At 32.7% G+C, this 57,671-nt stretch carries 70 protein-coding genes, 1 rRNA gene and 1 pseudogene (1 of these 72 running past the window's edge); 6 read left to right on the forward strand and 66 right to left on the reverse strand.

Going from position 1 to position 57,671, the window contains the following annotated elements; all coding sequences use genetic code 11:
* The 8 genes from BDW31_RS02880 to BDW31_RS02915 all read right to left on the reverse strand — a co-directional run.
* Positions 1-93 (reverse strand): 16S ribosomal RNA (locus BDW31_RS02880); the annotation flags it as partial.
* Between the two features lie 455 nt (positions 94-548).
* Entirely contained in the window at positions 549-1,616 is a 1,068-nt protein-coding gene (locus BDW31_RS02885) for a P-loop NTPase (protein WP_053025030.1), read from the reverse strand.
* 144 nt (positions 1,617-1,760) lie between these two features.
* Positions 1,761-3,212, reverse strand: coding sequence for an MDR family MFS transporter (locus tag BDW31_RS02890; protein WP_053025029.1), 1,452 nt, complete (start codon positions 3,210-3,212; stop codon positions 1,761-1,763).
* 75 nt (positions 3,213-3,287) lie between these two features.
* A complete protein-coding gene (locus BDW31_RS02895; RefSeq protein WP_053025028.1) occupies positions 3,288-3,755 on the reverse strand; it encodes a SepA family multidrug efflux transporter in 468 nt (155 codons plus the stop codon).
* Positions 3,756-3,879: 124 nt separating this feature from the next.
* Positions 3,880-5,208, reverse strand: coding sequence for a multidrug efflux MFS transporter SdrM (gene sdrM / locus BDW31_RS02900; protein WP_053025027.1), 1,329 nt, complete (start codon positions 5,206-5,208; stop codon positions 3,880-3,882).
* A gap of 138 nt (positions 5,209-5,346) precedes the next feature.
* Positions 5,347-6,030: a PAQR family membrane homeostasis protein TrhA gene (trhA, locus tag BDW31_RS02905; protein ID WP_037549659.1), complete on the reverse strand. Its 684-nt coding sequence runs from the start codon at positions 6,028-6,030 to the stop codon at positions 5,347-5,349.
* 16 nt (positions 6,031-6,046) lie between these two features.
* Positions 6,047-7,234 carry a UTP--glucose-1-phosphate uridylyltransferase gene (locus tag BDW31_RS02910; protein ID WP_037549662.1) on the reverse strand — a complete coding sequence of 396 codons (1,188 nt, stop codon included), beginning with the start codon at positions 7,232-7,234 and terminating at the stop codon, positions 6,047-6,049.
* A gap of 55 nt (positions 7,235-7,289) precedes the next feature.
* Positions 7,290-7,808: a metal-dependent hydrolase gene (locus tag BDW31_RS02915; protein WP_053025026.1), complete on the reverse strand. Its 519-nt coding sequence runs from the start codon at positions 7,806-7,808 to the stop codon at positions 7,290-7,292.
* A gap of 176 nt (positions 7,809-7,984) precedes the next feature.
* Between BDW31_RS02915 and BDW31_RS02920 the strand changes: the two genes are divergently transcribed.
* Complete coding sequence (locus BDW31_RS02920) at positions 7,985-8,245, forward strand: SunI/YnzG family protein (RefSeq protein WP_037549668.1); 261 nt, start codon at positions 7,985-7,987, stop codon at positions 8,243-8,245.
* 154 nt (positions 8,246-8,399) lie between these two features.
* Positions 8,400-8,714: a heme oxygenase gene (locus BDW31_RS02925; RefSeq protein ID WP_053025024.1), complete on the forward strand. Its 315-nt coding sequence runs from the start codon at positions 8,400-8,402 to the stop codon at positions 8,712-8,714.
* 75 nt (positions 8,715-8,789) lie between these two features.
* Here the strand turns inward: BDW31_RS02925 and BDW31_RS02930 are convergent, their stop codons facing one another.
* The 7 genes from BDW31_RS02930 to BDW31_RS02960 all read right to left on the reverse strand — a co-directional run bounded on the left by BDW31_RS02930 (position 8,790) and on the right by BDW31_RS02960 (position 17,619).
* Positions 8,790-10,106 carry a YjiH family protein gene (locus BDW31_RS02930; protein ID WP_276312343.1) on the reverse strand — a complete coding sequence of 439 codons (1,317 nt, stop codon included), beginning with the start codon at positions 10,104-10,106 and terminating at the stop codon, positions 8,790-8,792.
* A gap of 269 nt (positions 10,107-10,375) precedes the next feature.
* A complete protein-coding gene (locus BDW31_RS02935) occupies positions 10,376-11,341 on the reverse strand; it encodes a FecCD family ABC transporter permease (protein ID WP_037549677.1) in 966 nt (321 codons plus the stop codon).
* The gene (locus BDW31_RS02940) at positions 11,338-12,369 is read right to left on the reverse strand and encodes a FecCD family ABC transporter permease (protein ID WP_110709131.1); all 1,032 of its coding nucleotides are present in this window, start codon (positions 12,367-12,369) and stop codon (positions 11,338-11,340) included. The genes BDW31_RS02935 and BDW31_RS02940 overlap by 4 nt, the downstream gene beginning before the upstream one ends.
* Positions 12,370-12,380: 11 nt before the next feature.
* A complete protein-coding gene (locus BDW31_RS02945) occupies positions 12,381-13,379 on the reverse strand; it encodes an ABC transporter substrate-binding protein (RefSeq protein ID WP_110709133.1) in 999 nt (332 codons plus the stop codon).
* Between the two features lie 238 nt (positions 13,380-13,617).
* A complete protein-coding gene (locus BDW31_RS02950) occupies positions 13,618-14,685 on the reverse strand; it encodes an alanine/ornithine racemase family PLP-dependent enzyme (protein WP_110709135.1) in 1,068 nt (355 codons plus the stop codon).
* Entirely contained in the window at positions 14,686-16,446 is a 1,761-nt protein-coding gene (locus BDW31_RS02955; protein ID WP_053025021.1) for an IucA/IucC family protein, read from the reverse strand.
* 3 nt (positions 16,447-16,449) lie between these two features.
* A complete protein-coding gene (locus tag BDW31_RS02960) occupies positions 16,450-17,619 on the reverse strand; it encodes an MFS transporter (protein WP_053025020.1) in 1,170 nt (389 codons plus the stop codon).
* Between the two features lie 114 nt (positions 17,620-17,733).
* On the opposite strand from BDW31_RS02960, the gene BDW31_RS02965 reads away from it, so the two are divergent.
* Positions 17,734-19,683, forward strand: coding sequence for an IucA/IucC family protein (locus BDW31_RS02965; protein WP_053025019.1), 1,950 nt, complete (start codon positions 17,734-17,736; stop codon positions 19,681-19,683).
* 78 nt (positions 19,684-19,761) lie between these two features.
* Here BDW31_RS02965 and BDW31_RS02970 read toward each other — a convergent pair whose 3' ends face one another.
* The 5 genes from BDW31_RS02970 to BDW31_RS02990 form a co-directional block, all read right to left on the reverse strand.
* A complete protein-coding gene (locus BDW31_RS02970) occupies positions 19,762-20,292 on the reverse strand; it encodes an Asp23/Gls24 family envelope stress response protein (protein WP_053025018.1) in 531 nt (176 codons plus the stop codon).
* A gap of 56 nt (positions 20,293-20,348) precedes the next feature.
* Positions 20,349-20,588: a DUF2273 domain-containing protein gene (locus tag BDW31_RS02975; RefSeq protein WP_011275167.1), complete on the reverse strand. Its 240-nt coding sequence runs from the start codon at positions 20,586-20,588 to the stop codon at positions 20,349-20,351.
* Between the two features lie 12 nt (positions 20,589-20,600).
* Positions 20,601-21,137 carry an alkaline shock response membrane anchor protein AmaP gene (gene amaP / locus BDW31_RS02980; RefSeq protein WP_037536063.1) on the reverse strand — a complete coding sequence of 179 codons (537 nt, stop codon included), beginning with the start codon at positions 21,135-21,137 and terminating at the stop codon, positions 20,601-20,603.
* A gap of 176 nt (positions 21,138-21,313) precedes the next feature.
* Complete coding sequence (locus BDW31_RS02985; protein WP_053025017.1) at positions 21,314-22,864, reverse strand: BCCT family transporter; 1,551 nt, start codon at positions 22,862-22,864, stop codon at positions 21,314-21,316.
* A 120-nt stretch (positions 22,865-22,984) separates the two neighbouring features.
* The gene (locus BDW31_RS02990; RefSeq protein ID WP_110709137.1) at positions 22,985-23,995 is read right to left on the reverse strand and encodes a zinc-binding alcohol dehydrogenase family protein; all 1,011 of its coding nucleotides are present in this window, start codon (positions 23,993-23,995) and stop codon (positions 22,985-22,987) included.
* 144 nt (positions 23,996-24,139) lie between these two features.
* On the opposite strand from BDW31_RS02990, the gene BDW31_RS02995 reads away from it, so the two are divergent.
* The gene (locus BDW31_RS02995) at positions 24,140-25,141 is read left to right on the forward strand and encodes an LLM class flavin-dependent oxidoreductase (RefSeq protein WP_110709139.1); all 1,002 of its coding nucleotides are present in this window, start codon (positions 24,140-24,142) and stop codon (positions 25,139-25,141) included.
* A 42-nt stretch (positions 25,142-25,183) separates the two neighbouring features.
* Here the strand turns inward: BDW31_RS02995 and BDW31_RS03000 are convergent, their stop codons facing one another.
* The 9 genes and pseudogenes from BDW31_RS03000 to BDW31_RS03040 all read right to left on the reverse strand — a co-directional run bounded on the left by BDW31_RS03000 (position 25,184) and on the right by BDW31_RS03040 (position 33,670).
* Positions 25,184-26,032, reverse strand: coding sequence for an alpha/beta hydrolase (locus BDW31_RS03000; protein WP_053025015.1), 849 nt, complete (start codon positions 26,030-26,032; stop codon positions 25,184-25,186).
* A gap of 245 nt (positions 26,033-26,277) precedes the next feature.
* Entirely contained in the window at positions 26,278-27,690 is a 1,413-nt protein-coding gene (lacG, locus tag BDW31_RS03005; protein ID WP_110709140.1) for a 6-phospho-beta-galactosidase, read from the reverse strand.
* A 15-nt stretch (positions 27,691-27,705) separates the two neighbouring features.
* On the reverse strand, positions 27,706-29,457 hold the full coding sequence (locus BDW31_RS03010) for a lactose-specific PTS transporter subunit EIIC (RefSeq protein ID WP_110709142.1): 1,752 nt from the start codon (positions 29,455-29,457) through the stop codon (positions 27,706-27,708).
* Between the two features lie 5 nt (positions 29,458-29,462).
* Positions 29,463-29,777, reverse strand: coding sequence for a PTS lactose/cellobiose transporter subunit IIA (locus BDW31_RS03015; protein WP_110709144.1), 315 nt, complete (start codon positions 29,775-29,777; stop codon positions 29,463-29,465).
* A gap of 19 nt (positions 29,778-29,796) precedes the next feature.
* A pseudogene (lacD, locus tag BDW31_RS03020) lies at positions 29,797-30,774 on the reverse strand (tagatose-bisphosphate aldolase).
* A 3-nt stretch (positions 30,775-30,777) separates the two neighbouring features.
* Positions 30,778-31,710 carry a tagatose-6-phosphate kinase gene (locus tag BDW31_RS03025; RefSeq protein WP_110709146.1) on the reverse strand — a complete coding sequence of 311 codons (933 nt, stop codon included), beginning with the start codon at positions 31,708-31,710 and terminating at the stop codon, positions 30,778-30,780.
* A gap of 12 nt (positions 31,711-31,722) precedes the next feature.
* A complete protein-coding gene (gene lacB, locus BDW31_RS03030) occupies positions 31,723-32,238 on the reverse strand; it encodes a galactose-6-phosphate isomerase subunit LacB (protein ID WP_011275156.1) in 516 nt (171 codons plus the stop codon).
* Positions 32,239-32,253: 15 nt separating this feature from the next.
* On the reverse strand, positions 32,254-32,682 hold the full coding sequence (gene lacA, locus BDW31_RS03035; protein ID WP_002455017.1) for a galactose-6-phosphate isomerase subunit LacA: 429 nt from the start codon (positions 32,680-32,682) through the stop codon (positions 32,254-32,256).
* Between the two features lie 232 nt (positions 32,683-32,914).
* Positions 32,915-33,670, reverse strand: coding sequence for a DeoR/GlpR family DNA-binding transcription regulator (locus BDW31_RS03040; protein WP_037549717.1), 756 nt, complete (start codon positions 33,668-33,670; stop codon positions 32,915-32,917).
* A gap of 227 nt (positions 33,671-33,897) precedes the next feature.
* Between BDW31_RS03040 and BDW31_RS03045 the strand changes: the two genes are divergently transcribed.
* The gene (locus BDW31_RS03045; protein WP_046309126.1) at positions 33,898-34,650 is read left to right on the forward strand and encodes an NAD-dependent protein deacylase; all 753 of its coding nucleotides are present in this window, start codon (positions 33,898-33,900) and stop codon (positions 34,648-34,650) included.
* 167 nt (positions 34,651-34,817) lie between these two features.
* On the opposite strand, the gene rpsI is transcribed toward BDW31_RS03045, so the two are convergent.
* The 35 genes from rpsI to rpsJ all read right to left on the reverse strand — a co-directional run bounded on the left by rpsI (position 34,818) and on the right by rpsJ (position 53,597).
* Positions 34,818-35,210: a 30S ribosomal protein S9 gene (gene rpsI / locus BDW31_RS03050; RefSeq protein WP_011275150.1), complete on the reverse strand. Its 393-nt coding sequence runs from the start codon at positions 35,208-35,210 to the stop codon at positions 34,818-34,820.
* A gap of 19 nt (positions 35,211-35,229) precedes the next feature.
* The gene (gene rplM, locus BDW31_RS03055) at positions 35,230-35,667 is read right to left on the reverse strand and encodes a 50S ribosomal protein L13 (protein ID WP_011275149.1); all 438 of its coding nucleotides are present in this window, start codon (positions 35,665-35,667) and stop codon (positions 35,230-35,232) included.
* A gap of 252 nt (positions 35,668-35,919) precedes the next feature.
* Positions 35,920-36,723 (reverse strand): tRNA pseudouridine(38-40) synthase TruA, encoded by an 804-nt coding sequence (gene truA, locus BDW31_RS03060; RefSeq protein ID WP_053025012.1) that lies wholly within the window; start codon positions 36,721-36,723, stop codon positions 35,920-35,922.
* A gap of 4 nt (positions 36,724-36,727) precedes the next feature.
* Complete coding sequence (locus BDW31_RS03065) at positions 36,728-37,534, reverse strand: energy-coupling factor transporter transmembrane component T family protein (protein WP_053025011.1); 807 nt, start codon at positions 37,532-37,534, stop codon at positions 36,728-36,730.
* On the reverse strand, positions 37,524-38,387 hold the full coding sequence (locus BDW31_RS03070; RefSeq protein WP_053025010.1) for an energy-coupling factor transporter ATPase: 864 nt from the start codon (positions 38,385-38,387) through the stop codon (positions 37,524-37,526). Before BDW31_RS03070 ends, BDW31_RS03065 begins: the two co-directional genes overlap by 11 nt.
* Positions 38,384-39,196, reverse strand: coding sequence for an energy-coupling factor transporter ATPase (locus BDW31_RS03075; RefSeq protein ID WP_037549733.1), 813 nt, complete (start codon positions 39,194-39,196; stop codon positions 38,384-38,386). Before BDW31_RS03075 ends, BDW31_RS03070 begins: the two co-directional genes overlap by 4 nt.
* Positions 39,197-39,641: 445 nt before the next feature.
* Positions 39,642-40,013: a 50S ribosomal protein L17 gene (gene rplQ / locus BDW31_RS03080; protein WP_011275144.1), complete on the reverse strand. Its 372-nt coding sequence runs from the start codon at positions 40,011-40,013 to the stop codon at positions 39,642-39,644.
* A gap of 21 nt (positions 40,014-40,034) precedes the next feature.
* Entirely contained in the window at positions 40,035-40,979 is a 945-nt protein-coding gene (locus tag BDW31_RS03085; protein ID WP_053025009.1) for a DNA-directed RNA polymerase subunit alpha, read from the reverse strand.
* A gap of 83 nt (positions 40,980-41,062) precedes the next feature.
* Positions 41,063-41,452: a 30S ribosomal protein S11 gene (gene rpsK / locus BDW31_RS03090; protein WP_000101625.1), complete on the reverse strand. Its 390-nt coding sequence runs from the start codon at positions 41,450-41,452 to the stop codon at positions 41,063-41,065.
* A gap of 22 nt (positions 41,453-41,474) precedes the next feature.
* On the reverse strand, positions 41,475-41,840 hold the full coding sequence (gene rpsM / locus BDW31_RS03095; RefSeq protein WP_011275142.1) for a 30S ribosomal protein S13: 366 nt from the start codon (positions 41,838-41,840) through the stop codon (positions 41,475-41,477).
* A 22-nt stretch (positions 41,841-41,862) separates the two neighbouring features.
* On the reverse strand, positions 41,863-41,976 hold the full coding sequence (rpmJ, locus tag BDW31_RS03100) for a 50S ribosomal protein L36 (protein WP_001829709.1): 114 nt from the start codon (positions 41,974-41,976) through the stop codon (positions 41,863-41,865).
* A gap of 31 nt (positions 41,977-42,007) precedes the next feature.
* Entirely contained in the window at positions 42,008-42,226 is a 219-nt protein-coding gene (infA, locus tag BDW31_RS03105) for a translation initiation factor IF-1 (RefSeq protein WP_001829792.1), read from the reverse strand.
* 198 nt (positions 42,227-42,424) lie between these two features.
* Positions 42,425-43,075 (reverse strand): adenylate kinase, encoded by a 651-nt coding sequence (locus tag BDW31_RS03110; protein ID WP_053025008.1) that lies wholly within the window; start codon positions 43,073-43,075, stop codon positions 42,425-42,427.
* Between the two features lie 18 nt (positions 43,076-43,093).
* Positions 43,094-44,386, reverse strand: coding sequence for a preprotein translocase subunit SecY (secY, locus tag BDW31_RS03115; RefSeq protein ID WP_011275140.1), 1,293 nt, complete (start codon positions 44,384-44,386; stop codon positions 43,094-43,096).
* A complete protein-coding gene (gene rplO / locus BDW31_RS03120) occupies positions 44,386-44,826 on the reverse strand; it encodes a 50S ribosomal protein L15 (RefSeq protein ID WP_037549736.1) in 441 nt (146 codons plus the stop codon). The genes secY and rplO overlap by 1 nt, the downstream gene beginning before the upstream one ends.
* A 19-nt stretch (positions 44,827-44,845) precedes the next feature.
* Entirely contained in the window at positions 44,846-45,025 is a 180-nt protein-coding gene (rpmD, locus tag BDW31_RS03125; protein ID WP_011275138.1) for a 50S ribosomal protein L30, read from the reverse strand.
* Positions 45,026-45,041: 16 nt separating this feature from the next.
* On the reverse strand, positions 45,042-45,542 hold the full coding sequence (gene rpsE, locus BDW31_RS03130) for a 30S ribosomal protein S5 (protein WP_011275137.1): 501 nt from the start codon (positions 45,540-45,542) through the stop codon (positions 45,042-45,044).
* A 20-nt stretch (positions 45,543-45,562) separates the two neighbouring features.
* Positions 45,563-45,925, reverse strand: a complete 363-nt coding sequence (rplR, locus tag BDW31_RS03135; protein WP_011275136.1) for a 50S ribosomal protein L18 — start codon at positions 45,923-45,925, stop codon at positions 45,563-45,565.
* A 31-nt stretch (positions 45,926-45,956) separates the two neighbouring features.
* A complete protein-coding gene (gene rplF, locus BDW31_RS03140) occupies positions 45,957-46,493 on the reverse strand; it encodes a 50S ribosomal protein L6 (RefSeq protein ID WP_011275135.1) in 537 nt (178 codons plus the stop codon).
* Between the two features lie 24 nt (positions 46,494-46,517).
* The gene (gene rpsH / locus BDW31_RS03145; RefSeq protein ID WP_037549739.1) at positions 46,518-46,916 is read right to left on the reverse strand and encodes a 30S ribosomal protein S8; all 399 of its coding nucleotides are present in this window, start codon (positions 46,914-46,916) and stop codon (positions 46,518-46,520) included.
* A gap of 31 nt (positions 46,917-46,947) precedes the next feature.
* Positions 46,948-47,133 carry a type Z 30S ribosomal protein S14 gene (locus BDW31_RS03150; RefSeq protein ID WP_001140799.1) on the reverse strand — a complete coding sequence of 62 codons (186 nt, stop codon included), beginning with the start codon at positions 47,131-47,133 and terminating at the stop codon, positions 46,948-46,950.
* Positions 47,134-47,155: 22 nt separating this feature from the next.
* Complete coding sequence (gene rplE / locus BDW31_RS03155; protein WP_110709149.1) at positions 47,156-47,695, reverse strand: 50S ribosomal protein L5; 540 nt, start codon at positions 47,693-47,695, stop codon at positions 47,156-47,158.
* Positions 47,696-47,720: 25 nt separating this feature from the next.
* The gene (gene rplX, locus BDW31_RS03160) at positions 47,721-48,038 is read right to left on the reverse strand and encodes a 50S ribosomal protein L24 (RefSeq protein ID WP_053025006.1); all 318 of its coding nucleotides are present in this window, start codon (positions 48,036-48,038) and stop codon (positions 47,721-47,723) included.
* A gap of 35 nt (positions 48,039-48,073) precedes the next feature.
* Positions 48,074-48,442, reverse strand: coding sequence for a 50S ribosomal protein L14 (rplN, locus tag BDW31_RS03165; RefSeq protein ID WP_002466492.1), 369 nt, complete (start codon positions 48,440-48,442; stop codon positions 48,074-48,076).
* A gap of 31 nt (positions 48,443-48,473) precedes the next feature.
* Positions 48,474-48,737, reverse strand: coding sequence for a 30S ribosomal protein S17 (gene rpsQ, locus BDW31_RS03170; RefSeq protein ID WP_011275131.1), 264 nt, complete (start codon positions 48,735-48,737; stop codon positions 48,474-48,476).
* Between the two features lie 26 nt (positions 48,738-48,763).
* Entirely contained in the window at positions 48,764-48,973 is a 210-nt protein-coding gene (gene rpmC, locus BDW31_RS03175; RefSeq protein WP_011275130.1) for a 50S ribosomal protein L29, read from the reverse strand.
* Positions 48,963-49,397, reverse strand: coding sequence for a 50S ribosomal protein L16 (gene rplP, locus BDW31_RS03180; protein WP_002432945.1), 435 nt, complete (start codon positions 49,395-49,397; stop codon positions 48,963-48,965). Before rplP ends, rpmC begins: the two co-directional genes overlap by 11 nt.
* 2 nt (positions 49,398-49,399) lie before the next feature.
* Positions 49,400-50,053: a 30S ribosomal protein S3 gene (gene rpsC / locus BDW31_RS03185; RefSeq protein WP_011275129.1), complete on the reverse strand. Its 654-nt coding sequence runs from the start codon at positions 50,051-50,053 to the stop codon at positions 49,400-49,402.
* 23 nt (positions 50,054-50,076) lie between these two features.
* Positions 50,077-50,430 carry a 50S ribosomal protein L22 gene (gene rplV / locus BDW31_RS03190; protein WP_001829734.1) on the reverse strand — a complete coding sequence of 118 codons (354 nt, stop codon included), beginning with the start codon at positions 50,428-50,430 and terminating at the stop codon, positions 50,077-50,079.
* A gap of 27 nt (positions 50,431-50,457) precedes the next feature.
* Positions 50,458-50,736 carry a 30S ribosomal protein S19 gene (gene rpsS, locus BDW31_RS03195; protein ID WP_001829710.1) on the reverse strand — a complete coding sequence of 93 codons (279 nt, stop codon included), beginning with the start codon at positions 50,734-50,736 and terminating at the stop codon, positions 50,458-50,460.
* A 64-nt stretch (positions 50,737-50,800) separates the two neighbouring features.
* The gene (gene rplB / locus BDW31_RS03200) at positions 50,801-51,634 is read right to left on the reverse strand and encodes a 50S ribosomal protein L2 (RefSeq protein ID WP_011275128.1); all 834 of its coding nucleotides are present in this window, start codon (positions 51,632-51,634) and stop codon (positions 50,801-50,803) included.
* Between the two features lie 39 nt (positions 51,635-51,673).
* Entirely contained in the window at positions 51,674-51,949 is a 276-nt protein-coding gene (rplW, locus tag BDW31_RS03205) for a 50S ribosomal protein L23 (RefSeq protein ID WP_011275127.1), read from the reverse strand.
* Complete coding sequence (gene rplD / locus BDW31_RS03210; RefSeq protein WP_011275126.1) at positions 51,949-52,572, reverse strand: 50S ribosomal protein L4; 624 nt, start codon at positions 52,570-52,572, stop codon at positions 51,949-51,951. Before rplD ends, rplW begins: the two co-directional genes overlap by 1 nt.
* A 26-nt stretch (positions 52,573-52,598) precedes the next feature.
* Positions 52,599-53,261 carry a 50S ribosomal protein L3 gene (gene rplC / locus BDW31_RS03215; RefSeq protein ID WP_037549751.1) on the reverse strand — a complete coding sequence of 221 codons (663 nt, stop codon included), beginning with the start codon at positions 53,259-53,261 and terminating at the stop codon, positions 52,599-52,601.
* A gap of 27 nt (positions 53,262-53,288) precedes the next feature.
* Positions 53,289-53,597: a 30S ribosomal protein S10 gene (gene rpsJ, locus BDW31_RS03220; protein WP_015900978.1), complete on the reverse strand. Its 309-nt coding sequence runs from the start codon at positions 53,595-53,597 to the stop codon at positions 53,289-53,291.
* A 378-nt stretch (positions 53,598-53,975) separates the two neighbouring features.
* Between rpsJ and BDW31_RS03225 the strand changes: the two genes are divergently transcribed.
* The gene (locus BDW31_RS03225; RefSeq protein WP_037549754.1) at positions 53,976-54,371 is read left to right on the forward strand and encodes a hypothetical protein; all 396 of its coding nucleotides are present in this window, start codon (positions 53,976-53,978) and stop codon (positions 54,369-54,371) included.
* Between the two features lie 43 nt (positions 54,372-54,414).
* Here the strand turns inward: BDW31_RS03225 and BDW31_RS03230 are convergent, their stop codons facing one another.
* Together BDW31_RS03230 and BDW31_RS03235 are read right to left on the reverse strand one after the other, a co-directional pair.
* Entirely contained in the window at positions 54,415-55,749 is a 1,335-nt protein-coding gene (locus BDW31_RS03230) for an NCS2 family permease (protein ID WP_053025005.1), read from the reverse strand.
* Positions 55,750-55,862: 113 nt separating this feature from the next.
* Positions 55,863-57,671: the 3' portion of a DNA topoisomerase III gene (locus BDW31_RS03235; protein ID WP_053025004.1), read on the reverse strand. It continues 327 nt past the right edge of the window; the window shows 1,809 of its 2,136 coding nt (coding positions 328-2,136); the start codon falls outside the window, past its right edge — the gene reads right to left on this strand; it ends in the stop codon at positions 55,863-55,865.

Raw genomic sequence — 57,671 nt, forward strand, 5'->3', positions numbered from 1 at the left:
CAAAGGAGCAAGCTCCTTATCTGTTCGCTCGACTTGCATGTATTAGGCACGCCGCCAGCGTTCATCCTGAGCCAGGATCAAACTCTCCATAAAAATTTATGATGTTTGATTAGCTCATAATACTAAATAGTGTTTGTAACATTTAAGTTACTATTTTGGAATTAACGTTGACATATTGTCATTCAGTTTTCAATGTTCATTTTTTAAAAAACCAACTTCTTAATCATATAACTTTCATTTAACAAAGTCAATAACTTTTGTTGATTACTTTTAATATTTTAAGTCATCTCAATTTGTTTTGCAATGGTAACTTTTACACCATCGAAACAAACTTTATAAAGAATTAACATCCGTTTTTGACGACTTTTATATAATATCAAGATAAAAGTATTACGTCAACACTTTTTTGAACTAAATTTTAAATAAAATATGGTTCGGTTGGATGTGTTACCCATAAGAAAACATTGTATCAGATTCAAGATATTTTGCAATAGAAAAAAAGCATGGAATTTAAAATTCCATGCGTCGATTTTACACTAAATCTTTCTTTATTTTTTAATTGTAGATGCTATCACTTTTTGGGCGATAGATGTGTAGATTTTTCCTAAACGATCATCTGCTTGATAAATAGAGGGTGAGAAATCTTTAGGATTCCAAGTAGGTTGTTCTAATGGTAGTTCTCCTAATAACTGAGTATTTAATTCATCTGCTAGTTTACGTCCTCCGCCTTTACCAAAGACATATTCTTTATTACCTGTTTCTTTACTTTCAAAATAACTCATATTTTCGATAACACCGAGAATAGAGTGCTCGGTATGTTTTGCCATTGCCCCTGCTCTAGCCGCAACAAATGCTGCAGTAGGATGCGGTGTCGTTACAATTATCTCTTTACTACTTGGTAGCATTGAATGTACATCTAAAGCTACATCCCCTGTTCCTGGAGGTAAGTCTAATAGTAAGTAATCAAGTTCTCCCCATTTCACTTCTACAAAGAAATTGGTTAACATTTTCCCTAACATAGGTCCACGCCATATTACTGGTTCATTCTCTTCTACAAAAAAGGCCATTGATATAACTTTCACTCCATGACGTTCTACTGGAATAATCTCTTTTCCTTGAACTCCTGGTTTCTCATCAATACCCATCATATCTGGAACACTAAAACCATAAATATCCGCATCAACTAATCCAACACGTTTACCTTCGCGGGCTAAGGCTACTGCTAAATTTACTGCTACTGTAGATTTACCTACACCGCCTTTTCCTGAAGCGATCGCTATAAATTCTACAGGATTGTCTTTAGATAAAAGCCCTTCAATGGTCTTAGGTTGTTCTTCTTTCTTACCAGTATATTGCTCAACCGTTTCGGAAGGTAATTCTTCAAATCTTATGCCAACAGTATTAGCACCATTATCTTTAAGCGCTTTAACTATTGCCATTTGTAAATCTAATTGCGGTTGTCCGCCTAATTGTGCCATTGCCACTTTGACACTAACATGCTCTATTTCTTCTTTAATAGTTACTTCTACAATACCGTCTGTCTCTTTAAGTGGTACATCTATAATTGGATCTTTTAATGCTCCAACTATTTCTTTCACTTGATCTACCGTTAACAATGAAAATCCCCCTTATTATTCTTTATACCTCTATAATATCAAATATTAATATGTATTGACTTTCTAAATTAGTATATATTTTTTAAATGTATAAAAAAAGAAGTTAGCTCACTATTTGTTGGCTAACTTCTATCAATATGAGAATTACATATCCCGTGTATTTTTTGAATTTTTATTATAATGTCTTTCCTCTTTGATGAATAAAGAGAAAATAAAACCAATAATTACAAGACCAGTTACTATTGCAAACGATAAATCTACACCAGCTGCAACACTCTGTCTTTGTAATATTTCATGGTTCGAACTTGCTGAAGAACCAGTGATTAGTATTTTTGCACCAATACTCATGAAAGTGACCATTAAAGCTGTTCCTAGAGAGCCGGCCATAACACGACCGAAGTTCATGATGGCAGTACCATGTGATATATCTTCATTTCTAAGTGCATTGATGCCTGCAGTATTGATAGGCATCATTAATAATGAAACTGCAAACATTCTTATAGCATAAACAACAACTAACATAGTGTATGATGAATCATATTTCAAGAAACTTAAAGATGCCGTTGTTGCGATAAGAATAATGAAACCAATTAAAATTAAAAGTCTAGGCCCATACTTATCATATATTTTACCTGTATAAACAGACATTATACCGTTTAAAATTGCTCCGGGCATAATGACCAATCCAGACATAAATGCGCTCAACCCAAGTCCATTTTGAACAAATAAAGGAATTAAGAGGGCTGGACCTACCATTGACATCATTACAATCATTGAGGTTATTGTACTGAAAGTGAATATTTTACTTTTAAAAACTCTGAGGTTTAACAAAGGATTAGTGATACTTAACTGTCTTCTAATAAATGTGATAACTATTAGAATACCAATAATGGCCGAGATTATAACAATTGGATTAGTGAAGCCCAAATTACCTGCGCTACTGAACGCATAAAGCATTAATCCGAATCCTAACGTTGAATAAACAACTGATCTTTTATCTAATGCTGTCTTTTTAGTTTCGTTATAACTAGATAGCGTGATAGCACCAAATATATATCCTACGAGCGCAATGCCTACAACTATAATGAAAGGCACTCTCCAACTTGTATTATCAATAATTAACCCAGAAAACGTAGGACCTATTGCTGGAGCAAATTGTATGACCAAACCAGCCAATCCCATTGCAAATCCACGTTTCTCTTTTGAAAATAAAGTAAACAATGTGAACTGCATGAGTGGCATAATAATTCCGGCACCAATAGCTTGTATCACTCTGGCAAACATTAGGACACCAAAGCTAGGTGCAATGGCAGCTACAATTGAACCGACTAAGAAAATTCCCATTGAAACTAAATATAATGGTTTTGTTTTTATTCGATCCATCAAATAGGCAGTTAAAGGAATCATAGTCCCATTAACAAGCATAAAGCCCGTTACTAACCATTGAGCAGTATTTTCAGATGTATTTAATTCTCTCATAATGTGTGGCAAAGCCGTATTTAGTAAAGTTTGATTTAAAATAGCGATAAATGCACTTAATAGCATTACCGCTACGATGAGGTTCCGTTTTTTTGTGGATACTTCTATATTCGCCATATAAAAACTCCTTTTATTTCATACATATTTTTATATTCAACCAAACTTTAGTATGCCAAGCAAACTAAATGCTTCCTATTTCTTATTATTAAGGTTCTCACTATCTGGATAAAATATAATTTTAAATATATATAACAATCCTATGATGACTGAAATAACCCAAAAATCAATCTCGATATAAACGTAATGTATGTGAATAATAAAATAGAAGAGTATCGTAGTAACAACGTATGAAATCAAGTGGTACAAACTGCCATCAAAATATGGATTATTGGGCAATTGTTTTCTAAAATAATCCATTAAATGTTCAATGGCAAATAAAATGAAGTAACCAAAAACAATATAGCTACCATAATAAACTAAATTATCTACTAAATTTTTATTGTAGGTAAAATAACCTAGCTTAAAAAAAATTAGAATTCGACTTAATCCAAATAAACCAAATCCTAAAAACATTAAAAAAATAGCACCTGAAATGATAAAGATAGTGAGGACAAGTAAAGTTGATAAAATATTTTTATAATTGTTTTTTAAAAATTTCACCTTTCTGTCCTCCTTTTTATACACGGTCATTTTATCATTAATAAATCACGATATAAAATTTAAAGTACGTTAGTCTAAAACTTTATTATTCTTCAATTATATTTCATTTGAATGATTAAACACTCTATACATCGGATCTATTAAGCGTTGACCACATAATAATGAGAAGAATAGCGACTAATGAAACTGCAAATAATATATTGTAAAAATGCCCATCCATGATTCCAACTGACATAGCATAGAAATATCCCATTACAGTTGAACCTATTGATGAACCTAAATTTTTAGTTAAAGCATAGAAAGACATCATTTTCTTCATATGTCTAGGATCTGTTTCTTCTTGAACGATGACACTGTCCTTTGTATAAACAAATCCAAAACTTAAGCCAGCAAGAATTACTGTTGCTGCTATTAATAATGGTACTTTGAGACCAAACATGAGTATGATACTGCTAATCAATAATAATGTAAAAGCACTAATATATAATGCTTTTCGAGTTAAGTTCTCTTCTACCTTTGCTAAGTTAAAATTTAAAACTAACCAAGCTACTGACAGTGGGAATATAACCAAACCACTTTGAAGTGGTGAAAGATGTAAGTGATCTTGTAAGTAGATTGGAATGTATAAATTGTATCCCATTAAAGACATAGCTATTAATAAATCTGTTACAAACACTAGTGAAACTGAACGATTAAACTCTGAAATTGGGATAAATGGATTTTTTATTTTACTCTCAAATTTAAATAAAATAAGGATAAAAATGAAAGCTAACATCAATGAAATAATATTTAATACTACTGATGACTTATACAATAAACCAAACATAAATAATCCTATAAATATGTAAAAGAAAGAAAGTCCCTTAACATCGAAGCTTGAGGATTTAACTTCTGATTCATCTGGAAAATGAAAAGTAATAAATGCAAGTATAATTGCAATAACTGCTATTGGAATGTTTATAAAAAATAACCAATGCCATGTTGCAAACTCTAAAATTGCCCCACCTAATAACGGTCCAATAATACTTGAAATTCCCCAGACACTTCCTACTATTCCCATAATTTTGTATCTAAATGGTATTTCAAATGCTAATTTTGGAACAATTTGAGTCAGCGACATCATAACTCCTGCTCCCAATCCTTGAACGATTCTAGAGATAATAAGCATTATAAATGTGCTACTCATTCCTGACATTAAACTACCAATACCAAATAAAAACACGCCTACCATTGCAATATATAATATTTTAAATCTTGTTAATAATTCACCAACAATAGGATTCGCAACTACAAGCGCTATGAAATAAACAGTAAATACTAATGATATAGATGCACCAGCGTTTAAATCAGTTCTTATAGTGGGCATCGCTAATGAGATAATTGAGCTTTCTATTGCAGCCATAAACATAGTTAAAACTAAAGTTACGACGATACCTATTGATTTAAAGTTCATGAACATTATTCCTCCTAAATAAATTTCAGATTCTTTAATAGGATAATCAACATTTTATTTTATATGCAATAGAATGATTACTTTAAATAAAAAATAAGACTGATGACCGATAAAATCATCAACCTTATTTTGAATTCTCTATATAAAATAAAGTATTGCTATTAAATGAAACATTGAAGCGATTACGATAAAAATATGCCAAATCATATGAAAGTATGGACGGTTTTTTTGGGCATAAAACCAAGCACCAATAGTGTAAGATAAGCCTCCTAGTACAATGAATAAGATAAATAACCAAGATGTACGCATAATGATAATAGGTAGAAAAATAATACCAACCCATCCCATTACTAAATAGACAATCAAACTTAATTTAGGATTCACATTAACAGAAATGGACTTATACAAAATTCCCCAAATTGTAGTACCCCAAAGTAATATGAATACAAACCAACCAATCCATCCTCCTACTACAGTTAATAAAACTGGCGTATAAGTTCCTGAAATAGCAACATAAATCATACTATGATCAATAATTCTTAAAATATATTTGTGAGCAGTATTATTTTTCATTGCATGATAAATAGTTGAAGAGATAAACATCATAAAAATACTAATTACAAATATAGAAATACTAACTGAGCTTAACGTTCCATGTGCTATATAACTATGAACTGCGGCATATGGTAGTAAAAGAAGTGTAAGTAACGCAGCTACACCATGTGAAACTGAGTTACCAATTTCTTCACCGAAAGATAGAGGAATGATGTCTTTAAATGATTCGACAACAGTACCTTTTGCATTCTTAGTTGAGTTAGACATCTGGCCCCACCACCTTTTAAATTAAATTCAAACGTTCTAAATCTGACGTAGCAGTTTCAACACTATCTTTACCTTCTTTATTTTTAAGTGGCGAAAATTCATCTTCTCTATTAACTTGCAACGTTACAAAACTTGTTGCATATCTAAAAATATCAAAGTAAAACAATTCAAATTTTAATGTTGGTTTTTCAACAACTCCAAAATCTTCATCTAATTGCTTTAATTTTTTCACTGCTAAGTGATATGGTAAATCATTATTTACTGCTTGTTTAATAAATGCAACTTTAAAGGCATGAATTCCAATGTTTGCATTATCAAACGTATTAGCGACCGCTTCATCCAATTCAGAATACTCAAGAACCGTGTCCTTACTATTTTGGTTTACTAATCGTCCGACACTTTCACCATCTTTAGGTTGAATTGATTTAGAAGTTACATCACAATCATTTACCACTGTAAACCCAGCAAATAATGGATCTAATACTTTAACTAATACGTTATCAATGTTATTTAAGAAAATAAATTTCACACCATCAGATGCCATTTTATCTAAGTAACCATTTTTTTCTAATGATTTAAATACACCACCATTTCCGTTTGGCGTCTCCATTATATATCCCTGTTCATTAAGTACCAATTGCCCAGTTTCACTTAATGCGACCATGTTTTCTTGTTTAAAGAAATGTACATTATCAGGTTTATAACCAAAATAATCATGTTGTTCAAAGTACGATAACGTTTCTTCATGATTGATATCACTAGTCATGATATACCAATTGATTAAATGACCAGTTTCCTTTTTAAGTTTAAGTAATTGTCGTGCTTGTAATTCAAACAAACTAACTCCTTTTATTTCAAATGAACCTTTTGGCCCTTTATAACCTAAACGCGTCCCTTGACCACCAGCCATTAATAAAACTGCAAATTCACCGTTTCGTATTGCTTCTATGCCTTTTTGTTCATATTTAGCACTTTCTTGATTAGTCAATTCAGTCTTGCGTAGATATTTTACTTCTGAAACAGATGACACATCAGAAATTGATTGACGGTTAACATATAAATCTTGAAATAATTGTTGAATACTTTCTAAATTTAATTCATTCACTCTCGATTCTAATTTTTCTTTTTCATTACTGCTCATTAACTTTTCATATTCACTCAAATGTTCTTGATTATATTTCTTTAATTGATTTTGATCTAACATTTTAACTCTCCTTGTAATTAATTCAATATGTATTCATACTCTCATTATTTGATAGTTACCCTAAAATGGACTGACTTATATATTTTAATAAATGACTAATAGAGGTTTGAAATAATATGTATAATGCACCAATACTTAATGCAGTAGCCAGTGATACATCGACTAAGCCACCAGTTTTAAAGGTAAACGGGAACTTAATAGTAAGAGGAATAGGATAAAGTAACTTTACTCCCCTTGGCGTTAACATATCTAGTATAACATGAGAGGCCATACCACCGATAATAGAAACCAAATAGTAAGTAGGAGTTTGAATCAAATTAAGGAGAAATATAATGATACCTATAAATAACAAAGAGTGAGTGAATGTCCTATGACCGAATAACAGCCTAATAATTAAACTAAGCAATTTTAATTTTCTACCAATTTTACTACCAGTGTGACAAATGTCTGGTAATAAACTTGAAACTATAGATAAACATATTACTGTAACAGTTGAGAACAAATCTGTTTGAAAGTGTTCGGTTGTTAATACACCTACTAGTAACCCAGCAGATACGTGAGTTTTGCCTGTCATAAACCTTCTCCTTTATAGAGAACATTTTAACATAAATCACTCTAAAATACGAACATATTTTCGGTGTTAGCTAAATAGTGTATCACAAAATTTAAAAAGTATATCATTATTACTTGAAAACGATTACACAATGATATATGATATAGACATAAATAACATAAAGGATGTGTTCTTTAATGGCAATGACTGTTAAGAAAGATAATAATGAAGTTAGAATTCAATGGAGAGTAGCTGATATCAAAATCCCTACTAGTGAAATTAAAAATATTTCACAAGACCAAGAAATTCATGCCGTTCCAGATTTAGATTCTAAAAATATTTCACGTATCGGTTCTACCTTTGGTAAAACTAATAGAGTGCTTATTGATACAGATGATCATGAATACATTATTTATACGCACAACGACCAAAAGGTTTATAACGAATTAACTAAATAATAACAATATACATTTTTCATTCGCAAAGTTATAAAAAAACTGTCAACTTCCGCTATGTAGTTGACAGTTTTTTAATCTAAAATAATAAATACTGTATTACTTTGTATTTTTCTCAATATTAATTAAACTACACTTAGATAGGGAGGTTAAAATTATGTTTGTTGTTACAAATAGAATTACCGTAAAAAAAGGATTTGCAGAAAAAATGGCGCCAAGATTCACTAAAGGTGGAAAAATTGAAACATTGCAAGGTTTTCATAAAATTGAAGTTTGGAAAGTAGTACGAGATCATGAAAGTGAAGACATGTATGTAAATACATGGTGGGAGACTGAAAAAGACTTTGAAGCTTGGACTAAAAGCGATGCATTTAAAGAAGCACATCAAAACAGAGACAAAACATCGTCTGAATCTTCACCGGTGATTAGCAGTGAAATTGTTAAAGCTACGGTGTTATCTACATTAAATTAAAAAAAGGCAATGAAGTATAGATAGGAATTGTTTATTTCAACATTTCTAACCTCTAACTTCATTGCCTTTACTATTTTATAATAATAAATGAGCCATTAACGCTATAATTGGTAAAGTGATTGCAGTTCTAATTAGGAAAATCATAAATAATTTACCTAAACTTACTGGTATTTTAGAACCTAATATTACACCACCAACTTCTGATAAATATATTAATTGAGAAATACTTAAGGCACCAATTACAAATCTTGTAATCTCACTGTGCGCATTAGCAATTAATATAGAAGGTAAGAACATATCTGCAAAACCAATCAATAATGTTTCAGAGGCTTTAGCCGCTTCTGGTATTTGCAATAATTCAAGAATTGGAATAAAAGGTTGACCAATAATTGCAAATACTGGCGTATAATTAGCTATCATAGTCGCAAGCGTTCCGATGCTCATAACGACTGGAAGGATAACAAACCACATATCTATTACAGTTTTTAAACCGGATTTCCAAAACTCTTTAAACCCTGGTGCTTTCAATCCAACAATAGTTGCCTCTTCAAAACCATGTCCCAGTGCCGTTTTACCTTCAGGTAGTTTTTCTAATCTAGTATTCTCAGAAACTTCTTTAGTAAATTCATCAGGTATTTTGTTTAATGGCCAAATACGTGGCATGATCATTGCAGCAACAAAACATGAAATAATTACAGTTAAATAAAACGCAAAAAATTTATGTTGTAATCCCACAGTTTCTGCAATAACGATAGCAAAAGTAATTGAAACGACACTAAACGTAGTAGAAATCACTATGGATTCCCTTCTAGAGTATATGCCTCTTTCATACTGACGACTTGTTATTAGGACACCTACAGTTCCATCACCAATAAACGAAGCTAAATTATCTACTGTAGATCGCCCTGGTAATGTGAATAATGGTCTCATAATTGGTCTAAATAAGGGGCCTAAAAATTCTAATAAACCATATTCCATTAAAAAAGGTAAGAATAGTGCAGCAAATAAAAATACTGCAACCAATGTAGGTAAAAGATCATAAAACACTAAACCACCAGTATCCTCTGAATAAATAACCTTTGAACCAAGTTTAAAATAGGTCATCCATACAAAGACGACGGCTAATAATCTTAATGTCATCCAGACTGGACCAACTTTAAATGCACTATCTAATAATCCGCCTGGTTTAACTTTATTTTTAAAAATTGTCGAATATAGTACTGTTAATATTGCAGACAATGTAATAATTAAAATTATAATAATTGGCATTGCATCACCAAGTAGACCTTTTAGCCAATTTGCTAAAAAGGCTACAGGTAATGTAGTTTGTTTCTCACCATCTTGTATAACTGGTACTGGAATTAAGAAAAGTATAATTCCAATAATAGACATAGTTATGAATTTCGCTCTACCTTTGGCAATCTGTTGCTTTGAGTAACCTTCCACCACTAATAACCTCTTTCTTTCTCATTATTGATGCTTTTATATTCATTGATTATGTAAATATATTAAGTAAAACAGCGAACTTTTATATAAATATAAGAATATATGCATTTTTATAAATAGTATGTTAAATACTATATATCATTTTTAATTGATATGCAATATAAAAAGAGCTAATTTTCATCATAAATATGAGAATAATTAGCTCTTAAATTTCATTAAATTCGTCTTAATAAAAATAAGAAATATGGCACCCCAATGATAGCAATTATTACACCCACAGGTATATCTAATGGTGGATGAATTCCTCTCGCTAACCCATCACTGAACAAGATTAAAATTGAACCTATACAACCAGACATAATTACAACATGGAAGTAACGCTGACCTACAATAGATCTAGCGATATGTGGTGCAATTAGGCCTAGAAAACTTATACCGCCTACTACTGAAATTGAGGCACCAGCCAGCATAACCGACAAAATAAGTAAGATCATTTTGAGTCTTTGTACTCTTGCACCAAGCGCCGTAGCAATATTTTCTCCTAAATTTAAAATATCTAATTGATAACTTAAACATAATACGAGTGGTAAAGTTATAACAAACCAGGGTATGATTGAATAGAAATTTTCAATAGTATGACCATATAAACTCCCTGTCAACCAAACTAACGCATTATTTGCATCCATAGGGTTTCTAATAAGTAAAAATTGAACTACAGCGGTACATATAGCACCGATAGCTAACCCAATTAAAGCTAAAGTTGAGCCTTTAATATTATATTTAGCAATTAAAAATGACAAAATCAAACTAATAAATAATGCACCTATGAACGAACCAATAGGTAGTACTAATAGCGGTGCTGAAGGAAATAGCATAATTACTATAATAGCTGCCAAACTTGCGCCTTTAGTTATACCTATAACATCAGGAGATGCTAGTGGGTTTCTAACTACCCCTTGAATCACCGCTCCAGAAATGGCCAAACTACTTCCTACAACTAAACCTAGTAACGTTCTTGGAATTCGGTACTCGTTTAATATAAAATCATCAAATTTTAGAATTCCATGAATTGCTTTCAAAGGACTGTACATTGTTGAACCAACACATAAACTTACAAATATGCTTACAATTAAGCAGATGATTACAACAGTGTAACGAATAGATAATTGTCGTTTTGTCATATTCGTTTCACCCCTTTTAAAGTTATTAATAGGAAGTAAATTGCCCCAACAAATGAAGTGACAATACCAACTGGAGATTCGTAAGGAAATGTAATAAGTCTACTTAACATATCTGATAGTAATAATAAATCGGCACCTATCAAAAAAGTTAAAGGCACCATTAAGAAGTAATCTTTACTTATATAACGTTTAACTATATGAGGGACGATTAAACCAATGAATCCAATCGGTCCAGCTATTGAAACAGATACACCTGCTAATACAATTACAAGTATACCTATTACAATTCTAATCAATTGTGTCTTTTGTCCCAATCCTTTTGCTATGTCGTCCCCTAATTCCATAATGGTTAATTGACGTCCCAATAACATAGTTAAAATAAGTGATAATATTAACCAAGGCATAACCGACAATACTGCAGTCCATTTCAATCCATTAAGAGATCCTACCAACCAAAACATAACAGTAGTATTAGAATCTTCATTTAGTATTATGATACCTTGCGTTAAACTACTGAAAAATAAATGAATTGCCATTCCAGCAAGAGCTAATTTAATTGGCGTTATTTTTTTCGTTGAACCAGATAGTATATATACAGTTAGACCGCCAATAAATGCCCCTAAGAAGGCTAAATATGTTGCATGGTTACCTAGTGAAGGTATTAATATCGTCACTAATACTATTACAAATGATGCACCGGAATTAACACCAAATATTTGTGGAGACGCTAATGGATTCCTAGTAATCGCTTGCATTAAGAGGCCAGCTAAGGCTAACGCACCGCCAATTAATAACCCACCAATCATTCTTGGCATTCTTACATTATGAATTAGAAATGTTTGTTTATTATTTATAGATGTAAAAAAGTATTCAAAAATATGTTTAGCATGAATTTCAGACGAGCCAATCGCTAAATTAAAATAAGCAAAAATAAAAAGAAAGCACCCACTCACAATAAATGTGAGTGCAGTGCGTCTCTTATTTGCTTTGTCTAAAGCAGATTGACTATCAGTAGATCTAATAGTCATTTTTTGCCACCTTACTTTTCTTTATCTTTTTTTGAAATTTCTACAAGTTCTTTAGCCATTTCTTCAGAAGATACTAACCCTCGAGCTCTTGCCCAAGTATCACGACTAACGATACTTACACGATTATGTTTAACCGCATCTAATGTGTCCCAAACCGGATCTTTTTTCATTTCTTGATATGATGGTTCTTTAGGACTTGCTCCATCAGTCATTATAAACATACGTTCAGGATTAACGTCTTTTAACGTTTCTGCATTAAGTTGTAAATAAGGTCCTTGTAAATATTTGCTTAACCCTTTAGTGACGTCTTTATTTAATGCTTCTTTAAAGCCAAGTTGACTTAAGAATTGACCTACATAAGATTCACTTGGATGAGCTAATAATCCAGATTTAGACGCTACAGCTGGTAATACTTTTTCTTTTTTATCAAATTGAATTTCATCTTTATATTTTGCAAGTTTTTCTTTATGCTCTTCTAAACGTTTCTTACCTTCATCTTCTTTATTTAAAGCTTTGGCAATTGTTTTAAAAGCTTCTATATTATCATTATAATCTCCATCAAAACTTTTTAATTCAATTGTTGGAGCAATTTTACTTAATTCTTTATAAATACCTTTGTGTCTGTTACTATCTGCAATAATTAAATCTGGTTTTAATTTACTGATTTCTTCTAAGTTGGGTTGTTTACGAGCACCAACAGATTTATAATCTCCAATTTTTTCTTTTAATGGTTTAATAATACGATCTGGTTTGTTGTCATCAGCAACCCCAACAGGTTTAACATTTAGTGCCGCTAAAGCATCTACAAATGAAAATTCCAACGCTACGACACGTTTAGCATCTTTAGGAACTTTAGTTGTGCCTAATTCGTGTTTAATTTTAATAGAATCTTTCGATGACGATTTATTACCTGAATCACCTGAACCATTATTGCTAACATTACCACAAGCAGTAACTAAAACTAATGTAAATAATAATGCGACTATACCTGCAAACTTAAAGCCTTTCATGAATTCCACTCCTTAATATGTATAGGTTTACAATACATAGTTTATTGATAACGATTATCAATGTCAATACGATTTAGTGTATTTTTTAATTTTTTTATAAAAATAGATTAGAATTTTAATTATTAATGGATTTTACCTAGAAATGATAAAATAAAAAGCCATTAATCAGAATAAATTCAAAATTAAAGGCTAATATTTATTAAAGTTTATATGATTATTAATAACTACAAAGAATTGATTAACATTTTTTATTAATCAATAATGGAGAATTGACCATTTTACTATTCAAAGAGTGAATATAATTATCCTTAAAATAGTGTTTTGTCATGTGGTTATGATACATTACTTGAGAAAGCGCCTCATACTCCATAGCAAATTCTATAATATCACCAACTTTATAGTAATCTTGATTGTTTAAATTAATCATTAGATGATCACTTGATGCACCAACAATGCTAACATCATTCTTAATAGGTTTAATTTTATTTACGTCTGTGTCAACATAGCCAATATCTACAATCGCTTGTAAGTAGCATTGGTTATTATCAGATAGACGTGGTTTAACCTCTAAAATTTCCGCTTCTACTGTAATTGCATTTTGAAATAGCATTGGTATAGATTGATTTGTTGTAGTATCTATTCCTCTAAATAATGCCTCACCTATTCGTAACTCATTAATCTTACCCAAATCATTGTACATTAATTGTGGTATCATACTTGAGTTTCCACCTGATACAACATTTAATCTAAACCCTAAATTATATTCAATAGCATCAACGAATTGATTTATCTTTAATATATCTTCTTCAGTTGGAGCCGAAGACTTGAAACACATAAAGTTAAATGCAATACCTATTAGTTGAATATGAGTCATTTTGATGATTTCTTCAATATAATTTAGTACATCATAAGTTATAACCCCTTCACGTCTATCCTTCCAATCTATCATTAACATAATTTGATGTTTTTGATTTAACTGTTTAGCAATGTCATTTATCTCTCTAATTGACTCAATTTCAGTTTGCATACTCATTTTCACTGATTTAATCAGTTGAGTATAATGTTTTTTAGATGTTGGTCTTAGTAAAAGATAATCGCATTGCCCCTTGAAATCTTCATTTATATTTTCAAGTCTTGATTCTGCAAAATGGGTGAACCCTGATTGAATTAATGTTTCGATAATTCGATTATCACCAGCTACACATTTAATTACTGGGGTTAAATGTATATCATTATTTTCTAATAACGCTCTTAGTGCATCTGCATTATATTCAATTTTAGATAAGTTTATATTGATTTGAGCCAATTATCTCACCTCATCTCTAATTGGATTATCAAGTTCGATATTTAAATATTTTTTCACTCTATTGCTCATACGCATGCGTAATAATGCCTTAACAGTAATCTTTGAACCAAAGAGCACATCTTTTAAAGCTTGAGCATGTGGTTTATTATCACTTATTGCTAATTTAACTTCATTTTGAACTAGAGTGAACAATTCTTCTTCAGTTACAAATTCCGTTTTTGAAAAGTGATGAATTAATTCAGCTAACTGATTCTGAATAACAGCATGCTGAAATTTCGCAATAACTTCTTCAATTGAATCTGCCAATAAACTTTGATTGGACACGTTGATATTTTTCAGTTTATGAGTAAGTGTATTTAAATCAATTCGAGACCCACCTAAATCACGCACAATAAAATTCATTTGATAATTAGGTCCTAAATTAACTATAGTATTTTGCATATGCGCTTCTAAAGCTATGCCATACTCTTGAATTAAATTGATTAAAGGCGTAATAAGTTGTCGACTATAATTTTGAATAAAGGTTAATATACCTCTATTATTTAACTCACCATTAATCCATTCGATATAACTATCAACTGTAATATGTCGATCAATTGGATTAGGATTAACCAATGCACCAGTAACAATAGTCACCCCAATGTTTGCAATATAAGGTGTTTCTCTGACAATGCATGCTAACTGTCTAGCATCCTCGTCATTTGTTTTCGCACATAAACCATAAGGTTCTATTGCAACATTTAGTTGTGGATATTGATTTAATACATTTTGTAAAGCGCTACTTAATTTAGGTCCGTCTACCGTTGTAACACTTGAAACTGTTCTGACAGCACTCGTTGCTTGTACATTGACAGGTAATTTTATATGATATGGCTTATTGATGAGTGCCATCGTCCTAAATGATAGTGTTGCTTTCGAATCGACATCAAATGGTGTTGTTAATAAAAACTTATTAGCAATCCAATTCGCAAACTTATCGTAGATAGTATGGTTGTATTGCCATGGATGTACTAATATCACAAAATAGTCTTCTAACGAAATATGAATAAACTGTGCATATTTTCTAATTCTTATTTGATATTCAGGTATTACTTTCTTCAATATGAAATCTTCATCATTATCTATACACGTAGCTTGTGCACAGTCTTTATGGATTAACATAATTTTTAGCGGTATTACTTTTTCAAACTCAGGTGAATACATTTTAACTTCATCCATAGTTAATGGCAGTTTCGTTTTAGTAAGTGGATGTGTAGGATGACCTTCTAATACTAAGCTTTCTGAGTATAACAAATCATTGATTTCATTCGCGTCACTCAAATGTTGTAACCATGCAAAAAAATTTAAAGTTGTTGGCATACCAGAAAATTGCATACTAGATTGCACATTATGTTGACGTTGATAAAATTGTTTATAAATTTCAACAAAACTATCTCTACTATGTATTATTTCATCTATTAATTGCTGATGTATATTAATGTCAAAATGATTACTTAATATTTCTAATAAAGCTTCTACTGTTGGTACTTCCATTATATTAGCACCACATTGATATGCAATTGGTCCTACAAATTCATACCTTGACATTACACTGTTATGATTAAAGTGAGTAGAAAGTATACATCCATGATATTGTATATCTAATTGATCATCTTTAGTTGTAATAATAGTTTGTTCTTTCCAAATGCCTTCTTTTATTAAAGCATTTAAAATACGATATTGTATATTAGTATCCGCATTTTGCCATGCGTTTAGAATCATACTTTACTCCTCCAATTTAATTGGTCTTTGAATTATATATGCAATAAATGCAATTACAAAAGTAAATATTCCCATTGTGATAAATGTATTAATAGGTCCCATTATTTCTGATAATGTTGTTAATATTAAACTACCTAAAGGAATCATCCCTCTATCCATCATGACGATACTTAATATTTTTCCTCGATGCTCTGATGCTATATCCTCTTGAAAATATATACGATTTGAAGTTCTAGCTAATTGACCAAATAAACCTACAAGTGACATGCAGATAAACATAAATATAATGTTATGCATAATGACACCTACAAGCGCTAATCCAAATAGACAAGAACTTAAATAATACATTTGCACAGTGGTGAACTTTTTCAAAATTATGGGTAGTATAAGTGTTGCAATCATACCACCTACAGCACAAAAGGTCATTGACACACCAAAGATTTCCGAGCGACCAGGAAAGAGATCATGTACTAATACTGGTACTAGTGCAGTATACGAAAAACCAGTAGCCATGATAATCAATGACGTAATAAATATTTTTGAGGCCTGCATATTATTCTTAAAGTATTCCCACACAACCGTAAATGAAAACCCTTTGTTAGCTTTATTTGTCTCACCAACTGTCTTGAAAGTTAATGGTAAACACAATAGAACAGCAATGAAGTAACACATTGATTGCACTAGAAAAGTAAACGGTGCATGGTAAATTGAGAGTATCAATCCTGCGATTGCCGGACCTATTGAGCGACATATGTTTATGATAAAAGAATGATATGAAACGGCTTGGCTTGTATTTAAATGTACAGATAAATCGGGCAATACAGCTTGTCTTATTGGTGTTTCCGTCGCATTGATCATACCTCGAAGTGTGGCATAAATAAGGATGATAATAATCGGCACTTGTTCTAACAAAAAGGTACAAACACATAGTGTGCTTGTCACTAAAAATGAAGATGAAATGGTAAATTTCAATAATTTTCCTCTATCAAATTTATCAGCTATAGCGCCAGCCCAGACACTTAGTAACAAAATTGGTACGAGTCGGCAACAATTAACCAATCCCAAATAGACTGCGTTATGATAACTAGTAAGTACATACCAATTCAAGCCAATTTGTCCTATCCAATTCCCTAGAAATAATAAAAAGGAACTAGAGAAGAAAAATTTCGCCACAGTATTCCACCTACTTATTTATAATAAACTTTATAATTGATAATGAATATCATTATCGATATTATGGATTATACAAATGATTTAGATTTTTGTAAAATGAATTTGAGGTGCAATATGGATAATTTAATTTCAATAGACAATATAGATTTACATTTAACTGATGAAGAATTAGGAGCTTTATCGTTTTTAAAGCAAGAAATGCCTCATTTAGTAAACTACATTAAAAATGAATTGCTCGTTGCACGAGATAAAATTTCTCAACGCTTAATTACATCCCTTTACAGAGAAAATTTAGTCAACGCTAAATCAAATAGTACCTTTGTCTCGTCATGTGATATTAAAAACTTTCCAATAAATGGAGAACACCAAATTATGCGCGTGCATTTTCCCGAAAGCGATAAATATTTATTCGCAAAAGTTTCCGGAACTCATGCATTTGGCCGTGTAGATGTTGAAGGTCCATTTTATTATTGTGATAGTGATGGTAGACAATGTGTTCGTATACTTCATCCTAATGAAGTATTAGCTGATATCTTAAAGGAAAATCCAGAGCTTGATAATGAGGCAAGTTCTCAATTCAAAGACGATATGGAAAACAGTGTTGCAAATATGGCGTTAGCACTTGCATATCAAGCATATGAGATGCAACATTCAAATGAACCTTTATTGGAAATAATTCTTAATGAGCAAGATAGTTATTTGCGTTCAGAGCAGGCAGTTATAGAGGGACATCCGCTTCATCCTGGAGCTAAATTGCGTAAAGGCCTTAATGCTAATGAGAATATTAAATATAGTTCAGAATACAATAAAGAAATTCATTTAAAGTGTGTACTTATTCACCAAAGTGTCGCTAGAATACAATCTTTATCGTTTACTTATAATGCTGAATTAGAAGCGCAATTTCCAGAACTATATAGCCAAATTAAAACTGAGTGTGATAACTTGAGTAATTTGAGTGAATATCATTTAATGATTGTTCATCCTTGGCAGTTAGATAATGTATTATTAAGTCAATACGAAGAGGAAATAAATAATAATTTAATGATTCCACTAAAGATAGAAATACCTTATTACGCTGGTTTATCTTTTAGAACTTTAATGCCAAAATTCCCAAGCACGTTGCCACATATTAAGTTATCTACCAATGTACATATTACTGGTGAAATTAGAACTTTATCTGAACAAACAACTCACAATGGTCCTTTAGTAACTCAAATCTTAAATGACATTTTAAAGCAAGATAAAGATTTCACTCATTATAGAGTTGGTATTTTAAATGAATTTGCTGGTATTCACTTTTATAATATAAATGACGAAGAAACTATTCAAACAGATCGAAGTGAGCAATTAGGAACGCTCTTTAGGGACAATGTGTACAATCTAACTGAAAAAGATAGTATTCCTATGATTCCTTCAAGTTTAGTGGTTAATTATAAATATAATGAAGAACCACCAATTATTAGTTTAATTCAACGTTATAAACATCATTACGACAAATCAAATCTTGATATCGCAGCTCAAGAATGGTTGTCAGATTACATTTCTCAATTGTTAGGCATAGTGATTCCTTTATATGCTAAATATGGCATTGCACTTGAAGCCCATTTACAAAATTCAATTGCAACGTTTAACGCTGATGGACGATTAAATACTATTTATATTCGTGATTTTGAAGGCTTACGTATTGATGAACAATTTTTAAATGAATCTGGATATACGACAAATCATTTTCACGAAAAATCTAGAATCTTGACCGATTCTAAAACAACAGTATTTAATAAAGTCTTTTACTCGACAGTTCAAAATCACATAGGTGAACTTATATTAACTGTTTCAAAATTCATTGAGGATGAAGAATTTGAATCTAAACTGTGGGATAGCGTAAGCGAAATTATTCATAACATTTTAAATAGCTTAACGAATATTAATACAAGCCACATTTCAGAAATTAAACAAATTATATTTGATAGAGACATTGATTATAAATGCGTGACAACGATGCGTTTAGAAGATGAAGCACATCACTATACTTATATTAAAGTAAGTAATCCACTACATGGTTAAACGATATTAGAAATCAAAGCTTAATTCTAAAATAAAAAACCCTTTAGGCTATATAAACCTAAAGGGTTAAATCTATTATTATTGTAATCCTGATCTTTCAGAGTTGTTGTTATTATTATTGTTGTTTTTTTCGTTTTTTTGTTGCCATTCTTTTTTAGTCATAACATCATCAACTTGCATGTTAACTTCTACAACTTGTAAGCCAGTGATATATTTAACTTGCTCTTTTACTAATTCAGTAACTTTACGGAAGATTTTTGGTGCTGATTCACCATATTCTAAGATTACTTTTAAGTCGATTGCTGCTTGTTTTTCGCCAACTTCAACAGAAACACCAGTAGTTACATTGTTGCCACTAGAGAATGCATTAGTAAAGTTATCAGCGAAACCGCCTTTCATATCTAAGATACCTTTAACTTCACGAGCTGCGATTCCAGCAATTTTTTCTACAACTTCATCTGAGAAAGTTAATTTGTTTTCAAATTGTTGTTGTTCATTTTGTTCTCTGTATTGTTCTGCTTGTTTTTGCTGTTCTTCTCTTTCTTTTTCATTAACTCCAGTTTGATTATTGTAAGCTTGTTTAGCTTTGTTATTGTTATCTGCTGACATATTACATTCTCCTTTATAATTGAATTTTTTTATTATTTAGTTCTTAAATAAATTATTTAACTCCATCTATTTAAGAAATTCATGAAATCCTGTGTACGGTCTTTAATATACCCAACACCAATTCCGATTAAACATAAAACGATAACCAAAATTGTTTTCCAAAACCCTAAAGTTAGGAATAAGATTGCTATAATTAAAAATGCAAAGAAACCAATGATACGCCATTTATATGATTTAATGAAGTCAATGATTTGTTGACTTGCATCTTGTCCATTTTGATTATTATTATCAGCCATGTTATCCCTCCCTTACAGAACACGTTGTCCAGCAGTTTTTTGATCTCTGACATTTACTTCAAGTTTTCTCACTGGTAATTCAGTAAAATGTTCTACATTATGCTTAATGTCTGAACGAATACTTTCAGTTAGTGACTTAACTTGTACATCATTTGGTACTAAGAAGTCAGCCTTGATATCAATGTAAGATTTGCTTTTCTTATTATAAAGCTTCGCTACAACATTAGGTTGTCTTACTTGATCGTATTTAGTAAGTGTATCGTAAGCTGATTTTTCAACTGCTTTACGAGATACATAAATATGACCATCATCATAATCTTTGTATAATCCTGGTTTTCTATATGTTGGTTTAAAGATGCTGAATACTAATATTAAACCTATCAATATAAGTAGAGCAGCTAAACCAATTAATAGTGGCTGGAACCAATTGAATTGTAAGAAGAAGTCTTGATACTTAGATATACGACTATCTTTTATGTACATAAACAATAGGAATCCAACAATAGCAACTATTAATAGGCCGAGGATAAAGTTTTTTAGCCTTTTCACCTCGTATGCACCTCCTAAATTATTGTTGAATTATTATATAGAAAATAATACCCTTTAAATATTTTTCAAAACATTAATGAAAAACTATTAATTTAATTATATAAATATTTATTAAAGTTTTACTTTCTAGATAGAATATTCCCAAATTTAGCACAATAAAAACATATATTTTATTATTATTTTTTCAATTCTTTTTGCTTTGAACTTTTATACTGTAATATGTTTGGAAACTTATTAGAAGTTCTTGGATGATCGATACTTAATGATTTAAACAATGACCAAATCATTAAAATAATAACTATTGAAAATGGTAAAGCGGCAATGATTAATAAGTTTTGAATCGCTTGTGTACCACCTGTATAAATCATAATCATTGCAAATAATGCTAGAATAATACCCCAACTTACTTTCACAAATGATGCAGGATTGATGTCACCTTTAGAACTAAGCATACCCAATACGTATGTTGCTGAATCGGCTGAAGTCACGAAGAAGATCATAATAACTACGAGAGTAATTATGCTAAGAATAAATCCTAGTGGATAATGTTCCAACGTAGCAAATGTTGCAGTTTCAGTAGCTTCTTTTGCAATGTTAGCAATACCTTTATCTTGTAAATAAACAGCAGATGATCCAAATACAGCAAAGAAGAAGAAACATACAAGTGCAGGTACAAATAGAACACCAAGTATAAATTCTTTAATTGTACGACCTCTAGATACCCTAGCAATAAAGATACCCACGAATGGTGCCCATGATACCCACCAAGCCCAATAGAATATTGTCCAGTTTTGGAGCCATTGGAATTTTTCTCCTCCATTCATTGGAATACGTAAACTCATACTAAAGAAATTAAAGATATAATTACCTAAACCATTTGTAAATGTATTTAGAATATAAAGTGTTGGGCCAACAATAAATAAGCCAATTAATACAATAAAGGCTAACAGCATATTGACGTTACTAAGCGTTTTAATCCCTTTATCTATACCTGACCAAGCAGACCACGTAAACAATATAGTCGCAATAATAATTAATATTACCTGTGTACCGAAATTGTTTGGTACATTAAATAGGAAATTTAGGCCTTCATTTATTTGAAGTGCACCAAATCCGAGAGTTGCTGCGACGCCTGTAACAGTGGCGATAACAGCTAATACATCAATTGCACCACCTATAGCGCCTTTCATTGATTTTTCACCAAATATAGGAACTAAGGTTGCACTTACTAATCCAGGGTAGCCTTTATGGAAACTAAAATATGCAAAGACTAATGCTACAATTCCATATACTGCCCATGCATGTAATCCCCAATGAAAGAACGAAAATTGAAATGCATCATTGATAGCAGATGGAGTACCTGCTTTATGTATAGGGGGTAACGTAAATGCGTGACTTATTGGTTCTGCAGTAGTCCAAAATACTAGTCCAATACCCATACCAGCACTAAATAACATGGCGAACCAAGAAGGCAGTGAGAATTCAGGATCTTCACCTTCTTCACCAAGTGTTATCGATGCATATCTTGAAAACAATAAATATACACAAACAAAAAATATGAGTAAAACCAATAACAAATAATACCAAGAAAAATTCTGTGCTATAAATGAAGTAATGTTTTGGGTTCCTGTTTCTAATTGTGTCGGCATAAAAGCGCCATATAAAACAAATAGAGTACAAATAGCTAATGCTGTCCAAAACACAAAACTAATTGATTTTTTTCGCAACATAATACTCCTTTCAATAAAATGGTTAATAAAGCATTTAAGTCAAAATAAAATGACGTTTATCCTATTGCCTTTTTTTATAGGAATAAACGCCATTTATAAAGAAATATATATAGTTTGTTAATTTAAATTAATGACCAATTTGCCAATCATTGTATTGGATTCTAATATTTGGTGTGCTTGATAGATGTTTTCAGTGGTTAATCCTTCTATAACTTTAGTTGTTGTAGGTTGATAAATATTCTGTTCAACCTTATTTGTTATGTCTTCTAAATATTCATGATGTTTTATCATATCATCAGTTTGATTTAATGGTCTAGCAAACATAAATTCATGTGAGAAACTTAAACTTTTTGGTTTCAAAGCATTTAAATCTTGGTCATTTTCAAAAGTTACAATAGTAGCAATATGACCTCTAGGTTTCACTAATTGAATCATGTCGTCATAGTACATATCCGTATTAAATGTACAGAATACGTAATCAACCAGTTCAATACCTTGTGTCTTAAATTGATTTATTAAACTCTCTTTGTGATTGAGTACAATATCAGCACCCATTTTTTTAGTCCATTCAATTGTTTCATTACGCGATGCTGTTGTAATCACCCTTAAACCATAGGACTTAGCAATTTGAGTAACAATACTTCCTACGCCACCTGCGCCATTTATAATTAACAACGTTTTACCTTCATTTTCATTACGTTTGCGTGAAATACCAAACACATCAAACAATGTTTCATATGCTGTTATACCGGTTAATGGTAAGCTTACTGCCTGCTCAGCGCTAATATTTTTAGGTGCCTTAGCTACTAATTTCTCATCAATCAATTGGTATTCCGCATTTGATCCGTTTTGATCAGGTGAACCAGAGTAATATACTACGTCACCCTGATTAAACATAGTAACTTCACTTCCAACAGATTCAATCAAACCAATCGCATCAAATCCTAGTACACGAGGTATTTTTGACACGTTCATTAATCGTTGTTTTGTATCAACGGGATTGACACTAATAGACTGAATTTTAACTAATAATTCATGTCCTTTTGGTTCTGGTATATCTAAATTATACGTTTTAAATAAATTTCCATCTGATAGTTTAAACGGTTGTTCAAATCCAATTGCTTTCACTATTCATCCGCCACCTTTTTCAAATCTAATATTAAACTAAGTATAATATTTCAAACAAATATATAGCAATATAGAAGCCTTCAATTTAAAATACAACTAAATCTAATTTTTCCTATAAAAATCATTGAAAGGAGCATATAAAAATTGAAATTAAGTATTTTAGATTATGTTCCAATTTTTGAAGGTAGAAACGCCCATGATGCATTTAATCATAGCATTACGTTAGCCCGTACTGCTGAACAATTAGGTTATACAAGATATTGGGTTGCTGAACATCATAATGTATTCTCTGTTGCGTCAAGTGCACCTGAAATCGTAATGATGATGCTATTAGAACAAACACAAACGATTAAAATAGGAAGCGGAGGCGTCATGTTACCGCACTACAGTGCCTACAAAGTGGCAGAACAATTTAGAATAATGGAAGCTCGCCATCCTAATAGAGTAGATATGGGTTTAGGTCGTTCTCCGAGTTTCAAGCAAGTAAATGAAGCACTTAATGAGTATAAATCAACAAAACCAAATTTAGACAATCAAATAGAGGACTTACTACACTACTTTAGCAACAAATATGAAGCCCCACATCGATTCATGTCTATCAAAGCAACACCTGAAATTAATACTTCTCCACAAATGTTTATTCTAGGTATGAGTGAGAGAAGTGCGGAATTAGCTGCTCAAAAAGGGCTACCATTCGTCATTGCATTTATGGGACAAACTCAAACCAAGATTAATAGCCTAATAGAATATTATCGAAAACGATTCAAACAATTGAATGACATTTCAAAATCTAATGAGCCATATGTAATTATGTCGACATTTGTAATTACTGCAAACACGCTTAATAAAGTTGATGATTTATTAGATGCATTACATTTATGGCTTTTACGTATTAATTATCTCAACCAACCTAAATCATATCCTTCTATTAATACTGCTCAACAACGTAACTATAGCACTAGTGAACGTAATAAAATTGAGCAAAATAAAAGCCGTGTCATAAGTGGATTGCCTAAAGATATTCATCTAAAATTAACTTATTTATTAAATACGTATCAAGTGGATGAAATCATGATAATGCCTCATGTATATGGGGAACAAGCAAGATTGGAATTGATTCAATTAGTCGCCAATAATTCACTTTAAACTTTGATTATTTTAGTGTTCAAGCAATGTTATTACTTACTACTACCATAAAAAATTTATGATTTCATCTGACACTTCTTTATTATGATGTAGCGCACTATGTTGCGCTTTCTCCCCTCTATATTCAGATTCTTTATATGTTTTATGACTATTGCCCAACAAGTATTTTAAGGAGCGAGACGAACTATTAGATACCCTTCCATCAGAGTGTGTTCCGTCTTTCAAATCACCATAAATATTTAGTACTTCTATGTTTTTATTTTTATAGACATCTTTTAGATCTAATAATTTTTCATAATCAGCATTCATTTTACTAGGCTTACCATCTTTATCGACAGTAATTTCATTTACTTTTTCATTTAAATTTAAAACACCGTTATATGTATCAGCTATATTTACTTCTTTTTGAAGTTGAGGTAATTGTTTATCATTTCCATAATATTTCATAAAATGCGCAAAAGATAAGTTCCCCATTGAATGCGCTACAAAATTATAATTATCTATATTGTATTTTGATTTCATTTTTGTAAGTACATTTTTTATGTTTTGAGCATTTTGCATAATGTCACCATTTTTATTATCTTCAAATAATATTTTTATAATTGGATTCCTAGACTTCTTTGAAATTTTGCCACTAAACTGTACTTTTCCGTTTGATAAAACATATGCTGTAACTACATCCTTGATGACACCTTTTTTTACAGCTTGATTGACCATATATTTTTCAGAATTATTGGTTCCACCATATCCATGCATAAATAAAGTTGCAACTTTCTTTTTATCATTACTTTGATAATGAGATGAATTGTTACTCTTTGATTGACATCCTACTAATGTAAAAATCATTAGGCTAATAATCAAACTAAATATTATCTTTTTAAAAATTCTCATAATAATACTCCAATTTGTTTTCTTTAAGTATAAATGATGTAGTTACAAAAATGAAAATTAAGTTAAATTGTAGGTTTAAGCATATGTGGTAATAATTTGAATATATATTTTCGAATTATTTTTTCATGTGATCAAGCCAAGAAAAAATAAATAGGACTGAGAAAAGCTAAATTTTAGCATTTCCCAATCCTACCTTACAATTGTATTTATCATTGCTGTTTGTTACAAAGTTATATTAAATGCAATTATTTTATTTCCTTACTTTCCGCTAGTTCTTTGTACCAATATGCGCTCTTTTTAGGATAACGCTCTTGCGTTTCAAAATCGACATAAAATAGACCGTATCGTTTTTCATAACCATTTGACCAAGAAAATACATCCATGAGTGACCAAATGAAGTACCCTTTCACATTCGCACCATCACGAATAGCATCAGAAATGACTTCTAAATGTTTTTTCACATAATCTATACGTGCATCATCATCTACAGTTTTACGTTCCTCATCAAATTGGTCTTTATAACCAAGTCCGTTCTCAGTAATATAAATTTTATGGTAATTAGGATAATCTTTAACTACTCGCATGATTTGATCATATAAGCCTTTAGGATAAATCATCCAGTCCCAATCAGTACGTGGTACATCAACATCAAATTCACGTTGACCTACACCTTTAAGTTGATATTTAGAACCACCTTTATCACCAGTAGCATTATGTGTAATTTCAGATTCGCCATCGTAACCTCTCATCCAATCACTCATGTAGTAATTGATACCAAGGAAGTCATTTAAATCTTTAGCCGCTTCTAATACTTTATAATCCTCTTCTAGTATGTCTAATTTACCACCATTTACTGATAAAATGTGTTGAACGCCTTCCATAGTTTCACGAGAATATTTACCTAGATAAGTTGCATCTAAAATGAATTTGTTATGAATAATATCTTCTAATTCAGCCGCTCTAACATCTTCTGGATTAGTTGGATCATAAGGATATTTAGTTGGTAAAGCATGCACGACATCTATTTCACCACTATAGCCATTATCTTTAAACAATTTAACTGCTTTCGCATGTGCGACCATCATGTTGTGATGTGATTGAAACACTTTAGCAAAGTCGTATTTAATTCCAGGAGGGAATTTACCTACTAAATATTGGCCATCACCGATAGGGCCAATCTCATTAAATGTAGTCCAATAATTTACTTCTTCAAATTCTTCGAAACAGAATTTTGCATACTCAACAAAGTACTCAATTGTCTTACGATTTAAGAAATCACCATCACTATGTAGTGTCTCTGGTGTATCAAAGTGATGTAACGTTACAAATGGTTCTACATGTCTTCTATGACATTCTTTAAATAAATTATGATAGTATTCAACACCTTTAGGATTAACCTCACTATATCCTTTAGGGAATATTCGTGACCATGCAATCGAAATACGAATGCCATTCACACCAAATTTTTCACTTAATTCTAAATCAATAGGATATTTATTATAAAAATCACTTGCTGGTTCAGCTGTATACCAATAGTTTTCTTCAAGATAAGTGTCCCAGGCTACACGACCTTTTCCATCTGTTTGAGTCGCGCCTTCTGCTTGATAAGCTGCTGTTGCACCACCGAATATAAAATCTTCTGGTAATTTTTTCATTATACTTTCATCTCCTAATTATTTTTCAAATTGTTGTTGAACGAAGTCTAATGCTGCTTTGCCATCTCGAGTTAAATTAATGTATTCAACACCTTGTGTTTTAGCTAATTTAATACCTAGTCGATCTGTATCTTGTTTTATATCTTCATAGTTAGAAGCAACTTGAGGCGCTAAAATAATTAATTGATAGTCTTTCATAATATCCATATGTGCACCATAACCACCAGCTGCCGCTTTTACAGGTACCTGATATTCTTCTGCAGCCTTGTTTAACGCATTTGCAAGTAATCCACTTGTACCGCCACCGGCACATAAGACTAAAACGTTAGTTTGTTCGTTAATTGAATTTGATGAATTTTTAGCCGATACTTCCTCATCTGAAGGTGCTGATTCAGTTGTTGTCGTTTCATTTGCACCAGCAGTTGCTAAAATTGCATCTGCTTTTTTCGTATCAAAGTTTGCTGATACTTTTTCTTTTAATTCATTATTTACTTCTTTATTACCTCGTTCTTCTTCAAGAATTTGTTCATCATATACTTTTAAAAATGGATAATAAATCATAACATCAACTACAATTAATACAATTGCTAACACAAATGACCAAAATGCAAATCCTGTGCCCATCACAATACCAAGAGGACCTGGTGTCGTCCATGGTAAGAAGATGCTAAAACTGTTCATTTTAAGTACATCAACAAAGAATTTAAAGATCCATACGTTTACTATTGGTGCAAAAATAAATGGTATGAAAAATACTGGGTTTAATACGAGTGGTGCACCAAATAAAATTGGTTCATTTACTCCAAAGAATGTTGGTACAACTGATGCTCTACCAATTGCTTTATTTCGTTTTGATTTAGTTAACCACATAAACATAAATGGCACGACTAATGTAGCACCGGTACCCCCCATAGTTGCAACGAACATTTGTGTACCAGGTGTAATAATTTTATCTGCATGTTCTCCTGCTTGAATCAAATTTAAGTTTGTTTCAAGATTTGCATAAGTAATTGCAGCGATTGCTGGTTCAACAATAGATGGACCATGTATACCTACAAACCAGAAAAATGCGAAAGCACCGAAGATAAGTGTGACACCAATCCAGCCATCTGCCGCAGTAAATAATGGTTCAAAGATTTTTAATACGGCGTTCGCTACATTTGTATGAATAAATGTTCTTGATAATAAATCTAATGCATAAATAATGATAATAACCGCTGACAACGGGAAGATATCTTTAAATACCTGAGAAATATTTGGTGGCACTTCTTTAGGCATTTTTATTGTAATATTTCTTTTAATAAAGAAATTATAAACAATTACGGTAATAAAGGCTGAAATAAAGGCTGTTAATAATCCTTTTGTGCCCATAAATGCACTTAAAAATCCACCCTCTTTAATAGGATCTGCTGCTAAGAATAAAAACCCACTCATCGCAGCCATCATTGTAGAAATAAAGTTAATTTGATTGGTTTTATCTAATTTCCTGTTGTAGGAATCGGTTAAAGACTTAGCTGTAGTTCCAGCTACAATCAAACCAACAATTCCCATGGTATAGTTATATGGTTTCATCAATATACCTTCCATCGTTTTACTCCAAGTAAAACCAAACACGTTAGGTACATATGTGATTAAAATAAATATACTTAAGAACAAGATAATTGGAATTGCTGCAATAAATCCATCACGAATCGCTCTTAAATAAATATTACGAGATATTTTTTCAAAGAACGGCTTTCCTTTTTCTATCCATGCTATTAACTTATTCATAGGGGTCAGCGCCCTTTTTTGTATAATTCAATTAAATGCTTCATTAAATCTTTTAATAATAACGTTGTCATTAAATGGTCTTGACCGTGAATCATTGTAATACTAAATGCAATGTCATCACCTTGCGCTTCTTGAGCCAATAAGTTTGTTTGAGCTTTATGGGCATTTGCAATACATTCATTTGCTTCCTCAGTAAGTTGTTCAGCTTTATCAAAATCACCTTCATTAGCAGCGTTTAATGCCTCTAATAATTTCGAACGTGCATCTCCTGCATATGCGACAATTTCAAAACCAAGTAATTGTACTTCTTCTCTATTCATATGAATAACCTCCCCTAAGTTATTTTGCTTTCCAAGATGTTGCAGTTGTTTTTAGTACTTTATTTAAATCATCAATGTTTTTATATCCAGTTGTACGTAACCATTCTCTTGCAGCTTGTTCTCCTTGTTCAATATAAACTTTAACTGCACCAGACCATGTCGCACGCCCACATAACACACCATTGAAATGTGCACCTGCATCATGTGCAAATGTTAATGTTTCTTGGAATAATTCAGCTGATACACCAGCACTTAAATAAATATAAGGTAAATGTGTCGCTGCTTCTTGATCACGGAAATGTTGTGCTGCTTCTTCTTTTGTGTATACAACTTCACCCTCTGTAAATCCTTCGACAAAATTCATATTTACGGGTACTTCAACTTTAAGCACATCAACATTGAATCGATCTTCAGAGAATAACTTCATTGCTTCATTTACTTTACGAGGTTTTACTTTTGCAAATTCAGCACTTTTATTATCTGGAATATTATCATCATAAGTTAACACTTCTAAGAAAAATGGAATGTCTTCAGCAACACATTCTGAACCAATTCGTTCAATATAAGCTTTCTTTTGAATGTTAATCTCTTCTGAATCATCTACATCATAATAAAGTAAGAATTTAACTGCATTGGCACCCTGTTCTTTTAAACGTTTAGCAGACCATTCTACTAAGCAATCTGGTAAACGACCTTTTGCATTCACGTCATATCCAGTTTTTTCATATGCAAGTAATAAACCACACTCTTTATTACGTGCATCAGAAGCAGGTAACCCATATTCAGGATCTAAAAGAATAGAAGATGCATATTGTGTTAACTCTTATGATACAAGTACTTTTAATTGTTCAATTTGTTCAACTGTAGGAGGTTCTGTTTGATGTTCAGCCATCATTCTTTTTAATGCCCCACGTTGATCAAATGCTAAAGCTGAAATAATCCCATCTTGATTACTTAATTGTTCGATTGATGCTAGTTTTTGTTGTGATTTTGTCATGAATTACACCTCTATAACTTCAATTTGTTTGAATAGTTCTTTAAATTTATCTACATTAATATGACCTGTTTGATGCTCCATTGCATTTAACATTCCAAATGCATTAGCTTTTTTCAGTAAATCTTCATCGGATTGTTGATGAACAAGACCTGATGCAATACCTGCCACTGTAGAATCACCAGACCCTACAGGATTAACGACTTCTATTTTTGGAATATTTACTTTATAAAATGTTTGATGATGTTTAGCGAAAGCGCCATCGCCACCTAAAGAAACAATAATCCATTCAATACCTTTGAATATGGGTTGAGTAACCGCTTCTTTTAAACTATCGATATCTGTAGTGACAGTAGTGTCTAATAATTGAGATAATTCATCAATATTAGGTTTTATCACTGAAGGCTTATTTTCGCTCAACAATACATCCATTAATGATTGACCAGAACTATCTAAAATCGTAGGTAGACCTTGTTCATTAGCTAATTTCACAATATCAGCGTAGTAACTTGTATTAAGACCTTTAGGTAAACTTCCAGACATCGCTATAACATTAGCTCTTTTAAATAGTTCTAAAAGATGTGTTTTAAAGCTCTCTGCTTCTTCCTTGCCAATAGTTGGTCCTTGTTCGAGTATTTCAGTTTGTTGTCCTTCATGTAGAATAGCGATACAATTTCGTGTTTCTCCTTTTATTTTGAAGAAAGACTGTTCAATTTGAGCATCCATTAATTGTTCTTCAATAAATTGACCTAATGCGCCACCTAAAAAGCCACTTGCTAACACATTTTCGCCAAATTCTGATAATACACGTGTTACATTTAATCCTTTTCCTCCAGCAGTTTTACTCGTCTTTTTAACTCTATTCACAGTATCTAGATGAAACTGTTCTAATGGGTAAGAGATATCAACTGAAGGATTTAAAGTTAATGTTAGAATCATTTCACATCTTCCTTAATCGTGATATTTACCTTTGTCCCATTTTTCTAAGAATTCATCAAAGAAGTGAGGATTAGCTTGATTATCGTTATGTGCTTCCAAATGATTAATTTTAGCAATTAATTTTTTATTTTCTTCAGTAGGTTTGTATTCCGCTTTAATAAATGCATCAACGATATCGAAAATAAATAATTCACCTGCTACTTTACCGCCGAAACTAACAACATTAGCATTCAATTCTTCTTTTGAATAAAGTGCTGATGTCATATCACGTACTAATGCTGTTCTTACACCTGGGACTTTGTTTGCTGCATTACTAATACCAACGCCAGTACCACAAATACATACGCCTAAATCTGCTTCTCCACTAGCAACTTTTTCTCCTACTTTTTTACCGAAGATAGGATAATGTGTACGTGTAAAATCATACGTACCTACATCAATAACTTCGTGTCCTTGAGCTTTTAAATGTTGTGAAACTTCCATTTTTGTATCAGTTACAATGTGATCGCAACCTATAGCAATTTTCATTATTTATTCCTCCAATTAGCACATTTTATTTAACATATCTACACGGATTTGGTGACGTCCGCCATCATAGTGTCCATTTACAAATTCTTTAGCAATATTTTTTGCTAATGTATCGCCTACAATTTCAGAACCCATTGTAATCATGCGTGCATTGTTGTGACTACGTGTCATATATGCTGAACGTTCATCTGATACTTCAGCAGCAATCATTCCTTTTACTTTTGTAGCGACAATAAAACTACCTGCACCATAAGCATCCACTGCAATTCCTAAATTATCATCGTTCTTTTGTACTTCGTGTACAACTGCTAATGTTGAATCAACAAAGTCTAATTCTTTTCCTTCTGTTACATCTACTACATCATGGTTATTTTCTTTTAAAAATGTTTTTATAACATCTTTAAGACGTTGACCAGCGACATCTGAACCAATAAAAATTGTCATAATGATTCTCCTTTGAAAATAAGATAATTAAACACATGTGTTTGAAAAAGCGCTTTCAAATCTTTACACCTAAATTATAAACATAAACAAACAAATAATCAACAATAAATGTTCGAATGTTGTTTAAAATTTTGTTTTTTTAAACAAAACATTTCATTTTTATGTTTAATTACGTTCAATTATCTAAAAAAATACCAAGATTGTTTAAATAAACAATCTTGGTATCATTCAATTAATGTATCACTTCTGTATAAGCTTTTAATTTTTGTACATTATCTTCATCATTTTTATCTACAACAACTGCTGTTAAATCTTCTAAATGACATAATTGGGTAAAATCTTCTTTTCCAATTTTTGAAGTATCAATTAATAAGTATTTTTCAAGTGAACGATGAAGTGCAAGTTGTTGTGTATACGCTTCGTCAATTGTAGAAGTGAGCACATCTGCATCTTTTATTCCATTACAACTAAAAAACATTTTACTAAATCGTTTTGTTTTAAGAAGCGTATTCGTCATTTCACCTACAAATGATTCAGTAAGTTCTCTCATTTCTCCACCTAATAAGTAAACTTTAAAATTTAGCGAACGCTTTTCAAATAATATTTGAAATACTGGAAAACAATTCGTAATCACTGTTAATGACTCTCGATCTATTAATTGAGCCAGTAACTCGATTGTTGTTCCAGGTCCCAAAAAAATCGTATCGTTTTCTTCAATTAAGTTAACAGCTTTCCTTGCGACAGCACGTTTTTCATCAATATTCTCTGTGTGCTTTTCTTGATGAGACTTTTCTTTAATTTGAAAAGCTGAATTACTACGTGCACCGCCATGTATTTTAGTTAGTAATCCTTTTTCTTCTAGTTCAGCTAAATCACGACGTACTGTCATATCAGATACGTTAAGTTCCTCAACGATTTCATTCGTCCTAACCGTTCCTTTTTGATTTACGAGTTTAGTAATTTCTTCTAAACGATCGTATTTATTCATTCAAATTCTCACATCCAACTCTATTTTATTAAAAAGTTCTTTTTATAAGAACAATTGATTTTTTATAAAGATTTTAAACGCAATTTCATTCTATACTATTATATGTTTTAACACTATTATTTATTGTTTTTCAACATTCGTTGCTTCTTGAAAACTAGAAAATAAATAGCAAAATATGTTGTAATAATAGTATAAGATTTATTTTTAAAAAAAACTATACAGTATTGATGATAAATGAGGTGCTCCGATTGGGTAATAAAATCGAAAAATTAAAAGAAATTGTTGATAAATCAAACAAAATTGTATTCTTTACTGGTGCAGGTGTATCGGTTGCAAGTGGTATACCTGATTTCCGTTCAATGGGTGGATTATTTGATGAAATTTCAAAAGAGGGTTATTCACCTGAATATTTATTAAGTGTTGATCATTTAAATGATAATAAAGAAAGCTTTATCGACTTTTATCATAAACGACTACTAGTAGCAGATAAAAAACCTAACATCGTCCATGAGTGGATTGCAGAGTTAGAAAAAGAAGGCAAATCTTTAGGTGTGATTACCCAAAATATCGATGGGTTACATGAAGATGCCGGAAGTGAACATATTGATGAAATTCATGGTACACTGAATCGCTTTTATTGCATCAATTGTGGAAAAGAATATACGAAATCATATGTTATGGGACACAAATTAAGATATTGTGAGAACTGTGGTGATGTGATTCGCCCTGATATCGTATTATACGGTGAAATGCTCGATCAACCTACTGTTTTTAGAGCATTAGATAAAATCCAAAAAGCAGATACTGTCATTGTGCTAGGTTCATCTTTAGTCGTACAACCTGCTGCAGGCTTTATTTCTAACTTTACAGGAGACAATCTTGTAATTATTAATAGAGACGCTACATCGTATGATAGACAAGCAGATTTAGTCATTCATAACGATATGACAGAAGTTGTTGAGGAAGTATTTAAAAAATAAATATAAAGTTCAAAAGCTAGAGTTTTTATGAATCTCTAGCTTTTATTGCATACAAAAAAGCACTTCTCGAAATTGAAAAGTGCTTTAAACATTTCAGTTGAACACAAATTGCTGACGCAATTTGCATACAGAACTTGTAAGCAAACAAGTTTGCAACAATTCCAGCATTAACGTTTTGAGAATTGTGGAGAACGACGTGCTTTTTTAAGACCTGGTTTTTTACGTTCTTTCATACGTGGGTCACGAGTTAATAGACCTGCGCGTTTTAAAGAACCTCTGTATTCAGGATCTGCTTCTAATAATGCACGTGCGATTCCGTGACGGATAGCTTGTGCTTGTCCAGTGAAACCACCACCGTGTACGTTAACTAATACATCATAGTTACCTTTAGTTTCTGTAACATCAAATGGTTGGTTTAAGTCTAAGATTAATGATTCGAATGGTAAGTACTCACGTACGTCACGTTCGTTAACTGTGATATTACCTTCACCTGGTACTAAACGTACACGTGCTACTGAGTTTTTACGACGGCCTGTGCCTCTATATTCAACTTGTGCCAATGTAATTTCCTCCTTCTAATTAACCACGTAACTCGTAGTTTTCTGGTTGTTGTGCAGCGTGTGGATGTTCAGCGCCACCATATACAAATAATTTTTTACCTTGTTTTTCACCTAAACGTGAACTTGGTAACATACCTTTGATTGAAGTTTCAAGTAAACGTTCTGGATTATTACGTTTTAACTCACCAGCTGTAACTGATTTGATACCGCCTGGGTGGTTTGAGTGACGATAATAAATTTTATCTGATTCTTTTTTACCAGTTAATTCGATTTTAGCAGCGTTAATGATGATTACATAATCACCAGTGTCAACGTGTGGTGTATAAGTTACTTTATTTTTACCGCGTAAGATAGATGCTACTTCAGATGATAAACGACCTAATGTTTGGCCTTCAGCATCAATAACATACCATTTGCGCTCAATGTTTGATTCATTTGCCATAAATGTTTGACGCATAATAATTGTCCTCCTAAAAATAAATGCTTCGTTTTAGATTACAGGTACGTATCGCAGTCGAACCTACGAACGAGGCCTGCAATCTATTCATTCTGTTACGATTTTCAAAGCGTAAATGTTCATTTATTTTATTCCTGTATAATTTGCTTATATATCTTGTAACACAATAAGTTTCCGGGGCTTATCATGGGGTGGATATAAAACAATACCGTTAACTATGTTATATTTTATAGCTCCGTTTGTCAATGCAATTTAGTCATTTTGTAATGATTTTTTACGATGAATTTTAATATTGTCTCCAAAGTCTGTTGTTAAGTCTTTTTCTGTTAAATATATCTTCTCTAAATAGAGACCTTCTGCAGGTGCTGTAAATGGTACACTATCTCTATTTTTTTCATTTAATAGCGTTGACACTTCACTTGCATGACGCTTACCTTTTCCTACTTCAATTAGAAACGCTACTAACACGCGAACCATATTATATAAAAAGCCTGACCCTGTCACAACATAGTCAAACCCTTCATCTGTTTGGATGATTTCACTTTGATATAACGTACGTACTTTGCTTTCGACTTCAGTCTTTTGAGAGCAGAATCCTGTAAAATCATGTGTTCCAATGAAATGTTTTGCAGCTTCGTTCATTTTTGAATAATTTAAATCTTCCTTAATAAATGTCTTTAAGCCACTTTCAAAAGGATTACGATGCGTTGCTTGATATACTTTATAACGATATCGCTTGCCTAGACAGTCATAACGACAATGAAAATGATCATCAACTTGTTGAACTTCTTTGACGTATATATCATCAGGTAGAGCACTATTCATCGCATACTTCCATTGCTGTAATTCAATATTTAAGTCTGTATCAAAATGAAAAAATTGTTCATACGCATGTACACCTCTGTCCGTACGACTAGAAGGATGAATGCGAACATGTCGCCGATGCATACGCTTCAATATCTTTTCAAATTGTTGTTGCACAGTTCTTCCTTGCTGTTGAATTTGAAACCCTAGAAATTGACTTCCTTGATAAGAAATATTAACGAGTATACGCACTGTATTACACTCCAATATATTTTAATACTAATAATACTATGGCTATTGGGATGATACTTATTAAGCACATCGTGTCTCCAATATGCCATTGTAGCTTTCTATAACTTGTTCGATTTACATTAGCATCATAACCACGTACTTCCATAGCGATTGCTAATTCCTCCGCTCTTTGAAAAGCTGAGATAAATAATGGAATCATTAAAGGAATAAATGCTTTTATACGTGTCATTATGCCACCCGAACTTAACTCAGAACCTCGTGATTTTTGAACTAGTATGATTTTATCTAATTCATCCATTAAAGTTGGAATGAATCTTAAAGCGATTGACATAATCATGCTTAATTGATGAACAGGCAATTTAAACCATTTTAATGGCGTTAGCAATTTTTCAAAAGCATCTGTTAAATCGATTGGACTCGTTGATAGCGTCATTATTGTTGCAACCATAACAATTGTGATGAGACGTAATGAAATAAAGATACCTTCTAAAATACCAGCACTATCAATTTTAATAATTCCAAAATCAACTAATCTTGTACCACCGTGTGTGAAGAAGATATGCATGAAGAATGTGAATATAGTAAAAATAAATATTGGTGTTAACCCTTTTATTAAAAACCATAATTTAATCTTCGCTAAAAACATAAACATTAGAATTAATAAAATAATCCACCCAAACGTTGCAAAAGAATGAGCAAAAAATATTAAAATAATAAACATAAATACAAATAAAACTTTAGCTCGTGGATCTAGATGATGAATTACAGAGTTATTAGGTAAATATCTACCTATAATTAATTTATTCTTCATGATGTTGCCACTCCTGGTACATACTTACAAATTCCTTCTCAGTAAGTGCGGTTGTCTTATATTTAATACCATGTTTAATTTCAATATCACGTTGTAACTGAACAATATCTGGTAAGGCTATATGCCACTCTTCAAGTTTACTACCTTGTCTAAACAACTCTTTTGGTGTGACTTGCTCGATAATATTTCCATCATTCATCACGATAATTTCTTCAGCATATTTCGCAACTTCATTCATATCATGAGATACAAGTATGATTGTTTTATTTTGTTTTAGCTGTATTTCTTTAAATAGCTCCATTACTTGTTGACGGCTCTTTGGGTCTAATCCAGCAGTAGGTTCATCTAAAACAATAACATCCGGGTTCATAGCTAAGATTGAAACAATTGCAATTTTACGCATTTGGCCACCAGACATCTGGAATGGTGACAAAGACATAACATTTCTTGGAAAACCTAACTCTAACAATAAACCAAAAGCTCTTTCTTTCACTTCTTCAACATTCATTCCAAAATTCTTAGGTCCAAACTCAATTTCTCTTTCAATATTATCTTCAAATAATTGTGATTCAGGAAATTGAAAAACTAACCCAACTTTTTGTCTGATTGGTCTAATAAATTTATCTTTAGTTTTAGAATGAATCATAAGTTCATCATGCTCAATATTGCCATTAGTAGGTTTTAATAACCCATTGAAATGCTGAATTAAAGTTGATTTTCCACTTCCAGTTTGTCCAACAATTGCATAGTATTTACCCTGCTCAATAGTTAAATTAATGTGGTCTAACGCTTTATACTCATATGGTGTACCCTGTTGATAGGTGTAGGTAACATCATTAAACTTAATTTTCATAGCTTTTCGACCAACCCTTCGTAAGTAATAAAGTGGTCATCAAATCCTAAAAGTTGATTAATTTTCATTGAGAAAGGTAAATCTAGTCCAATTTCTTGTAACATTTTTATATCTTTAAATATTGTTTGTGGATTTCCTTCTTTATAAACTGTTCCTTGATTCATTACTATGACATGATCACCTTCAAGCGCCTCAGTTAAGTCATGCGTAATCGAAATAATTGTTACATCTTTAGTTGCTTTAACTTCTTGTATTAAACTCATCAATGATTTCTTGGCTTGAGGGTCTAACATAGATGTCGCTTCATCTAATATAATGACTGAAGGACTTAATGCTAACACACCTGCAATAGCTACTCTTTGCTTCTGTCCTCCTGATAATGAATGTGGTTCACTATCAGCATAATCGGTCATTCCAACGTCACTAATAGATTGTGCTACTATTTCTTTCATTTTTTCAGTTGGAACAGCGTGGTTCTCTAAACCAAACGCAACATCGTATTTAACAATCGAACCTACAAATTGATTTTCTGGATTTTGGAAGACAATTCCAACGTGTTCTCGTATATCTTTGAAACCATTATTGGAGATTGGTGATTGATTGAAAAAAATCGTACCATTGGTCGCAATTTCAATACCAACTATTAATTTAGCTATTGTTGATTTTCCTGACCCATTATGTCCAACAATTGAAGTCCATTGATTTTTAGGAATCTTAAAGGATACATTATTTAATGTGAAGGCTGCATCGCCTTGATATTGAAAGTCAACTTGCTTAAGTTCAATAATATTAGTGTTATTCGCCTCCACTAGAATCCCTCCTAAAACTTTGTACTAGTATAGTTTACATGAATATGGATTGAATGTATATTATTGTTTTATTTCATTTTTTCAAAATAAAAAAGGGCCGGACAGAATTCATTTCGAATCCATTGTCCCGCCCCCTATTAAAGATGACTAAAACTGAAAAAATAAATAAAAACTTTCATTTCGGTCAACTAATGCGATTTTTCAATATAAACTATGACCATTTGAGTTCTTAGTATTATACATAATAATTTTTTGGTTGAATAGAAACTAATTGCTTCTTTGAAAATAAAAAAGCGCGCACCCCATCATATTTTAGTTGAGTTCACGCTTTGAAATATATTTAATTGATGGGGCACTCTGAGCTAGACAATATTTGTATGTGGCAAACATTATCGTTGCACTCATTTGCTTTACATATAAGTAGTTAGTGTATTTATATCTTGAATTAATCTACTAATTCGATGATAACTGATTCAGCACCGTCTCCGCGACGAGGACCTACTTTAAGAATACGAGTGTAACCACCTTGACGTTCTGTATAACGTTCAGCAATTTCACCGAATAATTTTTGAAGTGCAGTTTGTGTAGTTTCATCTTCATTTAAGATTTCAACATTACGTAATGTTTTTGCAGCATTACGACGAGAAGCTAAATCTCCTTTTTTACCTAAAGTGATTAATTTCTCAACAACACTACGAACTTCTTTTGCACGAGCTTCTGTAGTTTCAATGCGCTCACTAACGATAAGTGAAGTAGCTAAGTCACGTAACATAGCTTTACGTTGATCAGAAGTACGACCTAATTTTCTGTAACCCATGAGTTGACCTCCTTTAACTTATTAATCTTCTTTTCTTAATCCTAATCCTAAATCTTCTAATTTATATTTAACTTCTTCTAGAGATTTACGACCTAAATTACGAACTTTCATCATATCAGCTTCAGATTTATCAGCTAACTCTTGAACTGAATTGATTCCTGCACGTTTTAAACAGTTGTATGAACGTACTGATAAGTCTAATTCTTCAATAGACATTTCAAGTACTTTTTCTTTTTGATCTTCTTCTTTTTCAATCATGATTTCAGCATTTTGAGCTTCATCTGTAAGACCTACAAAAATATTTAAATGTTCATTCAAAATCTTAGCAGCTAATGATACTGACTCTTGTGGAGTGATTGAACCATTAGTCCAAACATCTAAAGTTAATTTATCAAAATCACTATTTTGACCGACACGTGTGTTTTCAACTGTATAGTTAACACGTTCAACTGGTGAGTATAGTGAATCAACAGGAATTACACCGATTGGTAAATCACTAGTATTATTTTGTTCTGCTAATGCGTAACCTCTACCCTTATTAGCAACTAGACGAATTTTTAAATGTCCACCTTTAGACACTGTTGCGATTTTAAGTTCTGGATTTAGAACTTCTACATCACTATCGTGAGTAATGTCACTTGCAGTAACTTCGCCTTCATCTCGAACATCGATTTCTAATGTTTTATCTTCTTCAGAATAAATTTTAAGTGCTAATTTTTTGATGTTCATAATAATTGTAGAAACATCTTCAACAACATTATCTATAGCTGAGAATTCGTGTAAAACACCTTCGATTTCAATGTACTTAACGGCTGCACCTGGTAATGAAGATAGTAGGATACGACGTAAGGAGTTTCCTAGTGTAGTACCGTAGCCACGTTCTAGTGGTTCAACAACGAACTTACCGAATTTAGCATCTTCACTAATTTCAATTGTCTCAATTCTAGGTTTTTCAATTTCTATCATTTACAAAAATCCTCCTTAATTACGTCGACTTAATTTTAAACTGTTTCGCTCAGTGACCTGTAACAATAACAATCTATTATAAATTAGACGCGACGACGTTTTGGTGGACGACAACCGTTATGAGGTACTGGAGTAACGTCTCTGATTGCAGTTACTTCTAAACCAGCTGATTGTAATGCACGGATAGCTGATTCACGACCTGGTCCAGGTCCTTTTACTGTTACTTCAACAGTTTTTAAACCATGTTCCATTGCAGATTTTGAAGCAGTTTCAGAAGCCATTTGAGCTGCGAATGGTGTTGATTTTTTAGATCCTTTGAAACCTAATGCACCAGCTGATGACCAAGATAAAGCATTACCAAATTCATCAGTGATAGTTACGATTGTATTGTTGAATGTTGAACGGATGTGAGCCACACCATTTTCAATATTCTTTTTAACTCTACGTTTACGAGATACTTGTTTACGTGCCATTTATATTTGCCTCCTTTACCTATTATTTTTTCTTGTTAGCTACAGTTTTTACTGGGCCTTTACGAGTACGTGCGTTGTTTTTAGTTTTTTGACCACGAACTGGTAAACCACGACGGTGACGGATACCACGGTATGAAGAAATTTCCATTAAACGTTTAATGTTTAAGTTTTGTTCACGACGTAAGTCACCTTCAACTTTATAACTGTCAACAACTTCACGAATACGACCTAATTCATCATCTGTTAAATCTTTTACACGTGTGTCTGCTGATACGTTAGCTTCTTCAACGATTTTTTTAGCTGTTGAAGTACCAATACCATATACATATGTTAATGAGATAACAATGCGTTTTTCACGTGGGATATCTACTCCTGCAATACGTGCCATATATATTTACACCTCTCTTTTATTAACCTTGTCTTTGTTTGTGCTTAGGATTGTCACAAATTACCATTACTTTACCTTTACGTTTAATGACTTTACATTTTTCGCAAATTGGTTTAACTGATGGTCTTACTTTCATTTTTATACCTCCCTATATTATGGAGTGACGATTATTTATAACGATAAGTAATTCTACCGCGTGATAAATCATACGGAGACATTTCTACAGTTACTTTGTCGCCAGGTAGAATACGAATATAATTCATTCTAATTTTACCACTTACGTGAGCTAAAATCTCATGACCATTTTCTAATTCTACTTTAAACATAGCATTTGGTAAAGTATCTAATACTGTACCTTCTAATTCAATTACATCTTGTTTCGCCATTGATTAACTTCCTCCCTTTTTACAATAGTAAGGTAATCGTCAATAGACAACTTCAACGATACGAATCTAATATAGTGACTAGTTAAAATAAGTTTAACAAAATGCGGGAATTATTATCGTCATTCGACACTCAGAAAATTAATTCTTGCCAGAGAAACCTAATCAAATTCACATAAATCTAGACCGTATTTAGTTGATCTATTTTAATTGATCTAAGATATCAATGACATCTTTGGTTACATCGTCAATATCTTTCGCACCATCAATGTTTTTTAGCACACCTTTTTCATTATAGTACTCTAAAATAGGTTTTGACTGTTTAACATTAACGTTTAAACGATTAGATACTGTTTCAGGATTATCATCTTCGCGTTGATAGAGCTTTCCACCATCGATATCACAAATACCATCAACCTTTGGAGGATTAAATACAAGATGATAAGTCGTACCACATTTTTCACAGATACGACGACCTGTAAGACGATTCATTAATTCTTCCTCAGGAACTTCGATGTTAATGACAGCATCGGTGTTTCTACCAAGCTCAGACATAATATCATTTAACGCCTCAGCTTGATCGATTGTTCTTGGGAAGCCATCTAATAAAAATCCTTTTTTTGCATCGTCTTCAGATATTCTTTCTTTAACGATACCTACAGTAACTTCATCAGGGACTAATTCTCCACGATCCATGTAAGATTTAGCTTCTTTTCCTAAATCTGTTTCATCTTTAATCGCTTTTCTGAACATGTCACCAGTAGATATATGTGGTATTGGGAATTTCTTAACAATTTCACTCGCTTGAGTTCCTTTACCTGCGCCAGGTAAACCCATTAAAATGATATTCATAAATTGCCCTCCTACAAATTATCTACCACCAAAGCCTTTATATTCTTTTTGACTCACTTGAGCTTCAAGTGATTTCATAGTTTCAATTGCGACACCAATTACGATTAATAAACTTGTACCACCAATTTGTATAGATTGAGGTAAACTCATGAATTTAGTCGCTAATATTGGTAATATCGCAATGACTGCTAAGAAAATAGAGCCGACAAAAGTTAAGCGATAAAGTACTTTAGTAATATATTTTTTAGTTTGTTCACCAGGTCTAATACCTGGAACGTAACTACCTTGTTTCTTCAAGTTATCAGCCATTTTTTCAGGATTAACTTGAACAAAGGCATAGAAATACGTAAATGCGATAATTAATACTACATAAACAATCATGCCATAAGTGTTTGAAGGGTTAGCATATTCAGATATAGTTTGCGCCCAATCAGCTTTAGGGAAGAACAATGTTAATGTTCTTGGCAATAAGAAAAATGCCATCGCAAAGATTACTGGAATCACCCCTGCAGAGTTAACTTTTAAAGGTAGATAAGTTGCTTGTGATCCTAATCTTTGTGCAGACTGTTTTTTAGCATATTGGATAGGAATTTTACGTTTCGCTTCTAGTACATAAATAGCACCAATTGTGAGTAAAACTAATCCTACTATTAAACCAATAACCTTTAACCATGCCAATGTAGTATCATCATTACCAACGAATGCTTGTTGCACGAATTGAATAATTGATGAAGGCAAAGTTGATAAAATACCCGCAAAGATAATGATAGAAATACCATTACCGACTCCGAATTGAGTGATTTGATCACCAAGCCAAATTAGAAATGCAGTTCCTGCTGTTAAAACAACGGCAATCAATAAATAACTCATAATAGATTGGTGAATAATTAATTTACCACCTAAATAGTTATTAAATTGGAATGCCATACCAATTGACTGTATAAAAGCCAAAATGATAGCGAAATAACGTGTTACATTGCTAAGCTTTCTTTTACCTACTTCACCTTGTTTCGCCCATTCAGAGAATTTCGGAACAATATCCATTTGTAGTAATTGCATTACGATAGATGCGGTGATGTAGGGCATGATGCCCATAGCAAATATTGAAAAGTTCTTTAAGGCTCCGCCACCAAACGTATTAAGAAGAGCGGCGACTCCTTGATCAGAACCTTGTTGTTCAAAAGGCTCAGGGTTAACACCTGGAGCCGGAATGTAAGTTCCTATTTTGAATATAACTAACATTGCTAAGGTAAAGAAAATCTTGTTTCGAACTTCTTTAGTTTTAAAGAAGCTCACAAGCGTTTGAAACATTAGATCACCTCGTGTGCTCCACCTTTTGCATCAATTGCTTCTACTGCTGAAGCTGAGAATTTATGAGCTTTCACTGTCAATTTTTTATCAAGTGAGCCATTACCTAGTACTTTGATACCAGATTTTTCATTCTTAACTACACCAGTTTCAACTAATAAAGCTGGAGTTACTTCAGTACCATCTTCAAATTTATTAAGTTGGTCTAAGTTAACAATAGCATATTCTTTACGATTAATGTTAGTGAAACCACGTTTTGGTAAACGACGGAATAAAGGTAATTGTCCACCTTCAAATCCAGGTCTTACGCCACCACCTGAACGTGCTTTTTGACCTTTTTGTCCGCGACCACTAGTTTTACCGTTACCAGAACCAGCACCACGGCCAACGCGGTTACGTACATGACGTGAACCTTCAGCTGCTTTTAACTCATGTAATTTCATTATATAGGCACCTCCTTAATTATTTTTCTTCTACTGTCAATAAGTGTCTAACTTTGTTGATTTGCCCACGGATAGCAGGGTTATCTTCAACTACTACTGAACTATTAGTCTTTTTTAGACCTAAAGCTTCAACAGTTTTACGTTGTGTTTCAGGACGACCAATAACACTACGAGTGAGGGTAATTTGTAATTTAGCCATTATCTATTTTCCCTCCTTAATTATATAATTCTTCTACTGATTTGCCGCGTAATTTAGCAACATCTTCAGCATTTTTAAGGTTTTGTAAACCATTGATTGTAGCACGAACCATATTGATTGGTGTGTTAGATCCTAATGATTTACTTAAGATATCAGTGATACCTGCTAATTCTAATACGGCACGAACTGGACCACCAGCGATAACTCCTGTACCAGGTGCAGCTGGTTTCATGAATACGCTACCTGAACCATAACGGCCAGTGATAGTGTGAGGAGTAGTTCCTTCAACACGTGGAACAACTACTAAATCTTTTTTAGCTGCTTCAACAGCTTTTTTGATAGCTTCAGGTACCTCTTGAGCTTTACCAGTACCGAAACCTACACGACCATTTTTGTCTCCAACTACTACTAATGCAGTGAAACGGAAACGACGACCACCTTTAACAACTTTAGCAACACGGTTGATTGTTACAACGCGTTCTTCAAATTCTTTCGTTTCTTCTTCTCTACGAGCCATGTATTTGTCCCTCCTTTAAATTAAAATTCTAATCCGCTTTCTCTAGCAGCTTCTGCTAAAGCTTTTACACGACCATGGTATAAGTAACCGCCACGATCAAATACGATTTCTTTAATACCTTTGTCTGATGCTTTTTTAGCAATTGCTTCGCCTACTTTAGTAGATAAATCTACTTTAGAAGTTGAATCGCTTGCGATATCTTTATCTTTTGATGAAGCTTGAACTAAAGTTTCGCCTTTAACATCATCGATAATTTGTGCATAAATGTGTTTGTTTGAACGATATACATTTAAACGTGGTTTTTCAGCTGTACCTGATAATTTAGTACGCACACGAGCATGTCTTTTCAAACGCACTTTGTTTTTATCAATTTTACTGATCATTGTATTACTCCTTTCTTAAGAGAGTTATCTATTATTTACCTGTTTTACCTTCTTTACGGCGAACATATTCACCTTGGTAACGGATACCTTTTCCTTTGTAAGGTTCTGGAGGTCTTACTGAACGGATATTAGAAGCAATTGCTCCAACTTGTTCTTTAGATACACCAGATACTCTAACAGTTGTGTTTTTCTCTACTGCGAAAGTAATGCCATCTTCAGCTTTAATTTCAACAGGGTGAGAGTAACCAACGTTTAATACTAAGTCACTACCTTGCATTTGAGCACGGTAACCTACACCAACAAGCTCAAGTGTTTTTTCGAAACCTTGAGAAACACCTTGTACCATATTATTTAATAAAGCACGAGTTGTACCATGAACTGTTCTATCTTCTTTAGACTCAGTAGGTCTTACAACTTCGATAGTGTTTTCTTCTTGTTTGAAAGTCATTCTTTCGTTAAATGTTCTAGTTAATTCACCTTTTGGACCTTTTACAGTAGCAGTATGACCATCAAAAGTTACTGTAACGTCGCTAGGGATGTCAATAATTTTCTTACCAACACGACTCATGTTATGGCACCTCCTTATTTATTATTACCAAACGTATGCGATAATTTCTCCGCCAACGTTACGTTTTCTAGCTTCTTTGTCAGTGATAACACCTTCAGAAGTTGAAACTAATGCAATACCTAAACCATTTAATACTTTAGGTACTTCGTTTGCTTTAGCATATACACGTAAACCAGGTTTAGAGATACGTTTTAATCCTGTGATAACACGTTCATTGTTTTGACCATATTTTAAGAATAAACGAATAATACCTTGTTTATCATCTTCAACGTATTCTACGTTTTTAATGAAACCTTCACTTTTTAAGATTTCAGCAATTTGTTTTTTAATGTTAGACGCAGGTAATTCTAATTTCTCGTGACGCACCATGTTTGCGTTTCTTACACGAGTAAGCATATCTGCGATTGGATCTGTCATTGTCATTGATTGTTGCCTCCTTTCAGACTCTTATATATTACCAGCTAGCTTTACGTACGCCAGGGATTTGCCCTTTGTAAGCTAATTCACGGAAACAAATACGGCATAATTTGAATTTACGATATACAGAATGTGGACGACCACAACGTTCACAACGAGTATATTCACGTACTGCATATTTTTGTTTTTTCTGTTGCTTAGCAACCATAGAAGTTTTAGCCACTTAATTAGCCTCCTTTTAGAGATTATTTACGAAATGGCATACCGAAGTTTGTTAACAATTCACGAGCTTCCTCGTCAGTGTTAGCAGTTGTTACGATAACAATATCCATTCCTCTTACTTTACTTACTTTATCATAGTCGATTTCTGGGAAAATTAATTGTTCTTTAATTCCTAAAGTGTAGTTACCACGACCATCGAATGCTGTTTTAGAAACACCTTGGAAGTCACGTACACGAGGTAATGAAACTGCGATTAATTTATCTAAGAATTCATACATTCTTTCTCCGCGAAGTGTAACTTTCGCACCGATTGGCATACCTTCACGTAAACGGAATGTTGCAACTGATTTTTTTGCTTTTGTTACTAATGGTTTTTGACCAGTGATTAATTCTAATTCTTCTACAGCGGTATCTAACACTTTAGAGTTTTGAACTGCATCACCTACACCCATATTTACAACGATTTTTTCGATTTTTGGTACTTCCATTACAGAATTATAGTTGAATTTTTTTACTAAGTTTTCAGTAACTTCAGTATTGTATCTTTCTTTTAAACGGTTCAAAGTGGATCCTCCTTTCAACTAGTTATTAATTATTAGTTTTGATTTCTTCGCCAGATTTTTTAGCGATGCGAACTTTTTTACCATCAACAAATTTGTAACCAACACGAGTAGGTTCGTTTGTATTAGGATCTAATAATTGTACGTTAGAAACATGGATTGCTGCCTCTGTTTCTAAGATTCCACCTTCAGGATTTAATTGAGTTGGTTTTTGGTGTTTTTTAATAACATTAACACCTTCCACAACGACACGGTCTTTTTTAGGTTCAGTAGCAATTACTTTACCTTCTTTACCTTTGTCTTTACCTGCGATAACTTTTACGTTGTCACCTTTTTTGATATGCATGTGGGCACCTCCTTAAATGATTTGGTTTTTATAAATTAAAGTACTTCTGGTGCTAATGAAACGATTTTCATGAAGTTACCTTCACGTAATTCACGAGCAACAGGACCAAAGATACGAGTACCACGTGGGCCTTTGTCATCACGAATAATGACACATGCATTTTCATCAAACTTGATATAAGAACCATCATTACGGCGAACGCCTGATTTAGTTCTAACGACAACAGCTTTGACTACGTCACCTTTTTTAACAACGCCACCTGGTGTTGCATTTTTAACAGTACATACGATAACATCGCCGATGTTCGCTGTTTTGCGACCAGATCCACCTAATACTTTAATTGTAAGAACTTCACGAGCACCAGAGTTGTCTGCTACTTTTAAACGAGTTTCTTGTTGGATCATTAGTTAAACCTCCCTTATCTCTAATCTTGTATTAAATAATTACTGACTCTTCAACAATTTCTACTAAACGAAAACGTTTTGATGCTGATAAAGGACGAGTTTCTTGAATTTTAACAATGTCTCCTAATTTAGCTGAATTGTTTTCATCATGAGTTTTGTATTTTTTAGAGTATTTTACACGTTTACCGTATAATTTGTGTGTTTTGTAAGTTTCAACTAATACAGTGATAGTTTTGTCCATTTTGTCTGAAACAACTTTACCTACATAAACTTTACGATCGTTTCTTTCACTCACTTTTGTAACCTCCTCTTTCGAATTTATTATTGATTAGCTTTGCTTTCTTCGATTTCTCTTTCACGAGCAACAGTTTTTAGACGTGCAATTGTTTTTCTAACTGTACGAATACGTGCAGTTTCCTCTAATTGACCTGTAGCTAACTGAAAGCGTAGGTTAAAAAGTTCTTCTTTTGAAGATTTGATTTGTTCTTCGATTTCTGAAGTGGTTAAGTCTCTAATTTCCTTAGCTTTCATTTGTTTCACCACCCAATTCTTCACGTTTTACAAACTTAGTTTTCACTGGAAGTTTGTGACTTGCTAAACGTAATGCTTCACGAGCAACTTCTTCTGATACGCCTGCAACCTCGAATAAAATTCTACCTGGTTTTACAACAGCGATCCAGCCTTCAACGGCACCTTTACCAGCACCCATACGTACTTCTAAAGGTTTTTTAGTGTATGGTGTATGTGGGAAGATTTTAATCCAAACTTTCCCGCCACGTTTCATGTAACGTGTCATAGCAATACGAGCAGATTCGATTTGACGAGATGTGATCCAAGATGTTGTAGTAGCTTGTAATCCATACTCACCAAATGTTACATAATTACCGCCTTTTGAACGACCAGTTGTTTTAGGACGATGTTGACGACGATATTTAACACGTTTTGGTAGTAACATTATTATTTTCCTCCTTCACTAGTATTCTTAGTAGGAAGAACTTCACCACGATAAATCCATACTTTAACACCTAATTTACCGTAAGTAGTGTCTGCTTCAGCATGTGCATAATCGATGTCAGCACGTAAAGTATGAAGTGGAACAGTTCCTTCTGAATATTGTTCAGCACGAGCAATGTCAGCTCCGCCTAAACGACCTGATACTTGAGTTTTGATACCTTTAGCACCAAGTTTCATAGCTCTTGAAATAGCTTGTTTTTGTACACGACGGAATGAAGCACGGTTTTCTAATTGACGTGCAATATTCTCAGCAACTAAACGAGCATCGATATCAATTTTTTTGATTTCGATAACGTTGATGTGTACTTTTTTATCAGTTAAGTTGTTTAATTTATTACGAAGTTTTTCAATTTCTGATCCGCCTTTACCAATTACCATACCTGGTTTACCAGTGTGAATAGCAATGTTAATACGGTTAGCAGCACGTTCGATTTCAACGTGAGAAACTGATGCTTCTTTTAATTCGTTATCAATGAATTTACGGATTCTTAAATCTTCGTGTAAAAGTGAAGCGAAATCTTTTTCAGCATACCATTTAGCTTCCCAGTCACGGATGATTCCGACACGAAGTCCGATAGGATTAATTTTTTGACCCACAGTGTTCCCTCCTTAAATAGTTATTAAGCTTCTTTAGCTTCTTCTTTACCGTCACTTACGACGATTGTAATGTGGCTTGTACGTTTATTGATAGCACTTGCACGACCTTGTGCACGTGGACGGAAACGTTTTAAAGTTGGTCCTTCATTTGCATATGCTTCTTTAACAACTAATTCATCAGTGTTCATGTCATAGTTATGTTCAGCATTTGCTAAAGCGGACATTAATACTTTTTCAATTACTGGTGATGAAGCTTTGTTAGTTAATTTTAAAATAGCAATAGCTTCTCCAGCATTTTTACCTCTAATTAAGTCAAGAACTAATCTTACTTTACGAGGTGCGATTCTGATTGTTCTAGCAACCGCTTTTGCTTCCATTAGGATTTCCTCCTCTACTTCTATTTATTATCTTCTAGTTTTTTTATCGTCTGCAGCATGTCCTTTAAATGTACGAGTTGGAGCAAATTCACCTAATTTGTGACCTACCATATCTTCAGTTACATAAACAGGTACATGTTTACGACCATCGTATACTGCAAAAGTATGACCGATGAAATTTGGGAAAATTGTAGAACGACGAGACCATGTTTTGATTACTTGTTTCTTTTCACTTCCGTCTTGAGCTTCTACTTTTTTCATTAGATGATCATCAACGAAAGGTCCTTTTTTAATACTACGAGCCATTTGGGCGCCTCCCTTCTTATTGTGTGCGTGCAGCAATTAAGCCGCACACCCAAATAAGTTATTATTATTTTTTCTTACGTCCACGAACGATAAGTTTGTCTGATGATTTTTTACCACGACGAGTTTTCTTACCAAGCGTTGGTTTACCCCATGGTGACATTGGAGATGGTCTACCGATAGGTGCACGACCTTCACCACCACCGTGTGGGTGATCGTTAGGGTTCATTACTGAACCACGAACTGTAGGACGGATGCCTTTCCATCTAGAACGTCCTGCTTTACCAACATTAACTAATTCATGTTGTAAGTTACCAACTTGACCAATTGTAGCACGGCAAGTTGATAAGATCATACGAACCTCACCAGAACGTAATCTGATTAATACGTATTTACCCTCTTTACCAAGTACTTGTGAACTTGCACCCGCTGAACGAGCTAATTGTCCACCTTTACCAGGTTTTAATTCGATATTATGAATTACAGTACCAACTGGAATGTTTTGTAATGGTAATGCGTTACCAACTTTAATGTCAGCATCTGCACCACTCTCAACTACTTGGCCTACTTGTAATCCTTTTGGAGCAATAATATATCGTTTTTCACCATCAGCATATACTAATAAAGCAATGTTAGCTGAACGGTTTGGATCATATTGAATTGAATCAACTTTTGCAGTGATTCCATCTTTATTACGTTTGAAATCGATAACGCGATATTGACGTTTATGTCCTCCACCATGATGACGAACTGTCAATTTACCTTGGTTGTTACGACCCGCTTTTTTCGGTAGCGGTTGTAATAATGACTTTTCAGGAGTAGATTTCGTGATTTCTGCGAAATCTAAACTAGTCATATTACGACGACCATTTGTTATTGGCTTATACTTTTTAAGAGCCATTGTCGCTTACCTCCTTAATGGTAACTTTTATTTTATTGTTTAGTTGAATAAGTCAATTGAACCTTCTTTTAAAGTAACAATTGCTTTTCTTCTTTTGTTTGTATAGCCTTGGTAACGGCCCATACGTTTTTTCTTAGGTTTGTAGTTGATGATGTTTACATTTGCAACTTTAACGTCGAAAATTTCTTCAACTGCAATTTTAACTTGTGTTTTATTAGCACGAGTATCTACGTCAAAAGTATATTTATCTTCAGCCATTGCTTCAGAAGATTTTTCAGTGATTACGGGGCGCTTAAGAACATCTCTTGCTTCCATTATCCGAGCACCTCCTCAACTTTTTTCGCAGCTGATTCAGTAATAATAACACTGTCAGCGCTAGTAATATCTAAAACGTTTAATCCTTGAGCTGTACTAACTTGTACACCAGGAATGTTACGTGCAGATAATTCAACGTTTACGTCTTCACTATCGGTAACTACTAACACTTTTTTAGGTTGTTCAAGTGTAGTTAATACATTTTTGAATTCTTTTGTTTTTGGAGCTTCAAAACCAAAATTATCAACGATAGTGAAGTTGTTTTCTTTAACTTTGAAAGATAATGCAGAACGTAATGCTAAACGACGCATTTTCTTAGGCATTTTGTATGCATAGCTTCTTGGTGTTGGTCCAAATACGATACCACCACCACGCCATTGTGGAGCACGGATTGTACCTTGACGCGCACGTCCTGTACCTTTTTGTCTCCATGGTTTACGTCCGCCACCACGTACAGCTGAACGATTTTTAACTGCGTGAGTTCCTTGACGTAATGAAGCACGTTGTAAGTTAATTGCTTCGAAAAGAACACTGTTGTTTGGTTCAATAGCGAATACTGAATCGCTTAATTCAACAGAACCTGATTTAGATCCGTCTACTTTTAATACATCATAATTAGCCATTATGCTTTTCCTCCTTTCGCTACTTATTATTTATTACCTTTTTTAATTGAAGTTTGGATTTCTACGAAACCTTTTTTAGGTCCAGGCACGTTACCTTTTACTAAAATTACATTGTTTTCTGTATCAACTTGAACTACTTCTAAGTTTTGAACAGTAACTGTATTTCCACCCATACGTCCAGGCATTTTTTGGCCTTTGAATACTCTTGAAGCATCTGAAGCCATACCTACTGAACCTGGGGCTCTATGGAAATGAGAACCGTGAGCCATTGGTCCACGACCTTGGCCATGACGTTTAATAGCACCTTGGAAACCTTTACCTTTTGAAGTTCCTGTTACATCAATAATGTCTCCAGCTTCAAAAGTATCAACTGTGACTTCTTGACCTACTTCGTATTCATCAACATTAACGTTTCTGAATTCGCGAATGAAGCGCTTAGGTGCTGTGCCCGCTTTCTTAGCGTGACCTTCAGCTGGTTTATTAGCATATTTATTAGATTTAGCATCTTTTTTGTATGCTTTTTTGTCTTCAAAACCTACTTGGATAGCGTTATAACCATCTACTTCTTCAGTTTTCTTTTGTAATACTACGTTTTGACTTGCTTCTACTACTGTAACTGGGATTAATTCACCGTTTTCTCCGAATACTTGTGTCATCCCAATTTTTCTTCCTAAGATTCCTTTGGTCATCGAAAGTCCACCTCCTAAAATTTTCTATTATAATTTAATTTCGATGTCTACACCAGATGGTAAGTTTAATCCCATTAGGGCATCAACTGTTTTTGGTGTTGGGTTAACAATATCGATTAAACGTTTATGAGTACGTTGTTCGAATTGTTCACGTGAATCTTTGTACTTATGCACCGCACGAATAATTGTATAAACTGACTTTTCAGTTGGTAACGGGATTGGTCCAGAAACTTCTGCACCAGAACGTTTTGCAGTTTCAACAATTTTCTCTGCTGATTGATCAATCACACGGTGATCGTAAGCTTTTAATCTGATTCTGATTTTTTGTTTTGCCATAATTTTCCCTCCTTATTCGTCTACTTTAAAAGTGATAGACTTCTCCACGAAAACTATCTCACACAACGCCATGGCAAAGCGGCCGGGTGTGTCAGTAACCTTTCGCTTCATCGCTTTCATCAAGTCCAACATTAGATATGTTACAGGAAAAACAGTGATAAATCAAGGTTTTTCTGTAACTTTTTGTACTTTGTCTAACACATACCTAAGTATTGTACTTTAAATAATTTTGTACATCAACCATTTTAAGTAAATTTTTTCCCTTTTTTTGTTTTTACTTTATAATGTATATAAGTTAAGTCTTAAATTAAGCTTCTACTATTATAATAGTAGGAATTTAAAATTTTTTTTTAATAAATAGTGGGAGGCGTATTTATATTGAAAAGAAATACTAAAGTAGCTCTTGCCCTAATAAGTTTCTTCTTATTAGTATGTGAATTTTTCTATGGCATTCCTTTTCTAGGCGGAAGCTTTATATTAGGTTTTGGTTGGCAACCATTGTTAATTAATGCTTTTTTATATCTCATACTAGCAGTTATTCTTTTAGTTGATAATCAAAATGCAATCAAGCCTATGTCAATTATTCCAATAATTGGTATTGTGGGATCTTTTGTTGCATTTATTCCAATTGTAGGAATGTTTGTTCATTGGGTGCTATTTTTCTTACTGGTCTTCTTTATTTTTATAGTATTGAGCGCACCTACCTATATTCGTAATAAAGATGCAAAAGTCATTTACACTCAGTACAAAGATGATCATTCAAATAAATGGTAAAAAAAGGACGATGTCTCTTAATAGAGCATCGTCCTTTTCCTTATTAACCGTGTACAAATACGAAATATAAAATAAATAGTACCATTAAGAAATACATAATTGGATGTACTTCTTTGTGTTTTTTTGTGATAAGCATAGTTATTGGATAAAATATAAATCCGCAAGCGATACCAGTCGCAATTGAATATGATAGTGGCATCATAATAATTGTTATAAATGCTGGAACTGCAACTTCAAATTTCTTCCAATTTATTTCTGCAAAGTTAGCTGCCATTAAAATCCCAACTACTACTAATGCAGGTGTTGTTACTGCACTTGTAACAATTTCAATTAACGGACTAAAGAATAATGCTAAAAGGAAACAAATCCCTGTCACGATACTAGCAAAACCTGTTCTCGCACCCACAGCTACACCAGAAGTAGATTCAATATAAGACGTAGTTGTTGTTGTGCCAAAAATGGCACCAACAATAGTAGCTAAAGAGTCAGCAAATAAAGCTCTACCTGCTCTAGGAAGCTTATTATCTTTCATAATACCTGCTTGAGTAGCTACTGCCACTAATGTTCCAGCAGTATCAAAGAAATCTATAAAGAAGAAAGTTAAAATTACAATTAAAAATTGAATCGTAAATAATTGACTTGGATCCTTAAAGGCTTCAAATGCAGCACCGAATGTTGGTGTTATACTAGGGATTTTACCAACTACGCCAGAAGGTGTTTGTATTAATCCAGTTATCATTCCAACTATAGAAGTTATAATCATACCTATAAAAATTGAACCTGGTACTTTTCTAGCATATAGAATAATTGTAATCGCAATACCAAAGATTGCTAATAAAACTGGACCTTTTGTTAAATGTCCTAATGTAACTAATGTTGAGTCATTTTTCACAATGATGCCAGCACTTTGTAAACCTACAAAGGTAATAAATAATCCTATACCAGCAGATACAGCCATTTTCATTTGATATGGAATAGCATTGATTATTATCTCTCGAAGACCGGTTGCTGTAAGTATAGCAAAGAATATACCTGAACAAAGCACGCCAGTTAAACCTATTTGCCAAGGAATTCCCATCGTTAAAACTACTGTAAAAGCAAAGAACGCATTAAGTCCCATTCCTGGCGCAAGTGCTATTGGATATTTTGCAATAAGTCCCATAAATAAAGAACCAACAAACGCTGCTAAAGCAGTTGCCACGAAAATAGCTCCTTGATCCATTTTCATGTCACCTGATACACCTTTAACACCTGCTAAACTTAATACTTGAGGATTTACAGCTAAAATGTATGCCATTGATAAGAAAGTTGTGATACCACCGATTATCTCTTTCTTATAATTAGTATCATACTCGTCGAATTGAAAGTATTTTTTCACGGTTTTAAACTCCTTTTATTAAAATACTTTAATATTTTAATATTACTTTTCGAAAAACACAATAATAAAAACGAACTTTTTTACCAACAAATATGATTAAGTTCGATTTTAAACTATAATTTCAAGTTTTTTAATGCATCTTTAAACGGATTATTCTCAAGTGAATCCTCATTATTCATATACTTTTTCATTTCTTTTTTAGATACTTTGCCACTGGATTTATTTTTAAATCGTTTATCCATCTGTTCTTGTGTTTCAGTATGACCACAGACACATCGATAAACTGCATCTTTTCCACGTCCAAATAATGTCATTTTCTTCTTACAATTTGGACAACGTGCATTTGTCTTACGTTGGACATTCTTTTTAGTTTTACATGTAGGATCTTGACATACTAACATTTGTCCATTTTTAGTTTTAACTTTAATCATGAATTTTCCACATGTCGGACATTCAGTAGTAGTTAAATTATCATGCTTATACTTTTGCTCGCTATTTTTAATAGTATTTACAATCGATTGAGTAAATGCCTTCATTTCGTCAATAAAGTGTCGAGAATTATATCTTCCTTTTTCTATTAATAATAGTTTCTCTTCCCACTCGGCAGTTAATAATGGAGATGTTAATTCTTGAGGCGCTAAATCCAGAATTTGCTTTCCTTTAGATGTTACTTTGATTTTGCCATCTCTAGATTCGATTGCATTAAGATTAAATAGTTTCTCAATTATATCTGCTCTTGTAGCAACTGTGCCAATCCCTCCAGTTTGTCTCAATGTGTTAGCATGTTTCTTTTCTTTAAGTTGTATATAATTTTGAGGGTTCTCCATGGCTTTTAGCAATGAACCTTCGTTAAAGTAATCAGGTGGTGTTGTTTCATGTTCATTTACTTTTAAACTTTGAAGGTGATACTTTTCCCCTTTTTGAAAAGCAACTTTCTTTACCACATTATCACTGTTCATTTTAAGTGCTTTATAACCTAGTTGACGTGTGGCTTTTTCATTAAAAACGAAGATATGTTGGCCAACAGTAACATTAACTCTAACCGCTTCATATTCATGAGGTGCCATTAAAGATTCTAGGAACCTTTCAGCTACCATCATATATATCTTACTTTCTCTGTTACTCAAACTTTGCATATCCGGACGTACTTCTGTTGGAATAATTGCGTGATGATCTGATACTTTATGATTATTAAAAATCCGCATTTTACTTGAATAAGATTGCCCCAACAATGATTTGACTTGTGATTTATAGTCAGTTGCTAATAAAGCATAAAGTCGTTCTTTAATAGTATCCACCATATCATCTGTTAAATAATTAGAATCTGTACGTGGGTAAGTAAGAACTTTATGGCGTTCATATAAATTTTGAATGGTATTAAGTGTTTCCTTAGGCCCCATTTTGTATCGTTGGTATGCCTCTTGTTGCAAATCAGTTAAGTTATACAGAGGCTTAGGATGACTTTTTTTAACTTTCTTTTCAACACTATCAACATTACCTTCTACATGTTCTATTTCATTAGCAATTTGAGTTGCGTCATCTCTAGTCATGTGCTGCTTATTTGTCCTTAATTGGAAAGTTAATCCACCTATTTCAGTAGATAGAGTATAATATTTCTTCGGTTTAAAATGATTGATTTCTTGTTGTCTGGCATTAACTAATTGGATTGTTGGTGTTTGAACTCGACCCAATGATAATTGAGCGTCATATTTCGTCGTTAACGCACGTGTTGCATTGATACCCACAATCCAATCCGCTTCACTTCTAGCTAATGCTGCTTCATAAAGATGTTGAAATTCACGTCCGTCTTTAAGCTTTTTAAATCCCTCTTGAATTGCTTTTTTGGTTACGGAGCTAATCCACAAGCGCTTAATCGGTTTTTTATTATGAACTTTATCCAATATTAACCGTGCAACTAGTTC

Origin of the sequence: Staphylococcus sp. AtHG25, from assembly GCF_003217445.1 — a bacterium.
GTDB classification, from domain to species: domain Bacteria; phylum Bacillota; class Bacilli; order Staphylococcales; family Staphylococcaceae; genus Staphylococcus; species Staphylococcus haemolyticus.

Coding starts and splice junctions, on each gene's coding strand:
- BDW31_RS02890 (WP_053025029.1), bottom strand. CDS start 3,212: ATGGCGAATATAGAAGTATCCACAAAAAAACGGAACCTCATCGTAGCG.
- sdrM (WP_053025027.1), bottom strand. CDS start 5,208: ATGAACTTTAAATCAATAGGTATCGTCGTAACTTTAGTTTTAACTATG.
- trhA (WP_037549659.1), bottom strand. CDS start 6,030: ATGTCTAACTCAACTAAGAATGCAAAAGGTACTGTTGTCGAATCATTT.
- BDW31_RS02910 (WP_037549662.1), bottom strand. CDS start 7,234: ATGTTAGATCAAAATCAATTAAAGAAATATAATCAAGAACATTTGAGT.
- BDW31_RS02915 (WP_053025026.1), bottom strand. CDS start 7,808: ATGACAGGCAAAACTCACGTATCTGCTGGGTTACTAGTAGGTGTATTA.
- BDW31_RS02920 (WP_037549668.1), top strand. CDS start 7,985: ATGGCAATGACTGTTAAGAAAGATAATAATGAAGTTAGAATTCAATGG.
- BDW31_RS02925 (WP_053025024.1), top strand. CDS start 8,400: ATGTTTGTTGTTACAAATAGAATTACCGTAAAAAAAGGATTTGCAGAA.
- BDW31_RS02930 (WP_276312343.1), bottom strand. CDS start 10,106: ATGTCTATTATTGGAATTATACTTTTCTTAATTCCAGTACCAGTTATA.
- BDW31_RS02935 (WP_037549677.1), bottom strand. CDS start 11,341: ATGACAAAACGACAATTATCTATTCGTTACACTGTTGTAATCATCTGC.
- BDW31_RS02940 (WP_110709131.1), bottom strand. CDS start 12,369: ATGACTATTAGATCTACTGATAGTCAATCTGCTTTAGACAAAGCAAAT.
- BDW31_RS02945 (WP_110709133.1), bottom strand. CDS start 13,379: ATGAAAGGCTTTAAGTTTGCAGGTATAGTCGCATTATTATTTACATTA.
- BDW31_RS02955 (WP_053025021.1), bottom strand. CDS start 16,446: ATGATTCTAAACGCATGGCAAAATGCGGATACTAATATACAATATCGT.
- BDW31_RS02965 (WP_053025019.1), top strand. CDS start 17,734: ATGGATAATTTAATTTCAATAGACAATATAGATTTACATTTAACTGAT.
- BDW31_RS02970 (WP_053025018.1), bottom strand. CDS start 20,292: ATGTCAGCAGATAACAATAACAAAGCTAAACAAGCTTACAATAATCAA.
- BDW31_RS02975 (WP_011275167.1), bottom strand. CDS start 20,588: ATGGCTGATAATAATAATCAAAATGGACAAGATGCAAGTCAACAAATC.
- BDW31_RS03000 (WP_053025015.1), bottom strand. CDS start 26,032: ATGAGAATTTTTAAAAAGATAATATTTAGTTTGATTATTAGCCTAATG.
- BDW31_RS03010 (WP_110709142.1), bottom strand. CDS start 29,457: ATGAATAAGTTAATAGCATGGATAGAAAAAGGAAAGCCGTTCTTTGAA.
- BDW31_RS03015 (WP_110709144.1), bottom strand. CDS start 29,777: ATGAATAGAGAAGAAGTACAATTACTTGGTTTTGAAATTGTCGCATAT.
- BDW31_RS03025 (WP_110709146.1), bottom strand. CDS start 31,710: ATGATTCTAACATTAACTTTAAATCCTTCAGTTGATATCTCTTACCCA.
- lacB (WP_011275156.1), bottom strand. CDS start 32,238: ATGAAAATTGCTATAGGTTGCGATCACATTGTAACTGATACAAAAATG.
- lacA (WP_002455017.1), bottom strand. CDS start 32,682: ATGACAATTTTTATTGGTTCAGATGTCGCTGGTCAACGTCTTAAAGAT.
- BDW31_RS03040 (WP_037549717.1), bottom strand. CDS start 33,670: ATGAATAAATACGATCGTTTAGAAGAAATTACTAAACTCGTAAATCAA.
- BDW31_RS03045 (WP_046309126.1), top strand. CDS start 33,898: ATGATAAATGAGGTGCTCCGATTGGGTAATAAAATCGAAAAATTAAAA.
- rplM (WP_011275149.1), bottom strand. CDS start 35,667: ATGCGTCAAACATTTATGGCAAATGAATCAAACATTGAGCGCAAATGG.
- BDW31_RS03065 (WP_053025011.1), bottom strand. CDS start 37,534: ATGAAGAATAAATTAATTATAGGTAGATATTTACCTAATAACTCTGTA.
- BDW31_RS03070 (WP_053025010.1), bottom strand. CDS start 38,387: ATGAAAATTAAGTTTAATGATGTTACCTACACCTATCAACAGGGTACA.
- rplQ (WP_011275144.1), bottom strand. CDS start 40,013: ATGGGTTACAGAAAATTAGGTCGTACTTCTGATCAACGTAAAGCTATG.
- BDW31_RS03085 (WP_053025009.1), bottom strand. CDS start 40,979: ATGATAGAAATTGAAAAACCTAGAATTGAGACAATTGAAATTAGTGAA.
- rpsK (WP_000101625.1), bottom strand. CDS start 41,452: ATGGCACGTAAACAAGTATCTCGTAAACGTAGAGTTAAAAAGAATATT.
- rpsM (WP_011275142.1), bottom strand. CDS start 41,840: ATGGCACGTATTGCAGGAGTAGATATCCCACGTGAAAAACGCATTGTT.
- rpmJ (WP_001829709.1), bottom strand. CDS start 41,976: ATGAAAGTAAGACCATCAGTTAAACCAATTTGCGAAAAATGTAAAGTC.
- infA (WP_001829792.1), bottom strand. CDS start 42,226: ATGGCGAAACAAGATGTAATTGAATTAGAAGGTACAGTATTAGATACT.
- BDW31_RS03110 (WP_053025008.1), bottom strand. CDS start 43,075: ATGAATATCATTTTAATGGGTTTACCTGGCGCAGGTAAAGGAACTCAA.
- secY (WP_011275140.1), bottom strand. CDS start 44,386: ATGTTTCAAACGCTTGTGAGCTTCTTTAAAACTAAAGAAGTTCGAAAC.
- rplO (WP_037549736.1), bottom strand. CDS start 44,826: ATGAAATTACATGAGTTAAAAGCAGCTGAAGGTTCACGTCATGTACGT.
- rpmD (WP_011275138.1), bottom strand. CDS start 45,025: ATGGCTAAATTACAAATTACCCTCACTCGTAGTGTTATTGGTCGTCCT.
- rpsE (WP_011275137.1), bottom strand. CDS start 45,542: ATGGCTCGTAGAGAAGAAGAAACGAAAGAATTTGAAGAACGCGTTGTA.
- rplR (WP_011275136.1), bottom strand. CDS start 45,925: ATGATCAGTAAAATTGATAAAAACAAAGTGCGTTTGAAAAGACATGCT.
- rplF (WP_011275135.1), bottom strand. CDS start 46,493: ATGAGTCGTGTTGGTAAGAAAATTATTGACATCCCTAGCGACGTTACA.
- rpsH (WP_037549739.1), bottom strand. CDS start 46,916: ATGACAATGACAGATCCAATCGCAGATATGCTTACTCGTGTAAGAAAC.
- rplX (WP_053025006.1), bottom strand. CDS start 48,038: ATGCATATCAAAAAAGGTGACAACGTAAAAGTTATCGCAGGTAAAGAC.
- rplN (WP_002466492.1), bottom strand. CDS start 48,442: ATGATCCAACAAGAAACTCGTTTAAAAGTAGCAGACAACTCTGGTGCT.
- rpmC (WP_011275130.1), bottom strand. CDS start 48,973: ATGAAAGCTAAGGAAATTAGAGACTTAACCACTTCAGAAATCGAAGAA.
- rplP (WP_002432945.1), bottom strand. CDS start 49,397: ATGTTACTACCAAAACGTGTTAAATATCGTCGTCAACATCGTCCTAAA.
- rplV (WP_001829734.1), bottom strand. CDS start 50,430: ATGGAAGCAAAAGCGGTTGCTAGAACAATCAGAATCGCACCTCGTAAA.
- rpsS (WP_001829710.1), bottom strand. CDS start 50,736: ATGGCTCGTAGTATTAAAAAAGGACCTTTCGTTGATGATCATCTAATG.
- rplB (WP_011275128.1), bottom strand. CDS start 51,634: ATGGCTCTTAAAAAGTATAAGCCAATAACAAATGGTCGTCGTAATATG.
- rplW (WP_011275127.1), bottom strand. CDS start 51,949: ATGGAAGCAAGAGATGTTCTTAAGCGCCCCGTAATCACTGAAAAATCT.
- rplD (WP_011275126.1), bottom strand. CDS start 52,572: ATGGCTAATTATGATGTATTAAAAGTAGACGGATCTAAATCAGGTTCT.
- rplC (WP_037549751.1), bottom strand. CDS start 53,261: ATGACCAAAGGAATCTTAGGAAGAAAAATTGGGATGACACAAGTATTC.
- rpsJ (WP_015900978.1), bottom strand. CDS start 53,597: ATGGCAAAACAAAAAATCAGAATCAGATTAAAAGCTTACGATCACCGT.